Origin of the sequence: Marinobacter sp. F3R08 (assembly GCF_018860425.1) — a bacterium.
Classification (GTDB): Bacteria; Pseudomonadota; Gammaproteobacteria; order Pseudomonadales; family Oleiphilaceae; genus Marinobacter.
This window is the reverse complement of record NZ_JAHKPI010000025.1, coordinates 57,672-115,342: the sequence shown is the minus strand read 5'-3', so window position 1 is coordinate 115,342 and position 57,671 is coordinate 57,672. Positions and strand designations below refer to the sequence as shown.

At 56.8% G+C, this 57,671-nt stretch carries 57 protein-coding genes (2 of these 57 cut by a window edge); 11 read left to right on the top strand and 46 right to left on the bottom strand.

All coding sequences use genetic code 11. From position 1 onward, the window contains the following. Nucleotides 1–421 carry the 3' portion of a riboflavin synthase subunit alpha gene (locus KO499_RS15900; protein WP_215984749.1) on the top strand. It extends 200 nt beyond the left edge of the window, so 421 of the gene's 621 nt are visible here — the last part of the coding sequence; its start codon lies beyond the left edge, outside the window; the stop codon is at nt 419–421. A gap of 13 nt (nt 422–434) precedes the next feature. Here the strand turns inward: KO499_RS15900 and KO499_RS15895 are convergent, their stop codons facing one another. From KO499_RS15895 to KO499_RS15875, 5 genes are all read right to left on the bottom strand, one after another. Further along, nucleotides 435–1,583, bottom strand: coding sequence for a class I SAM-dependent methyltransferase (locus KO499_RS15895; protein WP_215984748.1), 1,149 nt, complete (start codon nt 1,581–1,583; stop codon nt 435–437). Between the two features lie 26 nt (nt 1,584–1,609). Further along, the gene (locus KO499_RS15890) at nt 1,610–2,656 is read right to left on the bottom strand and encodes a class I SAM-dependent methyltransferase (protein ID WP_215984747.1); all 1,047 of its coding nucleotides are present in this window, start codon (nt 2,654–2,656) and stop codon (nt 1,610–1,612) included. Between the two features lie 125 nt (nt 2,657–2,781). Continuing rightward, nucleotides 2,782–2,955 (bottom strand): hypothetical protein, encoded by a 174-nt coding sequence (locus KO499_RS15885; RefSeq protein ID WP_215984746.1) that lies wholly within the window; start codon nt 2,953–2,955, stop codon nt 2,782–2,784. Between the two features lie 121 nt (nt 2,956–3,076). Further along, entirely contained in the window at nt 3,077–3,760 is a 684-nt protein-coding gene (can, locus tag KO499_RS15880; RefSeq protein WP_215984745.1) for a carbonate dehydratase, read from the bottom strand. A 65-nt stretch (nt 3,761–3,825) separates the two neighbouring features. Continuing rightward, nucleotides 3,826–8,712, bottom strand: a complete 4,887-nt coding sequence (locus KO499_RS15875) for an NAD-glutamate dehydrogenase (RefSeq protein WP_215984744.1) — start codon at nt 8,710–8,712, stop codon at nt 3,826–3,828. A 164-nt stretch (nt 8,713–8,876) separates the two neighbouring features. Here KO499_RS15875 and KO499_RS15870 point away from each other — a divergent pair, with 164 nt between their 5' ends. The 6 genes from KO499_RS15870 to KO499_RS15845 are packed head-to-tail and all read left to right on the top strand — an operon-like array spanning nt 8,877 to nt 15,841. Continuing rightward, complete coding sequence (locus KO499_RS15870; RefSeq protein ID WP_215984743.1) at nt 8,877–9,839, top strand: AAA family ATPase; 963 nt, start codon at nt 8,877–8,879, stop codon at nt 9,837–9,839. A 37-nt stretch (nt 9,840–9,876) separates the two neighbouring features. After that, on the top strand, nt 9,877–10,818 hold the full coding sequence (locus KO499_RS15865) for a DUF58 domain-containing protein (RefSeq protein ID WP_215984742.1): 942 nt from the start codon (nt 9,877–9,879) through the stop codon (nt 10,816–10,818). Then, nucleotides 10,815–11,285 carry a DUF4381 domain-containing protein gene (locus KO499_RS15860; protein WP_215984741.1) on the top strand — a complete coding sequence of 157 codons (471 nt, stop codon included), beginning with the start codon at nt 10,815–10,817 and terminating at the stop codon, nt 11,283–11,285. The genes KO499_RS15865 and KO499_RS15860 overlap by 4 nt, the downstream gene beginning before the upstream one ends. After that, complete coding sequence (locus tag KO499_RS15855; RefSeq protein WP_215984740.1) at nt 11,279–12,307, top strand: vWA domain-containing protein; 1,029 nt, start codon at nt 11,279–11,281, stop codon at nt 12,305–12,307. The genes KO499_RS15860 and KO499_RS15855 overlap by 7 nt, the downstream gene beginning before the upstream one ends. Next, nucleotides 12,297–14,117 (top strand): VWA domain-containing protein, encoded by a 1,821-nt coding sequence (locus KO499_RS15850; RefSeq protein WP_215984739.1) that lies wholly within the window; start codon nt 12,297–12,299, stop codon nt 14,115–14,117. Before KO499_RS15855 ends, KO499_RS15850 begins: the two co-directional genes overlap by 11 nt. Nucleotides 14,118–14,122: 5 nt before the next feature. Further along, on the top strand, nt 14,123–15,841 hold the full coding sequence (locus KO499_RS15845) for a BatD family protein (RefSeq protein ID WP_228340015.1): 1,719 nt from the start codon (nt 14,123–14,125) through the stop codon (nt 15,839–15,841). Here KO499_RS15845 and ccmI read toward each other — a convergent pair. The 9 genes from ccmI to ccmA all read right to left on the bottom strand — a co-directional run bounded on the left by ccmI (nt 15,838) and on the right by ccmA (nt 23,076). Next, the gene (gene ccmI / locus KO499_RS15840; RefSeq protein WP_215984737.1) at nt 15,838–17,100 is read right to left on the bottom strand and encodes a c-type cytochrome biogenesis protein CcmI; all 1,263 of its coding nucleotides are present in this window, start codon (nt 17,098–17,100) and stop codon (nt 15,838–15,840) included. The two genes, KO499_RS15845 and ccmI, sit on opposite strands and share 4 nt — an antisense overlap. A 68-nt stretch (nt 17,101–17,168) precedes the next feature. After that, the gene (locus KO499_RS15835; protein WP_215984736.1) at nt 17,169–17,642 is read right to left on the bottom strand and encodes a cytochrome c-type biogenesis protein; all 474 of its coding nucleotides are present in this window, start codon (nt 17,640–17,642) and stop codon (nt 17,169–17,171) included. Then, the gene (locus tag KO499_RS15830) at nt 17,642–18,178 is read right to left on the bottom strand and encodes a DsbE family thiol:disulfide interchange protein (protein WP_215984735.1); all 537 of its coding nucleotides are present in this window, start codon (nt 18,176–18,178) and stop codon (nt 17,642–17,644) included. The genes KO499_RS15835 and KO499_RS15830 overlap by 1 nt, the downstream gene beginning before the upstream one ends. Further along, nucleotides 18,175–20,181, bottom strand: coding sequence for a heme lyase CcmF/NrfE family subunit (locus KO499_RS15825; RefSeq protein WP_215984734.1), 2,007 nt, complete (start codon nt 20,179–20,181; stop codon nt 18,175–18,177). The genes KO499_RS15830 and KO499_RS15825 overlap by 4 nt, the downstream gene beginning before the upstream one ends. Nucleotides 20,182–20,218: 37 nt before the next feature. Continuing rightward, on the bottom strand, nt 20,219–20,689 hold the full coding sequence (ccmE, locus tag KO499_RS15820; RefSeq protein WP_215984733.1) for a cytochrome c maturation protein CcmE: 471 nt from the start codon (nt 20,687–20,689) through the stop codon (nt 20,219–20,221). Between the two features lie 14 nt (nt 20,690–20,703). Then, a complete protein-coding gene (gene ccmD, locus KO499_RS15815) occupies nt 20,704–20,943 on the bottom strand; it encodes a heme exporter protein CcmD (protein WP_215984732.1) in 240 nt (79 codons plus the stop codon). Nucleotides 20,944–20,946: 3 nt separating this feature from the next. After that, nucleotides 20,947–21,690, bottom strand: a complete 744-nt coding sequence (locus KO499_RS15810) for a heme ABC transporter permease (RefSeq protein ID WP_215984731.1) — start codon at nt 21,688–21,690, stop codon at nt 20,947–20,949. A gap of 31 nt (nt 21,691–21,721) precedes the next feature. Further along, complete coding sequence (gene ccmB / locus KO499_RS15805) at nt 21,722–22,447, bottom strand: heme exporter protein CcmB (protein WP_215984730.1); 726 nt, start codon at nt 22,445–22,447, stop codon at nt 21,722–21,724. Continuing rightward, nucleotides 22,447–23,076, bottom strand: a complete 630-nt coding sequence (ccmA, locus tag KO499_RS15800) for a cytochrome c biogenesis heme-transporting ATPase CcmA (RefSeq protein ID WP_215984729.1) — start codon at nt 23,074–23,076, stop codon at nt 22,447–22,449. The genes ccmB and ccmA overlap by 1 nt, the downstream gene beginning before the upstream one ends. A gap of 156 nt (nt 23,077–23,232) precedes the next feature. On the opposite strand from ccmA, the gene KO499_RS15795 reads away from it, so the two are divergent. Then, entirely contained in the window at nt 23,233–24,591 is a 1,359-nt protein-coding gene (locus KO499_RS15795) for a flagellar hook-length control protein FliK (RefSeq protein WP_215985425.1), read from the top strand. After that, a complete protein-coding gene (locus tag KO499_RS15790; RefSeq protein WP_215984728.1) occupies nt 24,588–24,902 on the top strand; it encodes an EscU/YscU/HrcU family type III secretion system export apparatus switch protein in 315 nt (104 codons plus the stop codon). Before KO499_RS15795 ends, KO499_RS15790 begins: the two co-directional genes overlap by 4 nt. Here the strand turns inward: KO499_RS15790 and KO499_RS15785 are convergent. The 16 genes from KO499_RS15785 to flhA form a co-directional block, all read right to left on the bottom strand. Further along, nucleotides 24,888–25,991: an ATP-binding protein gene (locus KO499_RS15785; RefSeq protein WP_215984727.1), complete on the bottom strand. Its 1,104-nt coding sequence runs from the start codon at nt 25,989–25,991 to the stop codon at nt 24,888–24,890. The two genes, KO499_RS15790 and KO499_RS15785, sit on opposite strands and share 15 nt — an antisense overlap. Continuing rightward, on the bottom strand, nt 25,988–28,270 hold the full coding sequence (locus tag KO499_RS15780) for an ATPase, T2SS/T4P/T4SS family (RefSeq protein ID WP_215984726.1): 2,283 nt from the start codon (nt 28,268–28,270) through the stop codon (nt 25,988–25,990). The genes KO499_RS15785 and KO499_RS15780 overlap by 4 nt, the downstream gene beginning before the upstream one ends. A gap of 26 nt (nt 28,271–28,296) precedes the next feature. After that, the gene (locus tag KO499_RS15775; protein ID WP_215984725.1) at nt 28,297–28,689 is read right to left on the bottom strand and encodes a DUF2802 domain-containing protein; all 393 of its coding nucleotides are present in this window, start codon (nt 28,687–28,689) and stop codon (nt 28,297–28,299) included. Between the two features lie 67 nt (nt 28,690–28,756). After that, nucleotides 28,757–29,245 (bottom strand): chemotaxis protein CheW, encoded by a 489-nt coding sequence (locus KO499_RS15770; protein WP_215984724.1) that lies wholly within the window; start codon nt 29,243–29,245, stop codon nt 28,757–28,759. A 134-nt stretch (nt 29,246–29,379) separates the two neighbouring features. Next, nucleotides 29,380–30,189, bottom strand: a complete 810-nt coding sequence (locus tag KO499_RS15765; RefSeq protein WP_215984723.1) for a chemotaxis protein CheW — start codon at nt 30,187–30,189, stop codon at nt 29,380–29,382. Beyond that, nucleotides 30,182–30,979: a ParA family protein gene (locus KO499_RS15760; RefSeq protein WP_215984722.1), complete on the bottom strand. Its 798-nt coding sequence runs from the start codon at nt 30,977–30,979 to the stop codon at nt 30,182–30,184. The genes KO499_RS15765 and KO499_RS15760 overlap by 8 nt, the downstream gene beginning before the upstream one ends. 195 nt (nt 30,980–31,174) lie before the next feature. Then, on the bottom strand, nt 31,175–31,957 hold the full coding sequence (gene motD / locus KO499_RS15755) for a flagellar motor protein MotD (RefSeq protein ID WP_215984721.1): 783 nt from the start codon (nt 31,955–31,957) through the stop codon (nt 31,175–31,177). An 18-nt stretch (nt 31,958–31,975) separates the two neighbouring features. Then, the gene (locus KO499_RS15750) at nt 31,976–32,716 is read right to left on the bottom strand and encodes a flagellar motor protein (protein WP_215984720.1); all 741 of its coding nucleotides are present in this window, start codon (nt 32,714–32,716) and stop codon (nt 31,976–31,978) included. After that, nucleotides 32,716–33,879: a protein-glutamate methylesterase/protein-glutamine glutaminase gene (locus KO499_RS15745; RefSeq protein ID WP_215984719.1), complete on the bottom strand. Its 1,164-nt coding sequence runs from the start codon at nt 33,877–33,879 to the stop codon at nt 32,716–32,718. Before KO499_RS15745 ends, KO499_RS15750 begins: the two co-directional genes overlap by 1 nt. Before the next feature lie 54 nt (nt 33,880–33,933). Next, nucleotides 33,934–36,060, bottom strand: coding sequence for a chemotaxis protein CheA (locus tag KO499_RS15740; RefSeq protein ID WP_215984718.1), 2,127 nt, complete (start codon nt 36,058–36,060; stop codon nt 33,934–33,936). A gap of 16 nt (nt 36,061–36,076) precedes the next feature. Beyond that, nucleotides 36,077–36,862, bottom strand: coding sequence for a protein phosphatase CheZ (locus KO499_RS15735; protein ID WP_215984717.1), 786 nt, complete (start codon nt 36,860–36,862; stop codon nt 36,077–36,079). A gap of 20 nt (nt 36,863–36,882) precedes the next feature. Next, entirely contained in the window at nt 36,883–37,266 is a 384-nt protein-coding gene (gene cheY / locus KO499_RS15730; protein ID WP_008173086.1) for a chemotaxis response regulator CheY, read from the bottom strand. Nucleotides 37,267–37,428: 162 nt separating this feature from the next. Then, nucleotides 37,429–38,172, bottom strand: a complete 744-nt coding sequence (locus KO499_RS15725) for an RNA polymerase sigma factor FliA (RefSeq protein WP_215984716.1) — start codon at nt 38,170–38,172, stop codon at nt 37,429–37,431. 31 nt (nt 38,173–38,203) lie between these two features. Further along, nucleotides 38,204–39,016: a MinD/ParA family protein gene (locus KO499_RS15720; RefSeq protein WP_215984715.1), complete on the bottom strand. Its 813-nt coding sequence runs from the start codon at nt 39,014–39,016 to the stop codon at nt 38,204–38,206. A 71-nt stretch (nt 39,017–39,087) separates the two neighbouring features. Then, complete coding sequence (gene flhF, locus KO499_RS15715; protein WP_215984714.1) at nt 39,088–40,386, bottom strand: flagellar biosynthesis protein FlhF; 1,299 nt, start codon at nt 40,384–40,386, stop codon at nt 39,088–39,090. Between the two features lie 60 nt (nt 40,387–40,446). After that, entirely contained in the window at nt 40,447–42,627 is a 2,181-nt protein-coding gene (flhA, locus tag KO499_RS15710) for a flagellar biosynthesis protein FlhA (RefSeq protein WP_215984713.1), read from the bottom strand. Nucleotides 42,628–42,844: 217 nt separating this feature from the next. On the opposite strand from flhA, the gene upp reads away from it, so the two are divergent. After that, nucleotides 42,845–43,483, top strand: coding sequence for a uracil phosphoribosyltransferase (upp, locus tag KO499_RS15705; protein ID WP_215984712.1), 639 nt, complete (start codon nt 42,845–42,847; stop codon nt 43,481–43,483). Nucleotides 43,484–43,485: 2 nt separating this feature from the next. After that, a complete protein-coding gene (locus tag KO499_RS15700) occupies nt 43,486–44,742 on the top strand; it encodes a uracil-xanthine permease family protein (protein WP_215984711.1) in 1,257 nt (418 codons plus the stop codon). A 174-nt stretch (nt 44,743–44,916) separates the two neighbouring features. On the opposite strand, the gene flhB is transcribed toward KO499_RS15700, so the two are convergent. The 16 genes from flhB to fliG form a co-directional block, all read right to left on the bottom strand. After that, on the bottom strand, nt 44,917–46,053 hold the full coding sequence (gene flhB / locus KO499_RS15695) for a flagellar biosynthesis protein FlhB (RefSeq protein WP_215984710.1): 1,137 nt from the start codon (nt 46,051–46,053) through the stop codon (nt 44,917–44,919). An 8-nt stretch (nt 46,054–46,061) separates the two neighbouring features. Further along, on the bottom strand, nt 46,062–46,844 hold the full coding sequence (gene fliR / locus KO499_RS15690) for a flagellar biosynthetic protein FliR (RefSeq protein WP_215984709.1): 783 nt from the start codon (nt 46,842–46,844) through the stop codon (nt 46,062–46,064). Nucleotides 46,845–46,847: 3 nt separating this feature from the next. Continuing rightward, a complete protein-coding gene (fliQ, locus tag KO499_RS15685; protein WP_215984708.1) occupies nt 46,848–47,117 on the bottom strand; it encodes a flagellar biosynthesis protein FliQ in 270 nt (89 codons plus the stop codon). 8 nt (nt 47,118–47,125) lie between these two features. After that, nucleotides 47,126–47,902: a flagellar type III secretion system pore protein FliP gene (gene fliP, locus KO499_RS15680; protein ID WP_215984707.1), complete on the bottom strand. Its 777-nt coding sequence runs from the start codon at nt 47,900–47,902 to the stop codon at nt 47,126–47,128. A 4-nt stretch (nt 47,903–47,906) separates the two neighbouring features. Next, a complete protein-coding gene (gene fliO / locus KO499_RS15675; protein WP_215984706.1) occupies nt 47,907–48,356 on the bottom strand; it encodes a flagellar biosynthetic protein FliO in 450 nt (149 codons plus the stop codon). 1 nt (nt 48,357) lies between these two features. After that, entirely contained in the window at nt 48,358–48,837 is a 480-nt protein-coding gene (fliN, locus tag KO499_RS15670) for a flagellar motor switch protein FliN (RefSeq protein WP_215984705.1), read from the bottom strand. Continuing rightward, nucleotides 48,830–49,828 carry a flagellar motor switch protein FliM gene (gene fliM / locus KO499_RS15665; RefSeq protein ID WP_215984704.1) on the bottom strand — a complete coding sequence of 333 codons (999 nt, stop codon included), beginning with the start codon at nt 49,826–49,828 and terminating at the stop codon, nt 48,830–48,832. Before fliM ends, fliN begins: the two co-directional genes overlap by 8 nt. 36 nt (nt 49,829–49,864) lie before the next feature. Then, on the bottom strand, nt 49,865–50,374 hold the full coding sequence (locus tag KO499_RS15660) for a flagellar basal body-associated FliL family protein (protein WP_215984703.1): 510 nt from the start codon (nt 50,372–50,374) through the stop codon (nt 49,865–49,867). A 165-nt stretch (nt 50,375–50,539) separates the two neighbouring features. After that, nucleotides 50,540–51,703 carry a flagellar hook-length control protein FliK gene (locus KO499_RS15655; RefSeq protein ID WP_215984702.1) on the bottom strand — a complete coding sequence of 388 codons (1,164 nt, stop codon included), beginning with the start codon at nt 51,701–51,703 and terminating at the stop codon, nt 50,540–50,542. 154 nt (nt 51,704–51,857) lie between these two features. Next, entirely contained in the window at nt 51,858–52,202 is a 345-nt protein-coding gene (locus KO499_RS15650) for an Hpt domain-containing protein (protein ID WP_215984701.1), read from the bottom strand. Beyond that, nucleotides 52,195–53,952, bottom strand: a complete 1,758-nt coding sequence (locus tag KO499_RS15645) for an ATP-binding SpoIIE family protein phosphatase (RefSeq protein ID WP_215984700.1) — start codon at nt 53,950–53,952, stop codon at nt 52,195–52,197. Before KO499_RS15645 ends, KO499_RS15650 begins: the two co-directional genes overlap by 8 nt. Before the next feature lie 25 nt (nt 53,953–53,977). After that, on the bottom strand, nt 53,978–54,283 hold the full coding sequence (locus KO499_RS15640) for an STAS domain-containing protein (protein WP_215984699.1): 306 nt from the start codon (nt 54,281–54,283) through the stop codon (nt 53,978–53,980). A gap of 109 nt (nt 54,284–54,392) precedes the next feature. Next, on the bottom strand, nt 54,393–54,836 hold the full coding sequence (gene fliJ, locus KO499_RS15635; RefSeq protein ID WP_215984698.1) for a flagellar export protein FliJ: 444 nt from the start codon (nt 54,834–54,836) through the stop codon (nt 54,393–54,395). Beyond that, complete coding sequence (fliI, locus tag KO499_RS15630; protein ID WP_215984697.1) at nt 54,836–56,233, bottom strand: flagellar protein export ATPase FliI; 1,398 nt, start codon at nt 56,231–56,233, stop codon at nt 54,836–54,838. The genes fliJ and fliI overlap by 1 nt, the downstream gene beginning before the upstream one ends. Then, nucleotides 56,214–57,107, bottom strand: a complete 894-nt coding sequence (locus KO499_RS15625; RefSeq protein WP_215984696.1) for a flagellar assembly protein FliH — start codon at nt 57,105–57,107, stop codon at nt 56,214–56,216. The genes fliI and KO499_RS15625 overlap by 20 nt, the downstream gene beginning before the upstream one ends. Beyond that, nucleotides 57,107–57,671: the 3' portion of a flagellar motor switch protein FliG gene (fliG, locus tag KO499_RS15620; RefSeq protein ID WP_215984695.1), read on the bottom strand. It continues 479 nt past the right edge of the window; only the last 565 of its 1,044 coding nucleotides appear in the window; the start codon falls outside the window, past its right edge — the gene reads right to left on this strand; it ends in the stop codon at nt 57,107–57,109. Before fliG ends, KO499_RS15625 begins: the two co-directional genes overlap by 1 nt.

The window sequence follows — 57,671 nt, the reverse complement described above, 5'->3', positions numbered from 1 at the left end:
CCTGAGCCTGACCACTCTGGGGGAACTGAAAGCAGGAGACAAGGTCAACTTCGAACGCGCTGCACGGATCGGGGATGAAATTGGCGGTCACCTGCTCTCCGGACATATCCACACGTCGGCCAGGATTGTCGACATCCTGCGGCCAGAAAATAACGTCACCCTCTGGTTTGAAACGCCTGACGAATGGAAGCGCTATATATTCCCCAAAGGGTACATTGCCATCAACGGAGCCAGCCTCACCATTGGTGAAGTTCAGGGCAACCGGTTCAACATCCATCTGATCCCCGAAACCCTCCGGGCCACAACCTTTGGCACATGCAAAGAAGGCCAGCGGGTGAACATTGAAGTAGACAGCCAGACCCAGATTATCGTAGACACCCTGGCCCGCCTTGGATACGACCAAAAGGCTCCGACTCGCTGAATCAAGGGGCTCTTCAGCGATTTCCGGCCAGGAACACCACGAACTTGGGATTGGCATCCAGTTGCTGCACCGACGAAAAGTACCGACGCAGGCTTCGGTGATAGCCGAGGTGGCGGTTGCCCACCATGAGCAGGGACCCACCGGGTTTCAGATGATCCGAGGCCTGCTCAAACAGTCGCATGGCAATGTGATCACCGACCACCCCACCCTCATGGAACGGCGGATTCAGAAGGATCAGATCGAACAGCCCAGCCTCTGACGGCAGTCCATCGCAATGAGTGAACGCCGCATGCGCGTGTGGATAGGCCTTTTCGACATTATGGCGAGCACTGAGTACAGCCTGGCTTGAAACGTCGCTGAAGCACAACTGCAGATCGCCCCGCTGCGCCAGCGCTTCCAAACCCTGAACGCCATTTCCACAGGCCAGATCGAGTACCGAGCTACCAGCATCCGCTATCGATACCATTTTAGCCACGTGAGGCAACATCAGGCGACTACCAATATCCAGCTTTTCCCTGGCAAAAACCGCGGGCAGCGCTTCCACATTGACCCTGCCGTCCCGGCCAGTCATGGCATACCCTTTCCAGGCACCTGACCACCCCTCAAGGCTGGCGGCACCTTTCCGGCAGCGAACCACACGGGCCTTCTTTCGTGAGGGCAGGACCTGTTCGGTCTGAACCGCTCCGCCAAATACCTCAACACTTTTCGCTGGAAGATGCTTGATCATTCCACCCGCCAGCAACACACCGGAATCAGCCATCACGCCATTGATCCAGCGCAGTAACCAGGCCAGATAGTCAGCCTGCCGCGGTATTCTTAACACGACCAGGTCGAACAGATCCCGCGGCGGATTGAGCCAGCTGTATACCGTCCCCGATGCAGGAAGAGAGGGATTCAACGAAGCATTGATGTCCAATGCGGTCCGCAACACGGCGCTGTCACCAATAACCGTCGGCGAGAACATGGAAAGCCCCAACGTCAGGGCCCCAAACTGGTCATCCACTACCAGAATACGGGGCTCTTCAACGTCAGCTGCAACCTCCAACGCCTTCTCCAGAAGAAGTTCATCCGTTGCATCCCACGCCCTCAGTGTGGGATCACCGGTACCCGGACGCGAAAGGTCCAGCGTGCCTTGAGAAAACACAAATTCGGACGTTGTCATATTGGGCATCCTGGGGCCATTGTCGGTCAGGATCGGCGAAACGCACGGTAAACGGTAAAACGCCGATCTTCCCGTAATCGCTCAACCGGGCCTATACAGCGTTTCATCAAGGGCTCGTAAGGCAGAAAACTGTTCGCAACCAGCCGCACCTCCCCCCCCGGCTCAAGATGGCGCACCAGGTCGCGAAGAAACAGTTCCGTCATGGAAAGATCGGTTCTGATACCGGTGTGGAAGGGCGGATTACTGAGAATAACCGGCCAACGGCCCTCAACTCCTTTAAGGCCATCCGAGGCCAGAATACGTCCGGAAACGCCGTTTCGCTCATAGGTGGCCCTGGCACAGACAACCGCCTGGGACTGTACATCGATCCCATCGATCTGTACCGGAGGTTGGCCCTTGTGTTCGTGCCAGCCATGCAACCAGGAACCGATGGTGCCGGCACCACAGGCAAAATCCAGTATAGAACCGGACCGCAATGGGTTGTCATCAAGGGTGTCCAGCAGCAGTCGGGTGCCTTCATCCAGCTCACCAAGACTGAAGATCCCCGGAAGACCTGAGACCTCCACGCTCACCGACCTGCAGTCTATGCGCGTCCAGGTCATCCATTGCTGAAGCGAAAATTCGGGCAGCGATTCGATTTGATCGGCACACCAGACCTGGCAGTGCCGGGCGCTGTCGATCTTGGTCGCAGACGGCGCTACAGCTTTGAGCTGTTTGACAGCCCCGGCAATGCCTTCTTTTTTCTCGCCTACGAGGACAATCCGGGCGCCCGGCACCGCTAACCACCGCGCCAGAGCAAGACGCAGATCAAGCTCCGCCCGCGCCTTCGGCAGAAACACCAGCAAGGTGTCGAAGGTACCCGCTGCCAGCGCCGGATCATCGTAGCCGAAACAGACCTGCCAACCATCGTGCCCGGCAAGCGAGGCACAGATCCCCGCATGCTCGCTCATAACCATGCCACCGGCAGGCAAATGAGCCAGAATGCCGTCGGCGCTAAGTCCCAACAGAGCCGTTCGCCCCTGCAAGAGGTGGCGATTGCGCAACAGGGCTTCATGGGAATTGGGCAATGACATGAGCTAATGGATCCCGCGTGGATGACTGAAAGACGGGATACTCTAACCGGAATGAATCCTCACGTCTTCCCCGGCCGCCCCAGAGAGGAGCCCTCTCCGACGATGATTACCATAGAAAACGTCAATTACTTGTAGCGGGCAACCGTACCAACTCTCAGGGCATCTTCAGGGGACATTCCCCACTCTTCAGACTGCCCTCTCTCCGACGATTTCTCGCCTCTACTGCGTTGCGTACAGGCAGGCGTATCGTTTTTACGCTGATTGAGCGCGCTCAGGGCTTTCTGCATCAATTCTTTCACTGTTTACCTCCTTACCTACTACTGGAGATACTTTAGCAAAATAAGGAGACCCTCAACTGTGATGACACCGAGGGTCAGGAAGTGACGCTTATCACGAATTTTTGACGTATTTTTACAGTAATTACTGGACGGCTTTCTGACGGCCCGATCGAACGGGACGCTGAACCAGCTCATCGATACTATTCTGCTTGACCCGTTCGCGCTCGTCCTCGCAGGATACTGACAACCCCATATCACGGAGAAATCCGTCCGCCACATCGTAGACGAAACCGTGCACCCTGAGTGGCTGGCCACGCTTCCAGGCTTCCTGAACAATATTGTTCTGGCACACATGGCCTACCTGCTCAACAACATTCAGCTCGCACAACCGGTCTACCCGATCCTGAACACTTGATATGCCATCCAAAACCTGATGATGCCGGTCACGGACATCCTGAACATGACGAAGCCAATTGCTGATTAGCCCAAACCCTTCATTCAGCAATGCCGCTCTGACACCACCACAGCCGTAGTGGCCGACGACCAGGACATGCTTCACCTTCAACACTTCGATAGCGAACTGCAACACCGACAGACAGTTAAAATCCGTATGGACAACAACGTTGGCCACGTTCCGGTGAACGAACAGCTCGCCCGGCAAAAGATCGACAATCTGGTTAGCCGGCACGCGGCTGTCCGCGCAGCCAATCCAGAGGTATTCCGGTGCCTGCTGGTTCGACAGGCGAGTAAAAAACTGCGGATCCTGGGCCTTGATGCCATCTGCCCAGGCCCGATTCTTTTCCAAAAGGTGGTCAAGCTGACCCATGGTCCCACTCCGTTTTATGATTCCCGACCAGCGATTGAACGGGAATGCGAATATCAACGCAATACTCAGTTGGTCTGGGGTTCGGTCTCAGCATGGGACTGGTGGATGGTACTCTGAGCCAGATCCAGCAGTTCACGCAGCGCCACCGAAAACATGGCGTATTCCGGCTCCCGTACGCCCTTGAGCTCAGACAGCATGGATTGCCAGCGATCAATCATCTGCTGGTGCCGTGACATCCAGTTCTCGACACAGTCCGCCACCTCTTCCGGTTTTTCTGCCAGCTTAAGGACTCCGGTGGTCAGAGCCCGCTGCTGCCAGTCGAGATCCTCCCGGAAGCTTTCCCGGGCCAGCGCCTGCCAGTGTGAAGCCGGAGTCAGACCTGCAATGGCATTGGCGAACCAGTTCAGGTCCAGTCGATCACCCAACTCATAATAGAGGTTGGCAACGGTTTTCAGTGGCATGCCGGATGCCTCCTGAGACTCAATAATGCCCAGTGACGAATAAAGATGCCCCGTACCCGATACAACGGACGCCAACTCTGATGGCAGACCGCTATCCACCAGAGCCTGATGCTGTTCTTCCCATGTAGTCTTGGCCTGATCACCAAGATACTCAGGCAGCCCAGCGGTAATCGCCCAGACGCTGTCGGCAAAGCGTTCCATATGATGCTGGATACTGAGTTCTGCCCGCCGGTTGCGCAGCAGCCACCGCACCGAACGACGCATCAAACGCATCAAATCCTGCATCAGCTCCATCTGCAGTTGGGCCGGCACGTGGAAATCGAGATCCTCAATCCTGTCCCACCAGTTATCAATCCGGAATACATCCCGGGCAATAATCCAGGCAAGCGCAATGGAGGCCGCATCGGCTCCTGTAGATTGATTCAGACGCTCCACAAAGGTGATCCCCATGTGGTTAACCATATCGTTGGCAATCTGCGTCGCGATAATTTCACGACGCAACTGGTGTTCGCCCAGTTCCTTCGAGAACTTCTGGGTCAGATCCCGGGGAAAGACCTTGTACATTTCCCCGGCAAGCAACGGTTCATCGGGCAGCGCACTGTCTATCAACGTCTGTTTCAGATCGCCTTTCACATAGGAGATCAGAACCGAAAGCTCTGGCCGGGTGAGCCCCTTATTGTCCAGTTTGCGCTCGGACAGGGTCTCATCATCCGGGAGGAACTCCAGAGCACGATTGAGCTTCCCTTCACTTTCGAAGGTGTTCATCAGCCGCCGGTACTCTTCAAGCCGGGTAGCCGCGTCCTCACTGGCAATGCTGATGGCCTGGGTCTGCCGGTAGTTGTTCTTGAGAACAAGATCCGCAACATCGTCGGTCATCTCTTCAAGCATGACATTGCGCTGCTTGTTGGTGAGGTCGCCCATCGCCACTGCCCGGTTGAGCAGAATTTTCATATTGACTTCATGGTCTGAACAATCCACACCACCGGAATTGTCGATGAAGTCCGTATTCAGGCGCCCGCCGCGCAGGGCGAATTCAATTCGGCCAAGCTGCGTAAGCCCAAGATTGCCGCCCTCGCCCACAACCTTGCAACGCAGTTCAGAACCGTTGATCCGCAAACCGTCGTTGGCTTTGTCACCAACGTCTCCGTTGGATTCACTGCCACCTTTGACGTAGGTGCCAATCCCGCCCACCCATAGCAAGTCGACCTGGGCTTTGAGGATGTGAGAGATAAGCATGTTCGGAGGCACCCTGTCCGACTTGATGCCAAGGAGCTTCTTCATCTCCGCGCTGACCGGAATTGATTTCGCATTACGACTGAAAACGCCGCCGCCCTTGGAGATGAGTTTACTGTCATAGTCGGTCCAGGCCGAACGCGGGAGCCCGAACAACCGTTTACGCTCCTTGTAGCTTTTCTCCGGATCCGGCGCGGGATCGATAAATATGTGTATGTGGTTAAACGCTGCCACCAGTCTGGTTTTCTCGGAGCACAGCATGCCGTTGCCGAAGACATCCCCTCCCATGTCACCAATGCCGATGGCGGTAAATTCATCCAGTGCCGGGTTGATACCCATTTCCCGGAAGTGACGCTCGACCGATACCCAGGCTCCGCGGGCCGTAATGCCCATTTTCTTGTGGTCATAACCATTGCTGCCGCCGGATGCGAAAGCATCGCCCATCCAGAAGCCATATTCTGCGGCCAGGCCGTTGGCAATATCCGAGAAGGTGGCTGTCCCTTTGTCCGCCGCCACCACCAGATAATGGTCGTCTTCGTCATACCGGATAACCCGCTCCGGCGACTGTATACCGGCATCTACCAGATTATCCGTAATATCCAGCAACCCCCGGATAAACGTTTTGTAGGCCTCAATGCCTTCAGCCTGGAAGGCTTCCCGGTCCGACGTATCCGGCAATCGCTTGGCGACGAAACCACCTTTGGCGCCCACCGGGACAATAACCGCATTCTTGACCTGCTGGGCCTTGACCAGACCCAGGATTTCCGTGCGATAGTCTTCGAATCGGTCAGACCATCGCAACCCCCCTCGGGCAACCTTACCGCCCCGGAGATGCACACCCTCAACTCTCGGTGAATACACGAAAATCTCGAACATAGGAGTGGGCAGAGGCATGTCCGGAATCCGGGATGGATCGAACTTCACGCTGATGTAAGGCTTGGGGCCGTCAGCGTCGTCAGTCTGATAGTAGTTGGTGCGCAAGGTAGCCTGCATCAGCTCCAGATAGAGCCGAAGTACACGGTCTTCACTCAGGTTCTCAACATCTTCAAGACCGGCATTAAACTCGATCTCCAGTTTCTGCTGGGCCGCATGGCTCTGGCCGGAACTCTGATAACGCTCCGGGTTGAAGCGTATCTCGAAGAACTCCAGTAAAAGACGGGTCAGTTCAACGTGATTGACCAGCGTGTTGGATATAAACGTCTGACTGTTGGAGAACCTGATCTGACGCATGTATCGGGCGTAGGTTCGCAGCAGAGCAATCTCGCGCCAGCTCATATAGGAGGAGAGCATCATTCGGTTGAATGCATCGTTCTCTGCCTCTCCGTGCCATACCCGGCGGAACAGCTCCTCGAAGATGGGACGGATTCGATGAATATCAACGATACTGCCGGAGTGCGCCTGGAGAGTGAAATCGTGAATCCAGACAACCTTGTTGTTTCGGTCGATCACCTCGAACGGATGCTCCCCGATGACCCGAAATCCCAGGTTATCGAAAATCGGCATCACATCTGAGAGAGGGAGCGGCTCATCGGGATAGAAAAGCTTGAAGTGCAGAGTGCTCTCGTCCTCTTCCAGGGCCCTGTAGAAGCTCATGGCGAGATCATGCTTGTTGGCGGAGGTATTGATGTGTTCAAGGTCAATCGCAGCCCGCCGGGGTGAGAACATATCGGTATAGCTGGCCGGGAATCCCCCTGCCCACAATCGATACAGTTCGTTGCCCTGCTCTTCTCCCCAGGCCTCGCTCAGCGCCTCGGAAAGTCCATCCCGCCAGGATTGAGCAAGCTCGATGACCTTCTCCCGGATCTCCGCCGTTGGCAGTTGCCGGTTCTCGACCTGAGGCACCCGGATGGTGAACTGGACCCGAGCCAGAACCGACTCGGAGAAGTGCGTAACAAATTCGACATCCTCGGCGCCCAGTCGATCGACCAGCACCTGCTCGACCTTGAGACGCAGTTCGGTGTTGTAGATGTCCCGGGGGAAGAAGGCCAGGCAGGTAACGAACTGGCCATAAACATCTTCCCGGATGAACAACTCAATACGCCGTCGTTCCTGAATGTACAGGATGCTCTTTGCCACATTGAGCAAATCATTTGTCTCAATCTGGAACAGCTCATCGCGGGGATACACCGTCAGAATCTGTTCAAGTTCCTTGCCGGCATAATCGTCACGGAGAAATCCGGATCTTTTCATCACGCTCTGGATTTTGCGACGAAGCAGGGGAATCTCATCCGGTCTCTCGTTGTAGACACGGGCGGTGTAAAGGCCAAGGAATCGCCGTTCACCGACAACCTCGCCCTTACTGTTAAATTTTTTGACAGCAATGTAGTCCGGGTATGCAGGACGGTGCACCCGCGAACGCTGTGCCGATTTGGCGAATATGAAAATATCGTCCCCACGGGTCATTTCGTGACGGGTACGCTGTGGCAGTTCATTCAGGCGAACCCGATCCGGGCGCTCGTTATTGACCCGGAGGATACCAAGTTCCGAGTTCTCTACCCGCCGCACCACCATGCCGTTTTTGTCTTTGGCAAAGTCGTACTCGTCATAGCCCAGAAACGTGAAATGATCCCGGGCCAGCCACTCCAGAAATGCTCTCGCCTCTTCTTTCTGCTCGTCGTTGATACCTGCGGGAATGTTATCCAGCTCGCCGAGAATTTCACTCACCTTTTCAGTGACAACCGGAAAATCACTGACGGCAATCCGGACTTCATGGAGAACATTCTGCAAGGTGTCTTCGAGGTCTCGCAGATCTTCGGGATTACTGTGGCGGTCAATCTCAAGGACAATGAACGCCTCGTAGGCCGAATCAGTGGCTTTCTTCTTCGCGGTATGCAGTTTCTTTAGCTTGCCATCTTGATCCCGTTCCACTTGCAGAATCGAGTGCTGAATGGAATGGGTTCCGATTTCGCGCTGGTTTATGGCAATGCGCAGGGAATCGATCAGAAATGGAATGTTCGGATGCAGGATAAAAACCACGGTATGAGTCGATTGCCAGCCGTCACTTTCGAGATCGGGGTTAAATACGGCAACGGGTGTTTCATCCGCTGATCGCTTTTGCAGAAACTGCCAGGCCGCAAGCACCGCACCGTAGGTATCGGCAAAACGTCGACTGACCAGCTCTTCGAGGGGAATATGAGCGTAATGTTGCTTGGCAAATTCGCTGATTTTCTTGGCTTCGGCCTTGGAAATCTTCTTCGCGAAAGCATCAGCCAACTGTTCAAAGAATTGATCCTTGCTGGCCACTGTCAGCGCATTCATGGTTTACCCCTGTCAGTGTGAAATAAAAGTAATCGGCGTATCGTGACATTAGCATAGTCAAACCCTTGATTTTTGCTGGCCAGACGCCAAAAATTCGGCAACTACCTACGCGGCGATACGGGTTTCTCCGGAAGCCCCCCAGACACAGAGAGCAGTCAATTCCAATGTCGTTACAGCATACGTTCGGAGAGTTACGGGAACAGTTAGCCAAACGGATTATCGGGCAGGAAAAGCTGGTGGATCGCTTGCTCATCGCGCTCCTTGCAGACGGTCATCTTCTGGTGGAAGGTGCTCCGGGACTGGCGAAAACCACCGCCATAAAAGCTCTGGCAGACCATATTGAAGGCGATTTTCACAGGATCCAGTTTACCCCGGACCTGTTACCCTCCGACGTCACCGGCAGTGAAATCTACCGACCGGAAACGGGGCAGTTCGAATTCCAGCGAGGTCCGATATTTCATAACCTGGTTCTGGCGGACGAAATCAACCGGGCGCCCGCCAAAGTCCAGTCTGCACTTCTGGAAGCCATGGGTGAGAGGCAGATCAGTGTAGGCATGCGAACCTTCCAGCTAGACTCGCTGTTTCTGGTTATGGCAACGCAGAACCCGATTGAACAGGAAGGCACCTACCCACTGCCCGAGGCCCAACTCGACCGGTTTCTGATGCACGTCGTCATCCACTACCCGTCGGCGGAGGCAGAAAAAGCCATTCTGCAACTGGCCCGAAACGACTATCGTCATGGTTTGCCAGAAACAAACCTTCGACTGACGGCAAACCAGGTTTTCGATGCCCGGGCGGAAGTTGCCAATATCTACATGGCTGAACCTGTCGAGCAATACCTGCTGGCGATGGTGCTGGCCACCCGTGACCCGGCCGGACTGGACCCGGAACTGGCCCGCTGGACAGCATTCGGCGCCAGCCCTCGTGGCACCATCGCTCTTGACCGCTGTGCCCGGTCACTCGCCTGGCTTGACGGCCGCGACTACGTCACTCCGGATGATGTGCGTGCCATGGCCTTTGACGTACTGCGACACCGCATCCTGCTGACCTTCGAAGCAGAGGCCGAAGGCATGACCGCCGATACGGTCATCGAGCGGCTGATCGAACGAGTTCCGGTGAGTGCCTGACCCAAACGAAGGAAGTCATCCACGGGAGCTGTCAGGTATGGGCAACACCGAAGCAACGACGCACATAGGTCTGCCGGATCTGATCCGCCTGCAGGCGGACGCTCGGGCGCTGAAACTGCCTTCAGCCCGCCCTGTACGTTCCCGCCAGTCCGGCCTGCGGCGCTCGCCCCTGCGCGGCCGCGGGATGGCGTTTGCAGAAGTCCGGCTTTACCAGCCAGGGGACGACATCCGAAGCATTGACTGGCGGGTCACTGCCAGGCGCCAGGAACCACACACCAAGCTTTACGAGGAAGAGCGGGAGCGCCCCGTCCTGTTGTTGTGCGATCTCGGCCCCAGCCTGTTTTTTGCCAGTACCGGAGCCTTCAAACAAGTACGCTGTGCGCAGGTCGCCGCCATCCTGGCATGGCTGGCGTTGTGGTCAGGAGACCAGGTAGGCGGTATCGTTTTCAATGGCGAGGCCCTCAGCGTACTTCGACCTGCCCGCCGCAAGAAGTCGGTGTTACGTTTTCTGGACACGCTGGACCAGCAACAACGACGGGATAGCCGCGGGCCGACACAGCAAGATCCGTCTGGCAAAAGCAGATTGGATACAGCGCTCACTGAAGCCCGCCGGGTCGCCCATACCGGCAGCCGGGTTTTCGTGATCAGTGATTTTCTGGATATTTCCCCAGACACGAGTTCTCTGCTCAGTGCCCTCGCTCGCCACAACGCGGTCAGTGCACTGAGAATCGTGGATCCGCTGGAACAAACCCTACCGAAAAGCGGTCGCTTTGCGGTGGCTGGTCCAGAGGGAGCCGTATGGTTCGACGCAGGAAACCCCCGATTTCAGAAGGCCTGGAACGACAAGGTTAGCCACCATGAACACCGACTGAAGGAGTGTTTCCGTACCTCCGGCGTCACCATGGCTGAGGTGTCCACTGCTGAAGATCCGGCCATTGCCCTGAAGTTACTGCTGGGCCCCGGAGGGCGGATCGGATGAACCCGCAGGACCCACTCAGCCAGCTAAGAGATATTCATCTGCCCGAAACGGGAGGATTCTGGCCGCCAGCACCCGGCTGGTGGATTCTGGCCATTGCTCTCGTTGCCATGCTTTCTGCGCTGATATGGCTGTTTCTCCAGCGCCGAAAAAAGAACCGATGGTACCGCTCAGCGCACGCCGAACTCACCAGACTGGAGCGATCAGCCACCGCAGCTCCCTCCTGGTTCACGCAACTGAATACCCTGCTTAAGCAAGCAGCGCGTATGCGCTATCCGGACCAGCACCCGGAAGCGTTGTCGGGCGATGCCTGGGTGGAATTCCTGCTGGCCACCGCGCCCAGGGATCGGGTTGCCTCCAGACCTGTGGTCGAGGCACTGGTACACAGTTCCTGGCAGCCCACGGTTTCAGCCGAGCCCTCCGAGGCACTGGCATTCGCCCGCTTGTGGCTGGGAGGGCAAAAATGCTGAACCTTGCCTGGCCCTGGATCCTGACGCTGGTGCTTCTGCCGCTGGTACTGAAATGGCGTAAACCGGGAGCCCAATCCGTCGACGCACCGGTACTGCCGGTTGGCCACTGGTTATCCGACCTGCCCGGTGTAAGCCGCCGAGGCCATGCCGCACCGCTCTGGAAGCAACTGTTGCTGGGCCTCACATGGACGCTTCTGGTCATTGCTCTGGCAAGGCCCCAATATGTCGGCGAACAGGTGCAAATGCCCGTTTCAGGCCGCGATCTGATGCTGGTGGTGGACATTTCACCCAGCATGGATGAACAGGATATGGTCCTGCAGGGCCGGAGCATTAACCGACTGCAGGCCGTCAAACGCGTACTGAACGACTTCATCTCCCGTCGTCAGGGTGATCGCCTCGGACTGATCCTGTTCGGTACCGAGCCCTATGTCCAGGCGCCCCTCACCTTCGACCTGGAAACCGTCCGAACCCTGATGCAGGAGGCGGGGTTAGGCATGGCCGGTCGCGCTACCGCCATAGGCGACGCGGTTGGGCTGGCCACGAAACGACTCAGGGACAGGCCCCAGGATCAACGAGTCGTGGTGTTGCTCACCGATGGCGCCAATACCGCAGGCGAAATCACTCCGGACAAAGCCACCGAAATTGCCACGGCTGCCAGCATTCGCCTCTATACCATTGGCATTGGCGCGGAAACCATGGTGCAGCGTGGCTTGCTGGGGGCGCGGCGGGTCAACCCCTCCCGGGATCTGGATGAAAACCTTCTGACCCGAATGGCCCAGCAAACGGGCGGAGAATACTTTCGGGCCCGAAGCCTCCCGGAACTGGAGCTGATCTACGAGAGTATTGATCAACTGGAACCGATCGAGCTGGAGGGTAAGTTCTATAGACCAGTGACCGAGCTCTATGTCTGGCCTGCCGGTATGGCGATTATCCTGTTGCTGGTCTTTATGCTGATCAGCCGTGGAAGGGAATGGGTGGTCGGCAAACGTCAGCGCCGGGAGGAGAAAAAAGATGTGGACTGACTTCCATTTCCTGCGCCCCGCCTGGCTCTTGCTGATCCTTCTGTTGCCTCTTCTGTATCTGGCATTCCGGCAGATACGTCTTGGTGACAGCGGCTGGTCCCGGCTAATTCCGGAGCGCCTGTTATCACCGCTTATTCGCCCTGATGGCAGCTCCGAAAAATCGGCAAAATCACCTCTGGTTCCGGCTGGCGCTGCGCTGGTCATCCTGTCCCTGGCACTGGCCGGACCAGCCTGGCGGGAGGCCCCCACACCCTTGAAACAACCAGGCGACAGCCTTGTGATCGCACTGGACCTCTCGTTATCCATGCTGGCTACAGACGTAACACCGGATCGCCTGACACTGGCCAAACGCAAAATCCGGGATATTCTCGAACTCCGGGAAGGCAGCCTGACGGGCCTGCTTGTCTTTTCCGGCGACACCCACTTGGTAACGCCGCTGACCGATGATCGCGGTACCATCGAAGGAATGCTGAACGTTCTGGACCCTGTGATCATGCCCGCTACCGGCAATCGGGCGGATCTCGCCATTGCCCAGGCCAAAGAGTTGCTTCAGCAAGGTGCCCCGGGAGAGGGCAGCATTCTGGTGATCAGTGATGACATCAACGATAGGTACAGCGAAACCATAAAAGACACACTTTCTGGGACCGGATACGCACTGAACACCCTTGTCGTTGGCACCGAGGAAGGTGGTCCCATCCCTCTGGCCCGACGCGGATTTATACGGGAAAACGGTGACATCGTTATTAGTCGAGCCAACCCGAGTGCGCTGGCTGAGGTCGCTCGCAGTAACGGCGGCCAAAGCCATGAGCTGACCCTCGACGATACCGACATTCAATCCCTGAACCTGAGCCCTGACGACAGTGGTGACTGGCAGGAATCCGGAGACGGTTTAACGGTGAGTCGCTGGCAGGATGACGGCTATTGGCTGCTCTGGCTCGCGCTTCCTCTGGTACTAATCGGCTGGCGTCGGGGGGGCTTCAGTATCCTCCTCCTGATCCTGTTACCGGTCTGGCCACAGCCCGCCGCAGCCATAAGCTGGAATGAGCTCTGGCAACGGCAGGATCAGAGGGCTCCTGAACTGATCCAGAAAAACCCGGAAACCGCTGCCCGTCAGCTGGACGATCCGGAATGGCGAGGCTCCGCTCTCTATCGTTCCGGTCAGTACGAAAGTGCCGCTCAGGCCTTTGCTCAAGCGCAGGGCCCTCGTGCCAGTTATAACCGCGGCAACGCTCTGGCTCGTGCCGGCAAACTGAAGGAGGCTTTAGCGGCCTACGATGACGCTCTGGCGAAGGCGCCTGACATGGAGGATGCCCGATACAACCAGAGAATTACCAGAGAACTTCTGAAGCAGCAAAACCAGAGCCAGGATGGTAGCGGTGACAACAACCAGCAAAGTTCGGGGGACACACAGGACAGCAGCGAAAACAGTCAACAACAGAACGGTCAGGATCAGAGCGGGAACAACGAAAGTGAGAGCTCCGGCAGTTCAGACAACAGTCAGCAACAAAGCCCGGACGCCAGCCGCTCCTCGCCGGGTAACGAGAACCCATCGGACACTCATACCTCCGAACCGAATCAACCGCAGGAGCCGCCCGAAGGCGGACATGCAGAGCAACAGGCAGGCGAACAGGATTCACCGTCGGATCAGGCACAGGCGCCGGCCACTATTTCCGAAACGCCGCTGACCCAGAGCCAGGAGCAATGGCTCAGGCGGGTCCCGGACAATCCGGGCGGCTTGTTGCAACGCAAATTCCTGCAGCAGTATCAACAACGCCAGACTCCATCCGATGAGGGCGATACACCATGGTAAAACGGATGTTCTTACCCACCTTCTGTCTGTTTCTGCTGACGGCGCTCTGGCTACCAGCCCAGGCCCAGTCGCAGGAGCTGACCGTCGAGCCTGACCGGACCCGCCTCTATGCGGGCGAGGTCCTGACCCTCACCGTCAAGGGCAGCATGGAGATCGATATCAATCTTGGCAATCTGTTCGATTTCGATATGTCCAGCCTGCCCAAACCAGATATCGAAAAGGTCGAACCGGATTTTGAAATCCTGACCCGCAACCAGCAGTACAGCATTCGAACCGTGAACAACCAGATGGTGGGAGAGATCACCTGGACTTATCAGCTTGCCCCGACAACCACCGGAGAACTCACAATCCCGGCGCTCAGGTTCAAAGAGTCTGTCTCGACGCCGGTTACCGTAGAAGTGGTCGATGGATCACCACCGAGCCAGGCCTCTCCTGGCCGGGACAGCTTTATCGAGCTGTCTGCCGACAAGAACGAGGTGTACGTTCAGGAACAGTTGATTCTGACCGTTCGTCTCTTTTTCCGCGGCAACCTGATTCGCGGTGAACTATCTGAGCCGACCCATCCTCATGCCATTATCGAATCCCTGGGTAGACAACAGGAGTCCTCACGCTACCGCGACGGTGTTCGATACCGGGTTGTAGAGCGCCGGTATGCCCTGTTCCCTCAACGCCCTGGAACTCTCAAACTGCCGCCTGTCCGGTTCGAGGGCCAGGCCAGAGACGCTTCCGGTAACCTTCGTTTTCTCCGGGACAGTGAGGAGCTATTCGAAGTGCCGGTCAAGGATATACCGGCACAGTTCAGCGGTGACACCTGGCTACCGGCGACTTCCGTATCGATTCAGGAATCAGGCCTGCCTCAAACGCTGGAAGTGACCACTGGCGAAAACATGACCCGTGAGATTCAACTGACAGCGGCAGGCCTTCCATCGGAGGCCCTGCCGCCATTGTCCAATGCCGTACCAGACGGGTTGAGAAGCTATCCAGAAGAGCCGGAGCGCCAGACAGAAACAACGCCCGCGGGCCTCACTGCTGCCCTGCGCCAGTCGGTGGCTCTGGTGCCTGTCGAAGCAGGCCAGATGATCTTACCGGCCATCCGTGTCCACTGGTGGGACACCGAAGCAGACCAGGAGCGCGTTGCTGTGCTTCCGGAACAAACCCTCACAGTAAAAGGCTCGAATGCGTTGGCCGCGGATACGGTGCTGCAAAATGACAAGGACAATTCAGACAGCGCCCCCAGCCCCACCAGCACGGAATCTTCGATTGCCTCACCGTCTGCCGATACCGGTTCATGGCAATGGCTCAGTCTGGCTCTGGGGATTCTCTGGATAGGAACACTACTGGCATGGTGGTGGTCAGGCAAAAACCGAAACGTCACCCCGACGCCAGTTGATAACAGGAATGAGAATGCCGCCTTCGACCGACTGATCCGGTCGGCAAGGGAGGGGGCAGCAATGACACCGGAACTTATGGTGGAGTGGGCAAATCTGCACGCCCCCGATCAGGGCTTTCATTCTGCGGGCGACGTCGTCAGATACTTCGGCGACCCCACACTGGCAGAGGAGCTCAGATACCTTCAGGCCAGACTTTTCGCGCCCGGACACGAGGACGACGCCTGGAATGGCGGCACTTTAACACGCGCCCTTGAGCAGTGCCGGAAGCAGACTCAAGACCAAACCCGGTCTGATCTGCCTCCCCTCTATCCGAAAGGCCTGTCTGAGAGTTAATCGATCAGCTGCTGATCGATCACAACAGTGACCGGCGAGGCACCGGTTTCATTCACCGCCACCGGTGCTTCCGTGCTGCCCTGCCAATCACCCGCCTGGGCGCTCACACTTCCGGAGCGACTGAGGCGGGCTGTGACCACAACCTCCTCAACACTCGAGATGGTGGCCTGGGGTGACATGGCGTATCTGTCGTCCAGTCGGATTTCCACCGGAAGCTGATCCGCTGTCAATCGGGCGACGGCCAGCGGCGGTCCCTGGCGAACATTGGCCTGGCGGGCAAACAGGAACAATGTGGTGTCATCTGGCACCTGATCACGGAAGTCCTCAGCCAGAGACACCTGCACGGTTACACCGGCACCGGAGATCTCAGGTTCGGCCACCTGCGGAGGTTCTTCTCCCAGGCGAGTGTAGGCTTCACGAATACCCTCACGAATGGAAGCAAGCTGCGGGTGATCCGGTGCAACGGTTTCTATTCGCTCCCAGTACTGGATCGCTTCACGGTAATTCTGTTGGCTGAACGCATGAATGCCCAGTAAGCCCAGGGCGTTCACCTCATCCGGGTTCAAGCGCTGGGCCTGTTCAATGGCCGAGGTGACCTCGTCTGTCATGGCGCCCTGGCTTCCGAAGAACAACGCCTGAGCCGCAAGGCCATAGGCTACGGATTCTGCTCGATCATCATCAACGCTGTCCGCCAGTTGCCGAAACGCCTGGGCCGCATCATCGTACCGCTCCAGCCCCATATAAGTCCGTCCCAGCATGGCCCAGCCGTCCGGATTATCAGGACTGGCCTCCAGGCGCTCCCGTAGCTGCTCGGAAAGCTCCATCATCTGGGCCTGTCTCGACTGGTCAGTTGTCCCCATTTCCTGCATGGTAATGAACTGCTCTACGCGGTCCATCGCTCCCCAGCGCTCATACAGGTAATAGGTTGCCGCCGGAATCACAAGGATCGATACCAGAGCCACTGCCATGGCACTCTTTCGGCCACTGGCAACGGGCCTCATCCGCTCCTGATCCGGAACATCATCCAGCATGCTCCCGGCCAGTTCTTCCTTCAGCTGCCGGTAATTTTCGTCGTCCAGAATACCCGCCTCGTACTCACGATCGAGTTCCTTCATCCTTGAACGATAGGCCATCAGATTCTGGTTTTTCAGGTCCACCTGTTTCCGTGCGCCCGTCCGGTGGAAAAAAACCGGATACAGGACAAACGAAAGAGCAAAAATAATCAGTACCGTTGCGGCAATCCAGAAAGTTTCAGTCATGGAGATTCAGTCACAGGTTCAGAATTTAAAATGAGATAGCAGAATGAACATCCCGGGGCAGAACAGGTTCAGGACGACCTGTCCTCGTTTGCCAGCATTTCATCAACACGAGAGCGTTCCTCGGCACTCAGTGCCTGACTTTCCATTCCCGCCCGCCGGGAGCGGATAACCACGCCGGCAACCACCAGTAGTCCGCCAAGTACTGCGATGGCCGGTGTCGCCCAAAGAAGAAACGTCCGGCTGTCGAGCTCAGGCTTGTAGCGAATAAACTCGCCGAACCTGCCAACCAGAGATTCGACGATCTCCTCGTTACTGGCACCGTCTTTCATCATCTGGTAGACCACATTACGCATGTCTTTGGCGATAGGCGCGTTGGAATCAGCGATATTCTGGTTCTGGCATTTCGGACAGCGCAGTTCCGCAGTCAGGTTCTGGTAGCGCTGCTCCTGGGCCCGATCCGAGAAATCGTAAACGTCTGCCACATCAGCTGCGGCGCCACCGGAAAGCAAAAGAACCAACACCAAACACACCATCCGGACCATCAGCCATTCCCCTGAACGTCGTTGATCACAGGAAGCAACGTCTGCTCCCAAACCGTTTCATTGACCACACCCACGTGGCGATAGCGGACGACTCCATCGGCATCAATTACGAAGGTTTCCGGGGCTCCGTACACGCCCAGATCAAATCCGAGTGTGCCCTGGGGATCATAAATGACTGTCCGGTAGGGATCCCCTAACCGGTCAAGCCAGACCAACGCATCCTCTCGGTTATCCTTGTAATTAAGACCGATGATGTTGACCCCTTTCTCCTCAGCCAGCCACATGAGATCGCCGTGCTCATCCTTGCAGGCGGGGCACCAGGTGCCCCAGACATTCAGCAGGCTAACCTGACCGCGCAAAAGGCTCTGGTCCAGCGTAGCTTCGGGATTATGCAGATCCCTGAGGCTGAACTCCGGCACCGGCTTACCAACCAGTGCGGATTCCAGCTTGGTGGGATCCTTGCCGATACCCGCAAACAAAACGATACCCAGAACAATAGCGACAAGCAGTGGCAGAAAGAGCAGGAAACGCTTCATGACGTTGCTCCCGCGGATTTTGCAGAACCCGCTTCTGGCACCACTGTTCCTGCAGCCACTTTCTTGTCGGCCCGGTCCCGAATTCGGTACCGCCGGTCAGAGATAGCCAGGAAGCCACCGGCTGCCATAAACAGAGAACCCAGCCAGAGCCAGCGAATCAGCGGTTTGTACTGCAGTCTGATGGCCCAGGCCTCGTCGGTAATACGTTCACCAATGGCCACGAAGATGTCCCTGAACAAACCGGCATCAATGTCGGCTTCGGTCATAACGCTCATTCCAACCGAGTACTGGCGTTTCTCAGGATGGAGCACGGAAATCCGCTCGCCATCCAGCATTACGTCAAAGGTGCCATATTGGGCGGTAAAGTTAGCGCCCTGGCGCCCACCGATATCCCGGAACACAAACTGATAGTCACCAACCGTCGCGACATCACCGGGCACCATACGGACATCCCGCTCAATGCCATAGTTGGAGACCACGGTCGCCCCTGCCATGGTAATGGCGAGGCCAAGGTGCCCGAGCACCATGCCGTAGTAACTGCGGGACTGGCGTTTGAGGCCGTGGAGACGGCCTTTTCGGGAGGCCGATTTATCCCTGAGGTCCCACAGAGTGGCAACGGTGATCCACATTGCCGAGAACACACCAAGGAAAGCCCAGGGCGTGAAACCGCCGTAGCCGATCAGAACCGCCGTGGTGGCCACTATGCTGATGGCCAGAGGCCACAGCAGTTTGCGCGCCAACCAGCCGCCGTCTGTTTTCTTCCACCGGGAGAAGATACCCGCGCCCAGCAACAGGCCGGTCGCCACCGCCAGAGGACTGAACGTCAGGTTAAAGAATGGTTCACCAATCGACAGTTTGCCCAACTCGAGGTAGTCGAGAACCAGAGGGTACAGGGTGCCGACGGCTACCAGCAGGGTGGCCGATACCAGAAGCACGTTATTGAGCAACAGGAAGATTTCCCGTGACAAAGAACCATAGCGGGACCGGACATGCACCACCGGTGCCCGAAAGGCATACAACGCCAGGCTCGCTATGACAGTCACCGCCAGCAGCGCCAGCAGGAAGGTGCCCCGCTCGGGATCGGAAGCAAACGCATGAACCGACGTGAGTACGCCGGAACGGACAAGGAAGGTGCCTAGCAGGCTGAGCGCAAACGTCACGATCGCCAGCAGTACGGTCCAGCTCTTGAACACGCCGCGTTTCTCGGTCACCGCCAGCGAATGCATCAGCGCCGTACCCGAAAGCCAGGGCAACAACGAGGCATTCTCCACCGGGTCCCAGAACCACCAGCCGCCCCAGCCAAGTTCGTAGTAGGCCCACCAGCTGCCAAGGGCAATACCAAGGGACAGGAACGCCCAGGCAACCGTGGTCCAGGGCCGTGACCACCGGGCCCATGCAGCGTCAAGACGGCCATTGATCAGCGCAGCGATGGCAAAAGCAAAGGCCACCGCAAAGCCGACGTAACCCATATAGAGCATCGGTGGGTGAACAATCAGCCCGAAATCCTGAAGCAAGGGATTCAGATCCGCGCCATCGGCCGGCACATTCGGCAGCAGGCGGTCAAACGGGTTGGAGGTAATAACGATAAACAGCAGGAAGCCCACACAGACCATGCCGAGCACCGATAACACCTGGGAAATCATTACCGCAGGCAGACGACGGCTAAAGATCGCGACGGCCAGCGTCCAGCCCGCCAGCATCAATATCCAGAGCAGCAGTGAGCCCTCGTGGCCGCCCCAGACAGCGCTGAACTTGTAATACCATGGCAGCAGGCTGTTGCTGTTGTTGGCCACATAGGCCACGGAAAAGTCATCGGTTACGAAAGCGTGGGTCAGAACTGCAAAGGCCAGGCCTACAAATACGAACATGCCGGAGGCCAGCGGCCTGGCAAACGCCTGGAGATTGTCTCGTCCGGTCAGGGAACCCGCCAGGGGAACTACCGAGAGAAGCACTGCCAGCAACAGCGCGAGAATCAGTGCTAGCTGTCCGAGTTCGGGATACATCAAAGCCCTCCAGAAACCAGGCTGTTAAAAAGAACGATTAGTAGGATACGGATTCCGCGCTGTCACTGGCTTTATGCTGGCCTTTGGAGGCCTTCTCCAGTGCATCCGCAACCTCCGGTGGCATGTAGTTTTCATCGTGCTTGGCCAGGACCTGATCTGCCACAAAGCGACCGTTGTTATCCAGCCGGCCCATGGCAACCACGCCCTGCCCTTCAGCAAACAGGTCCGGGAGGATGCCGGTATACTGAACCGGAACCGAGGCGTTGAAGTCGGTCACCCGGAACTCAACCATGAGGCTGTCCGGGTCACGCACGACTGACCCTTCCTCGACCATCCCGCCGGCCCGGATCCTGACGTCTACCGGTGCTTCCCCTTCGGAAATCTGACTGGGGTCATAGAACAGATTGATGTTCTGGCGCAGTGCGTAGGTGGTCAGACCCACTGCGATAGCCAGCCCCACCAGCAGGAACAGGACTATGGTCAGTCGCTTTTTTCGGATTGGATGCATCAGATATCAGCCTTTCAGTCTTGGGAAACCTTGACCCGGGTGAAGGACGCGGCGGACGCCGTCGCGGCTTGTTGCGTCTGCTGACCCGACTTGAGCTCAATGCCTCGCCGGCAAGCCTCAATCACAGCGTTACGACGGCGCCATGACCAGACCATCAGACCGATCATCAGTAAAAAGAAGGCAGCGTAACAGGACCAGACATAAGGCCCGTGCCCTTCCATCACCCAAAAAGCCGACAAGGAATCAAACGCCATACCTCAGCCCCTCCCGGCCAATACGTAATCTTTCACCCAGCGCGTTCTCTGCTCACGCAACAGAATCTCTGTCTGCATACGCAAACAGGCAAGCCAGCCAAAAAGCAGATACATCCCGAGCACGGACAGCAGCAACGGAACCCACATTTCTGCAGGCATGGACGGCTTTTCTGTCAACTTGAACGTGGACGGCTGATGCAGCGTATTCCACCACTCTACGGAGTATTGAATAATCGGTATATTCACCACCCCGACCAACACAAGCACTGATACTGCACGGGCCGCCGACTTTTCATCGTTAATTGCCCGGTCAAGGGCAATAACGCCGCCGTATAAAAAGAGCAGGATCAGCATGGAGGTCAACCGCGCGTCCCAGACCCACCAGGTACCCCAGGTCGGCTTACCCCAGACCGCGCCGGTAAACAGGGAAAGAAATGTCAGTACCAGACCCACCGGGGCAACCGACTTTACGAACACGTCGGCCAGCTTCATACGCCAGACCAGGGTAACAACGGCTGCCACAGCCATCATCACGTAGACCGACTGGGCAAGGAAAGCCGTAGGTACGTGGATAAAAATGATCCGGTAGCTGTTGCCCTGCAGGTAATCCTTGGGCGCAAACGCCAGACCCCACACGATACCTGCCACCAACAGAAGGATGCCGCCAGCCAGTAGCCAGGGCATCAGCCGGGCAGCAATCCCGAAGAACCATTTGGGAGAACCCAGCTTGTGAAAAAATTGCCACATCAGATGGTCACCGTCCTACCGTTACCTTGTTTTACCCGTTAGACAGGCTGATACGCAGCGCCGCTGCCGATGCAAAGGGTGCCAGAGTGAGTGCCAGCACCAGAAATGCCCCCATCAGAGCCAGATAAGCGCCCACCGGCGCTCCCTCTGCTGCTGACGCCACCGTACCCGTTCCGAATATCAGGACGGGAATGTACAGCGGAATGATCAACAGGGACAAGAGCACCCCCGCCGAACGCAGCCCAAGCGTCAGCGCCGCCCCGATGGAACCGATCAGGCTAAGCACCGGTGTACCGATCAGCAGCGTTAGACATAAAACACCGATGGAGTTCCCGTCCAGATGAACCATTACGCCCAAAACCGGCGTTAGTATCACCAATGGCAACCCCGTTAACACCCAGTGCGCCATGGTCTTCGCCAATACCAGCAGAAACAGCGGCTGGGGCTGAAGCACAAGTTGCTCCAGTGTGCCGTCATCAAAGTCATGCCGGAACAGATGATCGAGAGACAGCAAGACCGAAAGCAATGCAGCTACCCAGAGGATACCGGCTCCCGCCTCCCGCAGAAATGACACTTCCGGGCTAACTCCGAGGGGAAAAAGGGTTACGACCATGACAAAAAACAGCAGTGGATTCAGCAGATCCTGACGCTGTCGGAACGCCACCCTGAGATCCCGGGCAAAAACGCCCCGCATGGCAGACAGAACACCGACAGCATCATGCCGTAACACCAGAGCTGGCCGAAAATCAGCATTCATCAGTCCGACCCTCCACCAAGAATAATACGCTGCATACCAGGTAACCGGAGATCATGGTGGGTGGTCACTACCACCGAACCACCCTCAGCCGCCCGCTGTTGGAGCAGATTCTCGATGGCACTGACACCGCCTGCATCGATTGCGGTAAACACCTCGTCCAGCAGCCAGAGTGGCTCATCGGCAATCAACAGGCGGGCCAGAGCCACTCGTCTTTGTTGTCCGGCCGAGAGATTCCTGCAGGGAACATCCTCAAATCCCGCCAGCCCGGTCCCTCCCAGTGCCTGGCGCAGAACCGGATCAGGCAGCGGCCGCCGACCGGCTGTCAGTGCCTGCAAATTTTCCAGTGGTGTCAGCAAAGGCTTGATGCCCGCCCGGTGGCCGAGATACAGGGTATTTCGGAGAAATTCTTCCCGATGAGCGGATCTTGGCTTGCCAAACCACAGGAGATCTCCGGACCAGGCGTCATTCAAGCCAGCCAGCATCCGCAGCAGGGTTGTCTTACCGGAGCCATTTGGCCCCTCGACACGGGTGACCGTACCGGGCAGTATGGAGAACGAAAGATCACGGAACAGTATCCGTTCATCCCGTTCACACTGCAGATCAATAGCCTGTAATAACGGCTCAGACATCAGGGCCCCGTAACCAGGACGATGCACGTGTGTACGGCATCGGGTGCATTCGTGACAGCGGCAGGCGTGGATATTGTTCACCCAAGACTCACCGGCGCGGCGTATTATAACGAAAGCGTCAGCCGATTACTCTTGTCCAACATCAAATCAGTGGCGATGAAACTACCCAGCGGACAACAGCCTCCTACACTCCCGACCCAGCCCGCGCCGCAAACATCCGGGCCGGCCAGCACAACCGAGGCCGGACGCGAATCGGTCACAACATCTGCAAGGCAGTTGCTGGATCAACTTCAGTTAAGCAACCGGGAATCCGCTTTAGCCCGGGTGGCGGAAATCATCAACCGTCAGGGCGGGGGCAGCACCGATGTGTTGCTGGATCTGCGCGGCAAGCCCCTGCTTGTTCAGGCCGCTGTCGGCAAAACCGAACTTGCCCCGGGTGACTGGGTAAAGGTGATGCGAGCCGGCAACGAGCTTCAGCTTATGGGAAAACTGGCACCGGCTCCGGAAGCCGGTATTGCCCGGGCTCTGGCCCAGCGCCTGCCCTGGCAACAAACGCTTGATGCCGGACTGGCAAAACTGATGGGCACACTGACCCAGGGGCTCAAACAGGATCCTTTACCGGGCCAACTCCCCTCATCGAGTGAAGCCCGCCCTTTGCCGGAGGCCGCCAGACAAACCATTGAACAACTGGTGGCACGGCTGCCCTCGGGTACCAGCCTGACACCGGGTTCCGGCAGCCAGGACACTACACCACAACAGGTTCGCCAGTGGCTTTCAGAAAGCGGCCTGTTTGCCGAATCCCGGCTGGCACGAACGCCCGATTCCCAACTCCCCGATCTCAAACTGGCGCTGGGCAGAGTCATTACTGCATTGCTTGCCCAACAAGGCAGCTCCCCGGAACACTTCAATCGTCTGACCCCAATTGCAACGCCGGAACTGATGCAGGCACCACTGCAATTCCCGCAACCACTGGCCACACCACAGGCTCGCGCTGAAGGCGAAGCTCCCAGTGCCGGGCAAATGCTTCGTCTTTTGGCGGGAATGCTGAACCGCATAACCGTCAATCAACTACACAGTCAGGTGCTTACGACCAGAGGCGGTGGTGATGCGGCAGGGCCCGCACCGGCTTCTGCACTGATGATCGACCTGCCATGGCTGACACCCCAGAATGAACCGAGGCTCGCGCAGGTGCGGATCGAACAATATGTCGAAGACAAAGAATCGGAACGGGAGTCACCGACAACGGCGACAGCGGAATGGCGGCTTTCGCTGAGCATGGATCTGGATGAGGCGGGCCCATTACACTTCGATGTCGCCCTCCGCCAGCAGTCAGTGAGCGCCCGGGTATGGGCGGAAAAACAGACAACCTTGCGACAGGTAAACCAGGAACTTCCTGCGTTGCGTCAGAGCCTGACCGAACTGGGACTGGACGTCACAGATCTCGACTGTCGTCGAGGGACGCCCCAGAGCAGCGTGACCCGACTCGAACACAGACTGGTGGATACCCGGGCATGACCTCCAAGATACACCCCACTGAAAGAGCTGCAGTTGCCCTCAGATACGATGGCGAAAAAGCACCCACCATCAGTGCCACCGGCACTCAGGAGCTGGCCGAAGAAATTATCCGCATAGCCCGTGAGCACGATGTTCCTCTTTACGAGAATGCGGAGCTGGCCAGCATTCTCGCTCGCCTGTCACTGAACGAGGAAATTCCTGAATCACTGTACAGGGTAATTGCCGAGATTCTGGCTTTCGCCTTTCATATTCGCGGGTTTACTCCGGATGACCGCAAACCCGAGGCACCGGATGATTCAACGGATCAGTGAGCGGAGTGCCCAAGCCTCCTTCCAGTTGTCGCCTTGTCTCGCCGCCACAGTGGTTTCAAAGTAATGGCGCAAACGGCGTCGGTCCTCGGGTTGGTCCTTCAGGGCTGAGCCGACAATGTGGTGCATCAGCTGTTCGACCGTGATACTGCCACCGCTGTAATACCAGGCGTTAAGGCAGGTTGCATGAGCCACCGAAACAGCTTCCGCCGTGGACAATGCCGAGCCCGCCAGCCGATCCGTGCTACGGCCATCGAGGGTCTGACCATTGCGTAGTTCGTGGAACATGGTGACCAGGATTTCGACAACCGATTCATCAAGTTCGACCTCGATGCCCGCCTGAGTGTTCGCCTTGCGAACCTCCCGGAGCACGACATCCATCTCATCAGCCAGATTACGGATCGGGCGGATTTCCTCGAAATCCATGCGACGCTTCAGGGCTGCGCTCATTCGGTGAACCCCCTCATCGATACTGTTGGAGGTGGCGATCACATTAAACCCCTCCCGGGCGAGCACCACCCCGTCCTCACCTGCAAGCTCCGGAATCACCACAACCCGGTCAGAAAGGACAGACAGCAGCGCGTCCTGCAGCGCCTGCGGACAGCGGGCAATCTCCTCAAACCGGACCATTTGCCCTTGCATCATTCCTCGCAGCAGGGGGCTGGGCACCAAGGCCTTCAGACAGGGCCCCTCGGAATGTAAGACCGCTTCGTTCCAGCTGTACAACAGCTGTCCTATATTATTCACGGCTCCGCCCTGGAGAGTCAGAGTCGAACAACCTGATATGGCTGCAGCCATTAATTCCGACAACCAGGACTTAGCGGTGCCCGGCTCACCAACCAAAAGGCACCCCCGGCTGGTACACAGCGAAATGATGATCCTGACCACTATGGCTCGATCAGCAACAAATTTACGCTCAATGCCGAGTGTCTCGTCGCCCATAACAAACTTTTCCACCGCTCGGGGCGACATCTGCCAGCCCGGTGGCACTGGGCCATGATCCATACTCCGGAGCTTGTCCAGTTCCGCGCTATAAGCCACTTCAACGGGTTGCCGCTGGGCGGCTTTCACGATCGGTTGTTTGTTGCTCATTGCTGACTCCTGCGGCCGCCACGAACTTCCGGCGCCATTCGCTCTCTCGGGAGAATCCGTGGCAACTCAGATAGCGGAATAATGCCTTCAATAACATGGTCCAGAGCACTGTCCCGCATGGTCACGAGGCCGGCATCGAGAGCGCGCCAACGCAGTTCGCCGATTGGAGGCTGACTGGAGATAGCATTGCGTATGTCCGTATCGACTTCCATATACTCAACAATTGCCACACGACCACGAGTACCACGGCCGTTGCATTTATCACAACCCACACCTTCAAAGCAGCGAAAGTCCGCAGGAGGACCATCCGGGAATACCTCAGCAAGAATCATCGGATCCGGTTGCACCGGCTGCCGGCAATCCATACAGATACGCTTGGCCAGACGCTGGGCGATGACAGCCAGAAGCTCACCAGCAATCGAATTCGGGTGAACACCCAGATCGTAAAGGCGTTGAAGTGAGTCCACTGCATCGTTGCAGTGAAGAGTAGACAAAACCACGTGCCCAGTCTGTGAGGCCCGGATTGCCTCAAGAGCGGTTTCCTGATCGCGAATCTCTCCCACGAGAATGACGTCGGGATCTTCCCGGACAAACGCCCTCATCGCATCGGCAAAACCAAAACCAATTTCCGACCGCACCCGGGTCTGCTGGATATTATCGATGGAGTACTCGATAGGGTCTTCCACCGTAATAACTTTCCGGCGACCATCATCTGCGAGGGTTTGCAGGCCGGCATACAGGGTGGTGGACTTCCCGGAACCAGTGGGTCCGACAACCAGCACCAGCCCGGCCGGGTTATCCAGCAAGCGCTGATAACGGGCATCGATCATCGGTGACATGCCAAGCTCGGCAATGGTCATGGCCCGGCCGGTCTGTGGCAACAACCGGATAATGGCATGTTCGCCATGCAGGGAAGGCTGAGTCTGGATACGCAGGTCGTAAGCCATATCACCAAGCTGAAGCCGGGACCGCCCGCCCTGGGGCAATCGGTGTTCGGCAATATTCAGTTCCGCTCGCAGCTTGATGACGTTGATCACCCCTTTGATCTCGCGGGGCGACAACTGGTATTGGGGCAAATCATGGAGATCACCATCCACCCGCAGGCGAATGCGAATCCGGTCTTCGTATTGTTCAATATGAATATCGCTGGCCTTTTCACTGACAGCATCCAGCAGGATCGCTTCGTAGACAGACACCAGGTAAGGGCTGATATGTTTGTTTTTGGGGTCCTTACCCAAAACCTGATCCTTACTGGCAACCGAATCCGGCTGTTGAATCTGATCAGGTTCGTGATCTGCTGCGAAGCGGCGTCCTTTGGCGGTCAGATCCAGCGCAGACCAGATGCGGCGAAAATCCGTCGGGGTGGTCAGCAGGCATTCCACGACCTGGTTGGAACTCAGGCGTTCCAGCTGATCCGTACGCACATCCGGATCATCCGTCACAACAGTAACCCGGTCGTCGTCTTCAGCGACGGGAATCAGCCGCGAAAGATCAAGAAACGTTCGGGAAAATCGCCGGAACAGTGCCGGGTGAAGGTCCGGCAAGAGTTCGTCCGCATCGATAAATGTCATACCACGCTGCAGAGCGAGCGAACGGTACAGATCAATCTCTTCAATATTCAGTGTCCGTCGAAGAACCTCAAGCAGCCGGCAATTCTGCTTCGCCGCTTCGGCCTTTGCCTCAGCCAGAACCTTGTCATTCACAAGGCCCTGATCAATGAGAATCTGCTCAACATTACGGTTAAAGTCGACCCATCCCAGAGTCCGGACCCGTTCCAGTTCGCCGTCGTGCCGCTCGAACATGGCCAGGCTCGGGACAGGCCCCGCCCGCCCCTCAAGGCAAATAACGTGGCCACCTTCCCGCAGTAACCGGGCCAGAACCTTTGGTTCCGTGATAAATGTGGTGCACAAAACAAGGTCGCACGGGGATTCAGGTTCCGGCGCGTCTTCCACATCAGCAACCACAACATCCACATTGTGCATCCCAAGCCGGAAAAACCGTTCCCTCGCGGCCTCGGCGACGACGGCGTTCTTCTCCAGATAGATAACCCGATGGGCGAGGCCAGAAAGCACGGCCGCGAGATACCCGGAGCCGCCGCCCACGTGCATGACCACCTGATCCGGCTCAACCTCCGGAATGAGAGCAAGGATGTGACTGACGGTTTCTTCGCGGGGGATGGAGTGACCGGTTATGGATGCAACCAGATCTGAGCCGGAAACAAAATCATGGCGGGATACAGATCGAAGGGCCTCAAGGGCCCTAGGATAAACTCTTTTCATTGAGCTACGTCCGTTACGACATGGGATCAGGCCGCCTGACGTTTTCTGAGTGCTGACACCAGCTCGGCCTCGGGACGGGAAATCCCGCACGTATTCATAAGATCGTCGATATCGGCGCCGAGATCAACCAGCCTGGAGGCCTCATCATAGGAAATTCTCAGCGGATCGTTCTGACGCATTTCGTCAAGAGTGGTCCGGAGCTCGTGGAGCTGCCGTTCACAGGTTACCAGCCGCTGCCCTACCCCCATGCTGCCACTGGTGGTGGCATGCAGTTCCCGACCAAGAGTATCGCAGCGTTCTTTCAGAGAGGCTCTGAGGCTGGTGACCTGACGTCCGAGAATCAGACCCTGGACAAACACCAGGCACAAAGCGCCAACAGTCAGCGCCCAGGGAAGATAGGAAGGAATTTCTGAAAACATGACGGATGTCTCCCGTTATTTGCCGCGGAAGGCATCCATCTTCGGGACTGTATCGAGTTTCCCCGGATTACAGTGCCGCGATTTCAGCCCACTCGTGGTCTGACAGCATCTTGTCGAACTCAACCAGAATGATCAGTTCGCCATCTTTGTTGCACACGCCCTGGATAAACTTGGCACTTTCCTCATTACCCACGTTCGGTGCGGTCTCGATTTCACTGGCTTTCAGGTACACCACCTCGGCTACGGAGTCGACCAGAATACCCATGACCTGATCGGCGGATTCCATCACCACAACCCGAGTGGCATCGGTTATCTCCGCATCCGCAAGCCCGAAGCGCCGGCGGGTGTCGATGACCGTAACCACGTTACCCCGAAGGTTGATGATGCCGAGTACGTAATCCGGCGCACCCGGAACCGGAGCAATCTCCGTGTATCTCAGCACTTCCTGGATCTGCATGACATTCAGACCGTAGGTCTCATCATCCAGTCGGAAGGTAACGTACTGCAGTACCTGATCGTCCTGGGACTGATTGGTTTGTCCGCTCGGGGATGCCATAGCGATGTTTCTCCTATTGGGCTGCCCGGCGGGCAACCTGATCGTCAAAAAAATATCATCAGTGCCCAATACTATATTCAAGGGCACAAACCGTGCCAGCACGGCTCGGTTTCATTCGGTAACCGGTAAACGCCTTAGTTCAGATCCAGATGGTGCTCCCTTTCAGCCCGCACCAGCAAGTCTGCCATCGTACCTACATCAATCAGCGCACACATGTGATTAATGACCGTCCCTGCCAGCCACGGACGCTTGCTGCGAGCAGTCCTCCAGCGTACTTCCTCGGGCCGCAAAGTAAAGGACTGGGCAACATCGTCACACGCAAGCCCCCAGTCACTGTCATTCAATCGAATCACGAATCGGTAGTTCTCGCGGGCATTGAGCGGTACCCGACCGGCCATAATCCATTCCGCGGTATCCACGACCCGGAGATTCTGATCCTGATCCGCGCGAATTCCCATGTACCAGCGCGGACTGCCCGGGATGGCCCGGATCTCATCTTCAATGCGATGAATAGCGCCAAGCAGAATCAATGGAACGGCCAGTTGCAGCCCCGCAACCGTAAAAATGAGGCACTCAAAGGGCTGCTCTGACCATTCCGGACGGGACGGTGGCGCCGCCGGCTCGGGCTCTGGTGGGACCGCGACCTTTGCCTTCGGTACAGGCACTACCGGAGCCTGAGGTACCACCGGCCGCGCTGGTTCGACCGGCTTTTCCGGGATTGGCCTAGGCGCCGCTGATTCTGGTGACAGTTTTTCGACGGTTTTCACCGGAGCCGGTCTGCTACGAACGGATGTGCGCGGCACCTGAGCTTCTGGTTTCAACGACTCGGATACGATTGTTTCTTCACGGAGCGCTGTACTGGTCGCCGTATGCAGCAATTCATCAAGATAGCTGGCAATAGCGGTTTCCGGATCCGCCAGCTTTGTCAATTTCTCGTCAGCCATGCTGACGCTCCTTTACCATCTCCACCCGCGACATCAGATCATCCAACAGGTGGCTGTACGCCCGGACCCCATGAGTGTCTGCGTCGAGCACAGAGGGAACGATACCGCCCTGGCTGGCATCCCGGAATTTGGTGTCTACCGGGATGGCAAACCTCCACAGGGATTCGCGGTAGGTTTTTCGCAACAGATTCAGACTCTTTACAGACGCCTGAGTCCGCCGGTCATACAACGTTGGCACGATGGTATAGGACAGTTCATTTTTCTGGGATCGCATGATCATCTTCAGAGTGTGGAGCATGCGTTCCAGTCCCTTGATGGCCAGGAATTCGGTTTGCACGGGGATGATCAGATGCTGAGCCGCCGCCAGGGCGTTGACCATCAGGACGCCCAGAGACGGGGTGTTGTCCAGCAGCACATAATCAAAGTCGTCCCAAAGTTGGGCCAGGGCCCGGGACATGATCAACCCCATTCCCTCGACGCCGATCATCCTTCGCTCAAGGGTAGCCAATGCTGCGCTCGCCGGAAGCAGGGACAACCCCTTACAACTGGTTTCGGTGATCAGTTGGGCTGGAAGCCCCTCAGGGACCTTCCCCTGATGCTGAAACAGGTCAAAAACGCTGTGTGCAATGGTATCCGGATCATAGCCAAACCAGCTGGTAAGCGAACCGTGGGGATCCAGATCTACAACGAGAACGCGCTTGCCGCGTTCGGCAAGCAAGCCGCCCAGGGCCACAACACTCGTTGTCTTTCCGACACCGCCTTTTTGATTGGCTACCGCCCAGATTCGCACGCTTTGATTCTCCAGAGAACACATCAGTGTGACCCGCAATTACCTGCAGCCACCATTTCGGTTATCGGCCAGTCCCCAGGCAACTTGAACGAATTACGCGGGGACGTCCGGCAAGTTCTTGCCGGCACCTTTTCTCAACGGAGAGTAATACAGGAACCGTGCCAATGGATCTATCCGTATCTGTCGACGACCGGTTCAGCGCATGGCGCCGCGAATACTGGCGTCTCGGGAAATCAGCAATACCACTCGCCGATTTCGCCTTCGCCCCTCTTCGGTATCATTCCGGGCAACCGGCTGATACTGGCCATAGCCGACGGCAGCAAGACGTTCCGGTTCGATGCCCTCCATCACGAGCATCCGCGCCATCGCCGCCGCCCGAGCGGTAGACAGTTCCCAGTTGGAAGGGAAATGGGAGGTATTGATTGGTTGGTTGTCAGTAAAGCCCTCAACCTTGATCGCGTTATCCCGGTTATTCAGGACTGTCGCGATTTTATCAACAACGTCAAACGCGTCGTAATGGGGCTCGGCATCACCGCTGCCAAACAGCAAACTGTTCGGCAGATTCAGCTCCAGCCACTGATCACTGGTCTCAAGGGTCACAACCCCTTGATTAATCAGTTCATCAAACTCCATAGCCAGCTGGTCTGCCATGGCCCGAAGAGCTTCAGTTCGGCCCTGGGCGTCCAGTGCCGGATTTTTGGGAGCCTCAGTAACCGCCGGAGTGATGACATTCTCCGCAGGCGCGGCTGGCGACCGCTGGGGCTGATCACCAATTTCAACAGGTTTGAACGATCGCTGGGGAGCATTGAATACGCCAGTCAGGGTCTCCGAGAGTACCTTGTATTTGCCCTCGTTCACCGACGAAACCGAATACATAACGACGAAAAATGCGAACAGCAGAGTGATGAAATCCGCATAGGAAATCAGCCACCGCTCCTTATTGTGCAGATCGTCCTGGTGCTGCCTACGACGCCGCATAAGTTGGCCTGCCCATGCTTACTGCAGAAAGCCCCGCAGCCGCAATTCTATGGATTTCGGGTTTTCACCCTCGGCGATGGCAATGATGCCGTCTATCATCATATCTTCGTAACGGGTACGTTCCTTGACGATACCGCGCATCTTGTTTGCCACCGGGAAAAACAGGAGATTGGCCAGCGCCACACCGTATATGGTTGCAACAAATGCCGTGGCGATCCCGCTACCCAGAGACTGCGGGTCTTCAAGGTTGGTCATCACCTGTATCAGCCCCATGACAGCACCGATAATACCGATCGTCGGCGAATAGCCACCCATGGCCTCAAACACTTTTGCTGACTCCAGATCCCGCTGCTCACGGGACTCCAGGTCCACTTCCATAATGCCCCTGATAGTTTCGGTTTCAGCGCCGTCCACCAACAACTGCAACCCTTTACGGGCGAAAGGTTCCGGCTCCCGTTCAGCAAGCCCTTCAAGCCCCAGCAACCCTTGTTTCCGGGCTTTTACGCTCCAGTCGATGACCTTTCCGATCCCATCTTCCAGGCTAATGAACGGTGGTACGAACACCCAACGCACCTGGGTAAAGGCCCGTTTAAGGGTGGGCCAGGAAGTCTGCAGGATGGTCGCGGCCAGGGTGCCGCCGATAACAATAATGGCCGCCGGTCCATTGAAAAGGGAACCCAGTGCGCCCCCTTCGAGCAGGTTCCCCCCGAGTATGGCGGCAAAGGCCAGTACGACCCCGAGCAGGCTCAGGATATCCATCAGCAAACACCTTCGACCAGGCGGGGTCCGATGTCGTCAAGCGACAGCACTTCGTCTGTCAGCCCTGCCTTGGCGACCGCCATTGGCATTCCATAGATCACCGATGACTTTTCATCCTGGGACCAGATATCCGACCCACTCTGCTTCATCATTCGGCAACCTTCTTTACCGTCAGAGCCCATACCGGTCAGAATGACGCCCAGAGTCTTGCCCGGAAAGCTCCTGGCCAGAGAACCGAAGGTAACATCGACACAGGGTTTGTAATTAAGTCGTTCGTCGCCGGGTAAAATACGGATTCTGGCCTGCCCGCCCCGGCTCTCAACCATCATCTGTTTGCCGCCGGGCGCCAACAACGCAAGCCCGGGTCGAAGGACATCGCCATCCTCGGCTTGCCGAACCTCGATCCGACAAAGCTTGTTCAGACGCTCGGCAAAGGCGGGCGTAAAGCTGGCCGGCATATGCTGCACCAACACGATGGGGGCGGGAAACGTTGCTGGCAATACCGTCAGTACCCGTTGCAGGGCGACCGGTCCGCCGGTTGAAGTACCGATACCAACGACGGCGTAGTGCTTGGCAGGACCTCGACGGGCATGACGCCTGGGCGCTTCGGTGTCGCCGGCAGGCCCTGCGGGTGGTGTGGAAGCATGTATATCACGGCGCTGACGCGGCGCCGGTTCAGGGCGAGGTCGCGCTGCCGGGCCCGACACCCTTGTAGGTGCTGCCGCCGGTTGTGGGTGAGACAGCGCCGGAGGCCGGGTGCCTGGACGGCTGCGCGCCACATCCAGGATCCGCTCAATCAGAATCTTCTGGAGTTGACTGTTGTCCCGGGCAATTTCTTCGAAATTCTTGGGCAGGAAATCGACGGCACCAGCTTCCAGCGCATCCAGGGTCACTCGAGCACCTTCGTAGGTGAGCGAGGAGAACATGAGCACAGGTATCGGATGTTTACGCACGATTTCGCGTACGGCGGAGATACCATCCATGACCGGCATCTCGTAATCCATGGTAATCACGTCGGGGCGCAGCTTTTCGGCCAGCTCGACGCCTTCCCGACCGTTCGTGGCAGCACCAACCACCTTGATCTGGCCAGAGCTGGTCAGGATTTCCGTCAGCCGTTTGCGAAAAAAGCCTGAATCATCAACGACCAGGACAGAAACTGTCATCCACTTCTCCTACCAATCCATAGTTCTCCGGCCATGGTTACCCTATGGCACGGCTCAGCCGTAATGCTGCAACAGGCTGGGAACATCAATAATCAGCGCAATCCGGCCATCACCGGTAATGGTGGCACCAGCCATTCCCGGCGTCCCTTGCAACGCGCGCCCGAGAGGCTTGATCACCACCTCTTCCTGTCCAACCAGCTGATCTACAACAAAGCCTACCTGTTTGGTACCCATAGCCACGATAACAACATGCGCATTTTCAGGCACTTCCTGGGCGGCGGCCCCGCGAATCAGCCAGCGCTTGATGTGAAACAGCGGGAATACTTTCTCCCGCACCACAATACATTCACGCCCGTCGACGATGTTGGTCTTGGTAAGATCCAGATGGAAAATTTCGACCACATTGACCAGGGGCAATGCGAAGGACTGATCCCCCAGCATGATCATCAGGGTAGGCATGATCGCCAGTGTCAGCGGAACCTTGATGACAATTCGTGAGCCTTTGCCCAACGCCGATTCGATGCTCAACTGGCCGTTAAGCTGGCCAATCTTGGTTTTGACCACATCCATCCCGACACCGCGGCCCGAGACATCTGAAATCTGATCCTTGGTGGAGAAACCTGCAGCGAAAATGAGGTTGTAGCACTCCGAATCCGTCAAACGATCTGCGGCATCCTGTTCGTAAATACCCTTTTCGACCGCTTTCCGGCGCAGCACTTCCGGATCCATGCCGGCACCATCATCCTCGATAAACAACAGGATATGATCGCCCTCCTGCTCGGCAGACAGGGTAACCATGCCCTGACGAGGCTTGCCTGCTTTCTCTCGCACCTCCGGAGCTTCGATGCCGTGGTCGACCGAATTTCGCACCAGGTGAACAAGCGGATCAGACAGCGCCTCAACCAGGTTCTTGTCCAGGTCGGTTTCCTCGCCGTGCATCACGAGATTCACCTCTTTCTTGAGGTTCCTGGCAAGATCACGAACAACCCGGGGGAAACGTCCAAACACTTTCTTTATCGGCTGCATCCGGGTCTGCATCACCGCAGACTGAAGATCGGTGGTGACAACATCGAGGTTCGACACCGCCTTGTGCATGTGCTCGTCCTGGCTGTCGGCACCCAGACGTTGCAACCGGTTCCGAACCAGCACCAGCTCACCCACCATGTTCATGATGTCATCAAGGCGCTTGGTGTCGACCCGTACCGTGGTTTCCGCCGCCGGGGCATTTTCGCGGGCCGGTTTGGCAGGTGCCGCAGCGCCCTTGACGTCCGGTTTCGGTCCTGACTTTGGTTTTTCAGGTTTTGGAGACTGTACTTTCGAACCCGCCGGTTGTTCAGGCGCTGAGGGTTCTTTCGGGACCGGGGTCTCTGTCGCAGCGGAGGATTCAGCCCCTGTTGGAGCGCCACCCTTGCCGTGAAGTTCGTCGAGCAACTTCTCGAACTCATCATCGGTGATCAGATTGTCGCTGCCGACGCTGTCTTCCCTGGCGGCCGGTTTGGCTTCACTGGCACTGCCTTCTTCGTCCGCTTGTGCACCGGCAAACTGCCCTTTTCCGTGCAACTGATCCAGTAACGCCTCGAATTCATCGTCGGTAATCTCGTCGTCACCGGAACCTGCCGGCTCGCCCGCCACTGACGCGGAGTCTGAAGCCGTTGGGTTGCCCCCGGATTTGTCATCCTGCAAGGCATCCAGCAACTGTTCGAATTCGTCGTCAGTGATGTCGCCTCCGTCCTCGGATGGATGATTCCCCTCACCTTCTGATGGGGAACCGGCGACAGGCGTCTGTTCTCCTTCCGGCTCAGCCAGGGCATCCAGGCGTGCTATCAGTCCATCCGGAGCCGGTGTCAGCTCCTCATGATTGCGGACCTGCTCAAACATGGCATTGACGTTGTCCAGGGCCTCCAGAACCACGTCCATTAACTCAGAGTCCACCTTGCGCTTGTGATTGCGCAAAATATCGAAAACGTTCTCGGCGGAGTGGCAGCAACTCACCAGGGCATCAAGCTGAAGGAAGCCCGCGCCGCCTTTAACAGTATGAAAGCCACGGAAGATGGCGTTAAGCAGATCACTGTCATCAGGATTTTGCTCAAGATCTACCAACTGCTCTGACAGCTTTTCGAGGATTTCGCCGGCTTCTACCAGAAAGTCCTGCAAAATCTCTTCATCAGCATCAAACGCCATGCGTTACCCTCTTTATTCAGAAACCGAGACTGGACAACAGGTCGTCCACGTCATCCTGTCCGGAAACTACATCTTCACGCTCATCGGCCTTGATCTGGGGCCCGACGCCCTTTTCTGCAGATTCTTCCTGTACTTCAATCTGGTGTACCGTGCCGGTGAGTTGGTCCACATGACTGGCCATCACCACCAGGCTGAGCATCTGCTCCTCAACCTCTTTCACCAGGGTCGTGACTTTCTGAATGACCTGTCCCGTCAAATCCTGGTAATCCTGAGCCAGCAGAATTTCTGAAAGGTGGCTGTACATGGTGTCGGCGTCGGTTGCCATACTGACGAAAAACCGATCAATCCGCCCATAAAGCTCACGAAACTCGGCCGGCTGCATTTCCCGGCGACGCAGTCGTTGCCATTCATCACGCAGAGCGACAGCCTCGGCTCTCAGTGCGTTGGCCACCGGCATGGCTTCCTCAACCAGATCCATGGTCCGGTTCGCCGCTTCACCGGTCATCTGCACCACGTATTCGAGGCGATCGGAGGCGTCTGTCATCTTTGACAGAGCTTCCTGCTGTTCGGCATTACGGGGGTCAATCTGAAAGTTCCGGATCGCTTCATGCAAGCTTCGGGTCAACCGCCCGACCTCGCGATACAGACTCTGATCCCGAACCTCGCTGAGTTCATTGATCAGAGTCATGGCTTTGGCATAATCACCGGCATCAACTGTCTTTGCCAGTTCTGTAGCCTGCCGCTGGAGCTTTTCCGTCACCTCCGGATCAAGGCCCCGATGGTCCTTCTTGTTATCGCTCATGAGAGCCGTCCGATCTCTGGTTACTGGATTCTTTCGAAGATTTTCTCAATCTTCTCTTTGAGCACCGCAGCCGTAAACGGTTTAACAACATAACCATTTACGCCAGCCTGGGCAGCAGCAACAATCTGATCTCGTTTAGCCTCAGCCGTTACCATCAATACAGGCAGGGTTTTGAGATTCTCATCGGCCCGAACAGCCTTGAGCAGATCGAAACCGGACATGCCCGGCATATTCCAGTCGGTGACCAGAAAATCGTATTTTCCGCTTTTGAGCATTGGCAGCGCTGTGTTGCCATCGTCGGCTTCATCGGTATTGGTGAAGCCCAGATCACGCAGCAGATTCTTGATGATCCGTCGCATTGTGGAAAAGTCATCCACAATGAGGATTTTCATGTTCTTGTCCAATGGGACCTCCAGTTAGTCACACCCGGAATTCGTTTGACCTTCGCGTTCAAAGTCTAGCAGGCCACTGTTTTAACCGCTTATTGTCAGTCCTTTGCTCCGGTTGTAAAGCACCTGTTACCAAAAACTACAGACTGCACCTTCGCGGACACAGGCAGAGCCCGGTCAACTATCTGATTCCTCTCGCCAATCCGACAACCGTCCACGAAGGCGCAAGGCAGCCTGGCTGTGAATCTGACTTACCCTACTCTCACTGACGCCAAGCACTGCGCCAATCTCCTTGAGGTTCAGCTCTTCCTGATAGTACAGACTCAGCACCAGTTTCTCCCGCTCTGGCAGATCTTCAATGGCTTCAGCGAGATTACGCCGAAAGGCATCGGAGGACACCCCCTCCAGGGGATTATCCTGCGTCTCTGTCTGTTCTATCGGCAGCTCTCCGGATTCATTGAGCTCGTCAAGACTAAAAAGTCTGCCACTGTTGGAATCAGACAGGTAGGAATGATATTCAGCCAACTCCATTCCCAGCTCCTTGGCCACTTCCTGATCCTGGGCTTCGCGGCCAAGACGGTCTTCCACCGCCTTGATGGCCTGGGAAATACGGCGGGTATTGCGATGCACGGAACGGGGAACCCAGTCGCCCTTGCGGATTTCGTCGACCATGGCACCGCGAATCCGAATACCGGCGTAAGTCTCAAAGGTTGCACCCTTGGTGGAACTGTACCGCTGAGCGGCCTCAAGCAAGCCCATCATGCCGGATTGCATCAGGTCTTCAAGCTGGACGGAAGCCGGCAGGCGGGCCATCAGGTGAAGAGCAATTTTCTTGACGAGAGGCGCATGCTGCTCAACGAGCTGTGACGGTTTCTGCGCACCCGACTGCTTGTAGATTCCGAGGTTTTTCGCCAATGTCATGTATCCGGTTTCTTGTTTGGCTGGATCCGTTTCAGACTTCGACGAGCCGCTCCACAAAGAATTCCAGATGTCCGCGGGGAGAGGACGGCAACGGCCAGCTTTCTACCTTTTCTGCCAGCGCCTTGATCGCGAGGGAAGCTTTTGCCCTTGGATAGGCATCCAGCACCGCACGCTGTCGCTGAACCGCTTTTTTCACAGCTTCATCGTAGGGGACTATTCCTACATATTGTAGTGCCACATCCAGGAAGCGCTCGGTGACCCGGGTCAGTTTCTCGAACAAATGCCGGCCTTCTTGCTCGTTTCGCACCTGATTGGCAAGAATGCGGAAGCGACTGGTTCCATAATCCCGGTTCATCAGCTTGATCAATGCGTAGGCATCGGTGATTGACGTTGGTTCATCACAGACCACCAACAGCAACTCCTGTGATGCCCTGAGGAAACTCACCACCGATTCGGAGATGCCGGCGGCGGTATCCACGATCAGGACATCAATCTGATCGCCCAGTTCGCTGAAGGCGTTAATCAACCCGGCATGTTCCACCGGGCTGAGCTGGGTCATTCTCTGGGTGCCAGAGGAAGCAGGAACAATCTTGATACCGCCGGGGCCATTTACCAGAACGTCTTTAAGATCACACTCGCCGGACAGAACGTCCTGGAGGTTGCGGTTAGCGGTAATGCCGAGTAACACGTCAATATTGGCCAGCCCCAGATCGGCGTCGAGCAGCACCACTCTCCGGCCTTTCTGCGCCAGGGCAATTCCGAGGTTTACCGACACGTTGCTTTTGCCGACCCCACCTTTGCCGCCGGACACTGCAATCACCTGAACCGGATGTGCTTTGCTCATACTGTTTTTTGTCTCTCGCCACGTTTAGCCGGGTGTGTTAATTCAGACGTTCATTGTCAATCTACCCGGTCTCATGCTCCCTCTGCGACCGCCTGCTCTTGCTGGAACGCTTTCAGCCGATCCACGGCCAGCCGCACCAGCGGAACGGGTTCTGCGTGATGCAAATCTTCGGGAATCTTCTGCCCGTCAGTGTAGTAGGCAACCGGCAGGCCGGTTTCCATGACAAAACCCAGGGACTCACCCAGAGTCAGGGCCTCATCGATCTTGGTCATCACACAACCCGCAAGATTTGCCATCTTATAGCAATGCCAGACGGATTTCATGATGCGCGGCTGACTGGTTGCCGAGACCACAAGATGTGTTTTGATATTGTGATGGCTGCGTGCCAGTTCGGCCAGCTGCTCCTGATATCCTTTATCAGAACTGGTCAAGCCGGCCGTATCGATCAGCACCAGATGACGGTCTGACAACTCATCCAGGATATCGTCAAGACTGTGACTCTCATCCACCACTCGCACGGGCACATTCAGAATCCGTCCGAAAACGAACAACTGTTCATGCGCGGCCACCCGATAACGGTCGGTTGTAACCAGAGCAACCGAGTCAGAGCCGTGCTTGAGCACATAACGGGCTGCCAGCTTGCCGATCGTGGTCGTCTTGCCCGAACCCGTAGGCCCAACCAGCGCATAGGCACCGCCTTCATCCAGCCATTCCATACGAGAAGTCCGGACGCCGGTACACAGCATTTTAAGAGACTGCTTCCAGCCATCCTCCAGGCGGCCAGCCTTGTGGCGCCGGGAAATTGACTCCGCCAGTTCACTACCAAGACCGAATTCCTGTAAGCGTTCAGCCAGCCGCTGCTGAACAGCCGTGGTTGCAGAAACCTCAGGCTCCTGCTTAGACCGGCTACCTTGCATCAGATCCCGTAAAGAACTGATTTCTGCGCGCATCTGCGCAAGCTCGTCGGAATAGGCCTCCTTCGGTGGCTGCGGCAATGGTTCAACATCTTCAAAACCACCGCTAACCTCTTCATGAACGGCAGCAAATGACGAGCCGGCATAATTGGCTCCCTGGGAGGCCCGCCTTTCACGAACTTCCCGGATACGATCCCGGGAACGGCTCAACTCATCTTCAAGACGTCGATGCTGATCTGCCTGCATCTCCGCAAGACGCGACCCGTTGGTGGCTTCTTCTGCCTGGTTACCCAGACGCTGGCGCGCCATGTTTTCGTCATAATCAAGGGCCGTCACAATTTCGACGCCACCATCGACCCGGCGGTTGGAGAGAATGACGGCGTCCGGCCCCATCTGTTCGCTGACCAGCTTAAGCGCCTCTGACATGGTCTGAGCAAAAAACCGTTTTACTTTCATGATGCATCTTCCTCCACCGGCAATGCCGTGCCGGCACTGTCCGCTCTGTCATCCGCGCCGTTACTGGCCAACGGACGCCACGATCGTAATCTGTTTGTTGTCCGGAACTTCCTGATACGAGAGCACATGCAGGCGCTCTACCCCGTAACTGGCAAATTTCGCCAGCACCGGCCTCAGAGGTCCGGATACCAGCAAGATGGCCGGCTTACCGAGCATCTCCTGACGCTGTACGCTCTCCTGAAGTGAGCGCTGGAGCTTCTCAACCATATTCGGCTCCAGAACCAGGCCAATGTCTTCCTGACCGCCGGATTGTTGACTCTGTTGAACTGACTTAAGCAACAACTGTTCCAGATCCGGATCCAGGGTAATGACCGGTATCTCCGATTCGTTGCCGCAAATGCTCTGGACAATCATCCGGCGCAGGGCCTGGCGCGCGACGGTGGTCAGCAGCTTGGGATCCTGACTCTTCGGATGTACGTTCACGATGGCCTCGGCAATGGACCGCATATCCCGAATGGGGACCTCTTCTTTCAGAAGATTCTGCAACACCTTCAACAACAGGCTGATGGAAACGGTCGTGGGCACCAGCTCCTCTGCCAGCTTCGGAGAAACCTTCTCCAGCTGGTCCAGCCATTTCTGGACCTCCTCGTGGCCCAACAATTCGTGAGCATGCTTCTGCAATACCTGGTTCAGGTGGGTGGCGACAACCGTACTGGCATCAACCACGGTGTACCCCAGAGTCTGGGCCTGATCTTTTTTATCAACCTCTATCCAGCAGGCATCCAGCCCAAACGCCGGATCTTTGCCTTCAATCCCTTCCACTTTCCCGAACACCTGCCCCGGGTCGATGGCCAGCTCCCGGTCAGGGTGAATCTCCGCTTCAGCGATGGTCACCCCCATTAACGTAATCCGGTACACGTTGGGCATGAGATCGAGGTTGTCCCGAATATGCACCGAGGGCATCAGGAAACCCAGATCCTGGGACAGTTTCTTGCGAACCCCCTTGATACGGCTCAGCAGCTGACCGCCCTGGGACTTGTCTACCAGCGGAATAAGCCGGTATCCCACTTCCAGACCGACAATATCGACGGTAGACACGTCGTCCCAGCCCAACTCTTTGGTCTCACCAGGTGCCGGAAGCTGACCACCCCGATCGCCCCCGGCCTCACCGCCAGGCGGCAGATCCCGACCCGCCGGTCGAGGTGCCGCACCGGCACCTCCCCGTGCCGGAAATGCGCCCTCATCCTCAACGGTCTGGCGCTGATGCTTCCAGATATACCAGGCCGCAGCCGCGGCCAGTGCACCCAAGCCCAGGAAGGCTACATGAGGCATACCGGGAATGAGGCCGAGCATGATCAGAATACCGGCGGCAATGGACAGAGCCTTGGGCGCACTGAACATCTGCTGGAGGATCTGTCCACCCATGTCCTGGCTGGACGTTACGCGGGTAACCATGATTGCCGCAGACGTGGAGAGCAGCAACGAAGGAATCTGTGCAACCAGACCGTCACCGATGGTCAGCAGTGCGTAGCGCTCCATGGCCAGGCCAAAATCCAGACCGTGCTGGAGCATACCAATGGCAACGCCGCCAATGATGTTAATCGCGAGGATCAACAGGCCGGCAACGGCATCACCTTTCACAAACTTGGAGGCACCGTCCATGGAGCCATAGAAATCAGCCTCCTGGGCGATTTCGGCGCGGCGATGCTTCGCTTCCTCCTGATTGATCAGGCCGGCGTTCAGGTCCGCATCAATTGCCATCTGTTTGCCGGGCATCGCATCCAGAGTGAAGCGAGCACTCACCTCGGATACCCGGCCAGCCCCCTTGGTCACTACCAGGAAGTTGATGATCATCAGGATCGCAAACACCACCAGGCCCACTGCGTAGTTGCCACCGATCAGAACCGCGCCGAAGGATTCGATAACCTTACCGGCAGCGTCTCCGCCCTCGTGACCGTTCAGCAGGACGATTCGGGTAGATGCCACGTTCAGAGCAAGACGCAGCAGGGTCGCAACCAGCAGCACTGTGGGAAAGGAAGCAAATTCCATCGGCCGGAGGGCATAGACACACACCAGCAGAATGACGATCGACAGAGTGATATTGAAGGTAAAGAACACATCCAGCAGAAACGCCGGCATGGGCAGGATCATCATACCCAGCAAACCCATCAGCATGACGGGAATGCCCAGATTTCCGCGCGTCAGGGTTTTGACGTTATTGAGGACTAAAGCTCTGTCCATGCCGGGAACTTCTCCGATTGGCCGTGCCTGCTGGCGTGTTAAAAGTCGAAAATCTGACACCGGAGCGTCGTTTTAAAGAGTTATCGCAAGATCCATACCATCCCTTGGTGATTATACTGAACCGACGCTTTGACGCCTGACTCGCCCTGCCAGATGCGGTATCCTTGCGCCATTTGATCAAAACCCCGAACCCACACTCAGACACACAGGTGACCCCATGCCAATCCACGAGGTAAAACACCCACTGATCCGCCACAAGCTCGGCCTGATGCGTCGTGCGGACATCAGCACCAAGAATTTTCGTGAACTGGCACAGGAGGTCGGTGCTCTGCTGACTTACGAGGCCACCAAGGACTTCTCTCTGCAGGAAAAAACCATCGAGGGCTGGGCCGGACCGGTGAAGGTGGAACAGATTCACGGCAAGAAAATAACCATTGTTCCAATCCTGCGCGCAGGCCTTGGCATGCTGGATGGCGTACTCAGCCTGATCCCCGTAGCCCGGGTAAGCGTTGTCGGCCAGATTCGCAACGAGGAAACCCTGGAAGCCAGCACTTATCTGGAAAAACTGGTCGGTGAACTTGATCAGCGTATGGCATTGATTGTCGACCCCATGCTCGCCACGGGCGGCTCCATGATTTCTACCATCGATCTGCTCAAAAAGGCTGGCAGTACCGAGATCCGGGCCCTGGTTCTGGTTGCCGCTCCCGAAGGCATTGAGAAGGTTCTGGAAAAGCATCCGGACGTGTCCATCTACACGGCCTCTGTTGACGAGCGCCTGAACGAAAAAGGTTACATCCTGCCAGGCCTCGGCGATGCCGGTGACAAGATCTTTGGCACCAAGCAGAAGGACGTTTGAGCATGCAGGACCATACCAATGACCCGGTCTGGAAACAGGCGATAGCCGGCTCACAGATGCTCCTGGTAGCTTTCGGAGCCCTGGTCCTGATGCCTCTGATTACCGGGCTCGATCCCAACGTAGCGCTGTTCACAGCCGGTCTCGGCACCCTGATCTTCCATGTCGTTACCGGTGGCCAGATTCCTATTTTTCTGGCGTCATCCTTTGCTTTCATCGCACCGGTTATCGCCTCCAAGGGCCGGTTCGGCATGGAAGAAACCCTCGGCGGCCTGATGGCTGCCGGTATTCTCTACATCATTCTCAGTGGTCTGGTGCGTCTGCGCGGAACCGGCTTTGTCCGTCGCCTCCTGCCGCCCGTTGTGATCGGTCCGGTCATTATGACAATCGGTCTCGGTCTGGCTCCGGTTGCGGTTCATATGGCGTCTGGCCGCACGGGTGATGGTGCCGCCCAGCTGATCCCCTACGACACCGCCATCTGGATTGCCATGATTTCTCTGGCGGTCACCATCATTATGTCGGTCTGGAGCAAGGGCATTTTCCGTCTGATTCCGATCATGTTCGGGGTCATCACCGGCTACATCCTGTCAGCTTTTGCCGGCATTGTGGATACCACACCGATTCAGGAAGCCGCCTGGTTTGCCGTCCCCAATTTTGTTGCACCATCGTTCAGTTGGGGCGCAGTCCTGTTCATGATCCCCGTGGCCATTGCTCCGGCCATCGAACACATTGGCGATGTTCTGGCCATCGGCAACGTGACCCGCAAGAACTATCTGGAAAAGCCAGGCCTTCACCGCACCCTCCTGGGCGACGGCCTCGCCACCAGCGCAGCGTCGATGCTTGGCGGACCTCCCAACACCACTTACTCGGAAGTCACCGGCGCGGTCATGCTGACCAAGAACTTCAACCCCAAAGTCATGTGGTGGGCCGCCTGCATTGCCATTGTCCTGGCCTTCGTGGGCAAATTCGGCGCGGCACTGCAGACCATTCCGATACCCGTCATGGGCGGCATCCTGTGCCTGCTGTTCGGCTCGATTGCCGTTGTCGGCCTAAACACCCTGATCCGCCACCAGGTGGATCTGTCACAGTCCCGTAACCTGGTTATCGTGGGTGTCACTCTGGTGTTTGGTATCGGCGGCATGGTGCTCGGGCACCTTGAAGGCATCGCATTGTGCGCGGTGGCTGCCATTATCCTGAACCTGCTGCTCCCCGGAAGCCAGGAGGCGTGGGGTAAAGCCATCCATGAGCCGAAAGCTGACTGACAGCTCCGGCATCACTGCCCTACCGGTGCCGCCCGGCACCGGTAGGGTCTTTGCCAAGACACTCTAGAAGCACTCGGCGGCTTACCTGAAGCCGCTGCCCGCAGCCACGAATCCTCCAGAACCGCCCACAACCATACGCCCCCCCGAACCAGCGGGTTACGAACAGAAGCGTGCCTATACATCACGCCGCAAATCAGAGGGAATCGGAAAATCGGGCATGCCGGGCTTGGGACCACGTCCCTTACGGAACTGGCGAAGCTGGAACACATAGGCGAGCACCTGCGCAATAGCCATGTACAGGCCGTCCGGTATCTCCCCTCCTATGTCGGTGTTGTGGTAAACCGCACGGGTCAGCGGCGGGGTGCGCATGACTTCCACTTTGTTCTCCCGGGCGATTTCCATAATCTTGAAGGCAATTTCATCGGCGCCCTTGGCCACCACAATGGGGGCCGCCATGGCCTTCTGGTCGTATTTCAGGGCCACTGCGTAGTGAGTCGGGTTGGTAATCACCACGTCTGCCGAGGGCACATCCTGCATCATGCGGCGTTGAGCCATTTCACGCTGGAGCTGGCGGATCTTGCCTTTTACCTCGGGCTTGCCTTCAGTGTCCTTGTATTCGTCTTTTACTTCCTGCTTCGTCATGCGCAGTTTTTTCTGATGATCGTAGATCTGAAACGGCACGTCGATCATGGCGATGATGATGGTGGCACAGGACAACAGGAAGAAGCTCCAGGCAATGGTCCAGAGTACGTGCTCCATGGCCGGCACCACTGGCTCCTCGGCAATGGCCAGAAGATCTTCAGTCCGCAGATTGAGAATAAGGATCGCGATGGTCAGAACCAGACCGACTTTGGCAATGGCCTTGACCAGTTCGATCAGGGAGCGCATGGAGAACATCCGCCCGAGCCCCTTCATGGGATCCATACGATTGAGCTTTGGCGCAATCGCCTTGCCACTGATCATAAGGCCACCGATTCCTATTGAACCGAAGACAGCGGCGATCAATAGCAACACCAGTATTGGCGAGAGAGCCCAGGCAGCTTCCTTTGAGGATTCGATGAGCTGAACGCTCATGTGACGCATGTCAAAGATAGCCGAGCGTTCAATCACGAAGCTGTCGTACATGATGGCTTCCAGCGAGGCTCCCAGACTGGCCCCGAACATCAGCATCCCACCGGCACCGGCAAGTAATACAGCCATGGTGGCCAGCTCTTTGGAACGCGCGGTCTGACCATCCTCCCTGGCTTTTTCAAGCCTTCGGGGGGTGGCCTCTTCCGTCTTTTCCTGACTGTTATCGTTCTCTTCGGCCATAAGTCTTGCTACTGCCCCTGCAAGCCCCGCATGAAATCAAAGGTTTCTCGGGCGTACTGATCAAAGTGCGGCAGAAAATTGGCGTGCAGCACCCATATCGCAAACAATCCAAAAATCAGGCCAATCGGGAAACCGAGGGCAAAGATGTTCATCTGGGGTGCTGCACGGGTCATTACGCCGAAAGAGATGTTCACGATCAGCACGGCAGTCACCGCCGGCAACGCCAGTAGCATGGCAGACGCAAACATCCAGCTGATGCGATGAGCCAGTTCCCAGACGCCGGTTTGGCCCAGCCCCTCCAGACCAACAGGCAGAGTCCGGAAACTCTCGATAAAGACTTCAAAGGCGACCAGATGTCCATTCATGGCCAGGAACAGCAGGGTGATGGTAATGGTGTAGATCTGGGACAATACGGGCACGTTCACACCATTCGCCGGATCGACCATGGAGGCGAAACCCAGACCCATCTGCATGGCAATCATCTGGCCGGTAATGACGAACAGTTGCCAGAGCGCAGTGAGCGCAAAGCCCATGCCGACGCCGATGAGAATTTGTTGAAGGGTAATTACAACCGCATCGGCACTCAGGGCCTCCACCTGAGGTACCGGCGGGATCATGGGCGCTATGAGGATAGTCATCAACAAGGCCAGTCCAAGGCGAACCCTGGCGGGCACCAGTTGCGTGCCGAAGATGGGAATCACCATCAAAAAGCTGGCCAGACGAAACAGAGGCCAAAGGTGCTGACCAACCCATTGGCCGATGACGTCCGCGCTGATCTCCGCCGGTATCATCCGTCAGCCGATCAGGTAGGGGATGTTGCCGAACAACCGGTTAGCGTGGTCCAGCAATTGTGTCAGCATCCAGGGGCCCCAGACAATAATCACGATCAGGGTGATCAACAGTCTTGGGAGAAAGCTCAGGGTCTGCTCGTTGATCTGTGTCGCCGCCTGGAAGGTACTGACGACCAGACCAATTACAAGCCCGGGGCCAATGATCACTGAGGCCAGGAGGACAATCAGCCACAGAGCCTCACGCAGGATATCGATAACGGTTTCGGGAGTCATGATGTCTCCTATATTCCGTAGCTGGCAGCAAGGGTACCCATGATCAGCGCCCAGCCGTCTACCAACACAAACAGCATGATCTTGAACGGTAGGGAGATGATGATCGGTGACAGCATCATCATACCCATAGCCATGAGAACACTCGCCACCACCATGTCGATAATCAGAAACGGGATGAAGAGAATAAACCCGATCTGGAACGCGGTTTTCAGCTCGCTGGTCACAAACGCCGGCATAAGGATCCAGAACGATACGTCTTGCGGGGTGTCATACTGTTCATCAGCAATTCGCATAAACAGTGCAAGATCACTCTCCCGCGTCTGTTCCAGCATGAATTTCCGGAAGGGCTGACTGGCCAGTTCAACCGCCTCCAGCGAACTCACTTCCTCCTGCATGTAGGGTTGTAATGCGACCCGATTCGCCTCTTCCAGTACCGGTTTCATGATGAAGATGCTGAGAAACAGGGCCAGTCCCAAAAGAATCTGGTTCGACGGCGTGGACTGCAGACCAATCGCCTGGCGGAGAATGGCAAACACCACAATGATGCGGGTAAACGAAGTCATCATCATGAGCATGGCCGGCAGGAAAGTCAGCGCGGTCATCAGCGCCAGAACCTGCAGGGTCACCGAGTATTCCTGCGCGCCCTCGCCTTCTCCGGGTGTGACAGTAAACGCCGGTATGCCCGGGATCCCGGATGGCTCCTGCGCCAGAGCCAGAGGCGCCCAGACCAGGCTGGCCAGCACAATCAGGGATGGAAGTAGTCGCTTGAACATTGCGGCGTGCATGGGCCTAGTCGTTCCTTGTCGGAGAGGTCCAGGGTTTTCCGATCATGCCTTGTAACCGGCGGGCAAAATCACTGGAACCGACACTGCCTGCCTCGACAACCGGCTCATCAAACACATGCAGGGTACGGATCGCCGATGGCGTGATACCCAGCAGTATCTGCTGGTCACCCACCTGGATCAGGGCAATACGCTCTCGGGCTCCGATGGCCATGACCGACACCACCTTGATGGCGTTGTTGTTCATACCGGTCATGCCGTTCATCCGGCGAATGATCCAGGCGCAGCCATAGATCACGGCAACCACGGCCACAAGCCCCAGTCCGAGGCTAACAAGAGTGCCAAGGGTATCAGGAGCTCTCACCGGGGAATCCTGCGCGGCAGTCGTTGCAGTTTCCTGAGCGAAGACCGGATTAATCACAAGCAGAACTGTGGCTGCAGTCAGTCTGGACCACATGTTACTTCTGCAACCGTTTGATGCGTTCACCAGGGCTGATCACATCGGTGAGGCGAATACCGAACTTCTCATTCACCATGACCACTTCACCGTGGGCGATCAGGGTGCCGTTGACCAGCACATCCAGCGGTTCACCCGCCAATCGGTCCAGCTCAATCACCGAGCCCTGGTTAAGCTGCAGCAGGTTCCGTATGGGAATCTGGGTATTGCCCACTTCCATTGAAATAGTGACCGGTATGTCGAGGATAACGTCGATGTCCGGAGCCGGGCCATCACCCTGTGCTGCGCTTCCGGCATCAAATTCCTCCATGGGCGCAGCCTGTACATCGTCCGAAGACTCGCCCGCCTCGGCCATCGCCGCAGCCCACTCGTCCTCTTGCTCACCCTCTTCACCCGTCTCTTCCATGGCAGCTTCCCACTCGGCGGCCAGCTTTTCGTCTTCGCTGAGTTCCTTGTCGTCTTTTTTGTCGTCGTCAGCCATTGCGTCCCACCTTCAATTGTTTCTTTACTTTGGGCAGCGATGCCCGTTCATGAATTCTCATTGCCAGTTTCCCGTCGCGGGTGCCGAGCGTGGCCTTGTATATCGGAATACCGTTGGCAGTGACCGTCAGGTGCTCCGGAATCTCAACGGGAATGATGTCACCGGCCTTCAATTTGGCGATGTCCCGCAAGGAAATCCGCCTGCGACAAACCGTGGTATTGATTGGCACATTGACTTCCTTGACGTCCTCCTGAAGTGCACTCACCCAGCGCTCGTCAACATCATCGATATCACTCTGCACCCCGGCATCAAGCACATCGCGGATAGGTTCGATCATGGAATAAGGTAAGGCGAAATGCAGTTCCCCGCCGCCACCATCAAGTTCAATGTGGAAGGTACTGACCACCACAACTTCACTCGGGCTGACAATGTTGGCCATGGCCGGGTTTACTTCTGAGCTCAGATACTCAAAATCCACCTTCAATACCGAATTCCAGGCTTCCTTCATGTCGTGGAAGACCTGATCCAGAACCATCTGGACAATACGAGTCTCCGTCGGGGTGAATTCCCGGCCCTCGATCTTGGCGTGACGGCCTTCCCCTCCAAAGAAATTGTCCACCAGTTTAAAAACCAGTTTGGCATCCAGTACGAAAAGGGAGGTGCCTCTGAGCGGGCGGACTTTACAGAGATTCAGACTGGTGGGTACATACAGGGTATGGATGTACTCGCCAAACTTCATGATCTGAACGCCACCGGTGGAGACATCGGCGTTGCGGCGCATGAGATTGAACAGACTGATTCGGGTATAGCGGGCAAACCGCTCATTGATCATTTCCAGGGTCGGCATCCGACCCCGGACGATGCGGTCCTGACTGGCAAGATCGTAGGACTTTATGCCGGTATCGTCAGTCTCTTCGTAGGTATCAATGTCACCGTCGTCCACGCCATGAAGGAGCGCATCGATTTCATCCTGTGACAACAAGTCCTGCATACGTAGTCCTGCCCGTGAAGTCCTTTGGCCCGTGCGCTATTGCACGACAAAATTTCTGAATAACACCCGTTTGATGAGCGGCTCGCCTTCCTGCTCCAGCACTTGATTCACCGTAGAGAGCATCCGGATAGCGAGGTCACTCCGTCCCTCGGGCGTCTGCAATTCATTAAAATCGCTGCTACCGAGAACCGTTACCAGCTGGCTTCGAATCAGAGGCATGTGCAGCTTGGCGGAATCCAGTGCCTGCTGATCTGTCGATTCAAGTGCCAGATAAACCTGGGCATAGCGCTGACGACCATCCGCCTGGACCGTGGTCACAATTGCTTTATCAATCTGGTGGTAGCTGCTGGGAACAAAAGCTTCTTCGGTAACCTCGCCCGCTTCGCTCTCTTCGTCACCCATTCCCGGCAAGCCATCGCCGAGAAACCACAGGGTACCTGCCACAGACAGCACAATCGCCAGAATAACCACCACAACCAGCATGATGATCAATTTCAGCTTTCCCTTCTTGGCGGGAGCCGCTCCAGATTCGTTGTTTTCAGCCATAATGTTCGCTTTGCCAGAAATCCGTCACGGAGAACCGTTTTCCGTGACTTCTCAGGATTGGATGCAAAGGGCGGGCCAGAACACCCAACCTTCCCGTTCAGAACAGCAGTTTAGCGTTGCCGGGAAGGATGGGCAAAAGAGAATGGAAGAGAATATCGAATAGGATCAGGCGAAGATGTCGACTTCGCCTTTCCAGCTGAGATCAAGACTGCCAGAGCTGAGGCTTTCCTCGTCAGGATCGGCGGCAACCACAGACGCAGACTCTGCGCCGGAACCCCCATTCTCTCCGGCCCCCTGGCCGCCAGTCTGTTGCCGGGACGAATCAGAAACATCGAAACCGGCAAGGGATAACCCCTGCTCCCCTAACATGTCCCGGAGCCGATGAGAGTGCAGTTCCAGCTGATCCCGGACCACCGGGTTGGCAGAATGAACGGTAATGTTCGCCTGTTCATTCTGCACACGCACCTTGACCTCCATGGGCCCCATGTCCGGTGGTGTCAGGTGAATCTCTGCAACTGACATGTTACGGGCGGTCAGCCAACTCAGCTTGCCTACCAGTTTGTCTCCCCACTCAGCGTGCCCAACAGGCACATCGATAGAGGTTGCGTAACTTCGCAAGGATGCAGCGTTCTCGGCCGCCAGCTTGGCGGCACCATTTGCACTATTGGTTGCCTGCTGTGATACGAGATCCATGGCCGACTGGAAGCGCCCGGAGCCCGTTAGAGAACTGGCGTCCGGACTTCGACCCGTATCGGTTAATGCGGAGGCCTTCATCGCCTCGGTCAGAGTTGCATCGGCAGTGGTGCTGCCTGCGACGCCCTGAGTTGTCTGTCCGGGCGCCTGAGAGAGAACGCCATTGAACAAACCGGCAGATGCCGTCGCCTGACCAGAGCCACTGGCCAGAGAACTCGTGCCAGTGCCGGCAACTTCACCGGAACGGCCGGATTTCGGATTCAACCAGGACTGTAGCTCGGCAAAGGTGAGTGGCAACGCGGCTGGCTCTGCATTGACGTCCACACTGACACCGGCGAGTTCACCGGATTCCGGAGACTCGGCATCCTGGGTCGCTGCGTCTTTCTGGCCTGGCTTGGTGCCGGCTTCGGCCTGAGTCTCGGAAGACCCGTCCCGGGCAGCCCTGGATTCATCCGCAGACTTTGCGTCAGCGTTGTGGTCCGCTTTCTCGCGATCCAAGCGTTTCTTCTCCGCCTGGGAGACAGATTCAAAATCGTTTTTTCTTTCAGCCGGATCCTTGCTGTTTGCCGATTTGGACGGACCGGGATCTTGTTGTGTCCCGGGCGCGGGGGTTTGGGGAAGAACCATCTGGGTCATGGCAACCTCTTGCCGCTATATTCGCATTGTCGCCCTCACTTTGCCGGATCAGGCCAGTGCGGGCGGTTAATCCACTCAATACGAAAGACGAAGCAATTGTAATGCCAGAACATACAGGCTTTACGGGGCGGCGGCGCTGAACTGGCAACACGTATTACCCCGGCAATTCCTCCAGGCGTTCAATTACCTCCTGGAATTCCCGATCAATGTCATCCAGCAAGCCCGGAGCCTCTTCCAGCCGAGATCCTTTTCCCGCCATCTCGGCCTTCAGACAAAGTTCACCAAGCCTGGGAGCGCCTATATTGATGCAACTGCCCTTGAAGCTGTGCGCTGTTTTGGCAAAAGCGTCACTGTCCGAAGTCTTCAGGGCGTCCCGAAGACTTCGTATCCGGTCCCTGGAATCGGCAAGATAGGTCTGTATCAGAACGTCAAATTCGTCCTCCATGACATCTCGAAGCTCAGCCAATGCTTCCTCGTCCAAATGGGGTTTATCAGTCATCACGTTTCTCCGCTGTACGGGCGAGCTGCCATTTATAGACAATTTCAACATGATTGCCCTGCCCATGAAACCTGATTGTCTCAGCCAGCCGGCTCAAGAGTCCGAGTCCTCGCCCGGCGTATCGCCTGTTCGATGCCGCAGCACTATCGGGCGCGGTACTGAGATAGCTCTGGAAGTCAAAGCCCGGGCCACTGTCCTCGCAAACCACACAAAGCCGGCCGCCCTCTGGCTTAAGGGAATGCTGCAGTGTAAACCGAATGTAATGCCCTTCTACATCGAGCAGCCGCCGGTTGCGTTCCTGATAGTACCGGCCAAAGCCTTCCGGCGAATGCTTCCACTCCGATGGCAACGCCAGAATGCCGTGTTCCAGTGCGTTATTATACAATTCGGCCAGCAAGGTATAGATTTCACCGCTCTTGCGGCGAAGGCCCGGCACTTCCATGCAAATGTGAAGAAGCAAAGGCAGAGGACTGAACTCTCCGAGCGTCTGGCCCCGGATTTCATAGGTGCAGCGCCACTCAGCAGGGCCTGCCAGAGCAGAAGGCTCAACTCGGTCCGGCAACGTCGCCAAGCCGCCCTCCGCGGCCATTTCCAGGCAGAAGAGAGTCAGGTCGTCGCCATCTTCAGGATTGCCGGTCAGTTGATGAATGGCGGACATCATGGCATCAAACGGATGGTCATCGGCACCCAGCTGGTCGAGCGTTTCCATCACACCCTTTTCGCCAAAGACACGTCCATCACGGTCGGCCGATTCCAGAAAACCATCGGTCATCATAAGCACCCGGTCACCCGGACCGGCAACAACCCTCTCCAGCTCCGCGTTGAACTGATCAGGCGAGAGAATACCGAGCGGCAAGTGCCGTGACGGCAACGCCAGATGCGCCCCCGACGGCCGTATCAGCCAGCCATCGGGCAGTCCCCCGTTCCATATCTGTATCTGATTAAGCTTGAAATCCGCCTCGATCATGGCGCCGCAACAGAACATACCTGTGGGAAGAATCCGCTTGAGTTTCTGGTTGATCTCCCGCAACACGTCCTGGCCATTAAAGCCCTTGTTGACCATGCCGTAGAAGATCTCCGCAATCGGCATGGCTCCAATGGCGGCCGGCAGACCGTGACCGGTGAAATCCCCCACAAAGACGAGCATTCCGCCTGCTGGCCGCGGAGAGGCAAATAACACATCACCATTGAAGATGGATTGGGGCGAGGCGTGATAACGGATGTTGCTGGCATCGAGGCAGCCGGAGTGAGCCACGTTATCGAATACCCGTTTGGCGATCTCCTGCTCTTCAGTCAGCTGCCGATTCCGCTCACGAATCAGATCCCGTTGATCCGAGAGCGCCTGATGCATCAATCGCATCCGGTTAAACGCCTTGATCTTCGCTTCGATGATGATCCGGTTATAGGGCTTGCCCAGAAAGTCATCACCGCCAGCGTCCAGGCAATGAGCCAGAGCCCCGGCTTCAGACAGAGATGTCAGGAAAATCAGAGGAACCAGTCGCTCGCCAGCCAGAAGTCTGATCTGCCGCGCGGCCTCCATGCCATCCATTATCGGCATGAGGGCATCCAACAGCACGAGATCCGGCGCCTCGCGCTGGAATGTCGAGACCGCATCCAGTCCGTTGGCTACATCAAGGACCTCATGTCCCAGACGCGTCAGGAGTGTTTTAAGAATCAGGCGATCGCTGTCCGAGTCGTCAGCAATGAGTATTCTGAGGGGGCCGTTGTAGCTTGCTGTGGAATCATCCATGAGAACTCCGGTCATCCACCAGGCATCAGCGGATGTTGAAGAGTTGCTCGAAATTAGAGATGGAAAGAATACGCCGGACATCATTATTGCAGTTTTCAATCACAATACGAGCGCTGTCCCCACCGGCGTAATCCCTCAGCAACAACAACATGCCCAGAGCTGAGCTGTCGAGATAGGTTGTGTCGGACAGATCTACAGTGTAGTTGCGTATGTCGGGATCATTGTGCTCATAGGCGTCCCGAAACGCCTGGTGAGTACTGAAATCGAAACGCCCCTCGATCCTGATCACCAGGGTCTGGCCGTCATCATCGCAGCGAGTCTGGATCGGCATCCGGAAACCTCCCAAGGTATCAATAGCAGTATTCAACCAGTTCCTGTTCGGGTAAGAATAGCCGAATGGCCTGATTTTGCACTGGTATTCGGTTGATACGTGACAAGTTTCAGCGCCGACGACGACCGAAGGAGCGCCCGGCTGCTTCGTCCGAAAGCTTTTGTTCCCGAAGATCCTGCTCTTTTCGCTCCTGTTGCCGGCAGGTTTCTATGTACTTCTCCATGCCTCGCCGTCGTTCCCAGGCCCGTTGCCATTCCTGCTTGCGAGCCTCAAAGACCTCTTCAGCCTTCTGCAACTGGTTCTGCTGTTGCCGGATGACCTGATCCAGTTGACTGATAAAGGCCTGCCATGCCTGGAGACGAGACACCTGTACCACGCCTTGCTGGCTGTTGCGGATCTGGTCCCGATACTCCTGCTGATAGCGACTCAGGTTCTGCACTTGCTCGCGTTGCTGTTCGGCCAGCTTTCGTGCCTCTCCCATTCGCTCCAGGGCTTCCTGCTCCTTACGCTCCTCAAGAGAGAGTACCGTTTCCAGACGGCGGGATCGCAACATCACCCGTTACTCCCTCCTGCGCCAGCAGCCGGATTGGGCACTGCGGATTTACGCCTCTCAGGTGACCGGCGCTCCGGCACAATGCTGAGAAGTTGTTCGATGCACTCGTTCAGCGGTGCACTCTCGTTGAGACCCTGTTGCAGGAATTGACGCATATTCCCGATGTGAGCGATGGCAAAGTCGGTTTCGGGATCGGAACCCTTGACGTAGGCGCCCACGGAAATCAGGTCCCGGGCCTGCTGATAGCGGGAATACACCTGCTTGAATCGCTGGGCCCTGGAGAAATGTTCGGTTTCGGTAACCTGCGGCATCACCCGGCTGATGGAGGCCTCCACATCGATGGCAGGATAATGCCCCTCTTCGGCCAGGCGACGTGATAAAACGATATGGCCGTCCAGAATCGCGCGGGCGGCATCGGCAATCGGATCCTGCTGGTCGTCACCTTCTGTGAGCACGGTGTAGAATGCGGTGATCGAACCACCTCCGGGCCGACCGTTGCCGGTTCGCTCCACCAACTGGGGCAGCTTGGCAAAGACAGATGGCGGATAGCCTTTGGTGGCCGGTGGTTCTCCGACCGCCAGAGCGATTTCCCGCTGGGCCTGAGCATAACGGGTCAGGGAATCCATCAACAGAAGCACACGCTTGCCCTGATCCCGATAATACTCGGCAATACGGGTGGTCAGCATGGCCGCGCGCAACCGCATCAGTGGCGAATCATCGGCAGGCGCTGCAACCACCACTGAGCGGGAAAGACCTTCCTCACCCAGAATATCTTCAATGAATTCTTTGACCTCGCGCCCTCGTTCGCCAATCAGACCTACAACGGTGATATCGGCATCGGTAAAGCGGGTCATCATGCCCAACAACATACTCTTACCCACGCCGCTGCCGGCAAACAACCCGAGACGCTGGCCCTGACCCACGGTCAACAGAGAGTTGATCGCCCGAATGCCAACGTCCATGGACTGGCGCACGGGCGCACGATTCAACGGGTTGATGATATCCCCGGTGAGAGAAACCCGGGCTTCAGCCTGCAGAGGGCCTTTTCCATCCAGCGGCTCACCGCTGCCATCCACCACCCGCCCAAGCAACTGGGAACCCACCGGAACACGGCTGGCCGCAGACAGGGGAACGACCCTGGCCCCGGGCTTGAGGCCTTCTATCGCCGTCAGGGGCATCAGGTAAACCCTGTCGTCCTCAAAACCCACCACTTCCGCTTCAACGTTGCCGGTGTTCTGGCCAAAAATGACGCAGCGGTCGCCAACGACCATAGGGCAGCCAACACATTCCAGGGTCAGGCCCACCATGCGGGTCAGTCGCCCGGAAAGCTCAGGTTCAAGTTCGTTTTCCGAAAATTTCTGAAATCGATTGAGGCGATCAGCGAGGCGTGAGGTCATCGCCATCACCCTCGTTTTGAGCCGGCGTCTGATCGCCGGCGTCGTCTTCAGTGTCCTGCGAATCCAGTACATCACGATGGAAGCCGGTCAGGTCATCCATCATGGAGTCCAGTTCCTCGCTTTCGCCACCCTGACTGTCATTCATCTGCTGGTCCAGCATGCTCTGGACCGCTCTCTGGAAGCGTTTCTCGACGGTAAAATCAACCAGGCTGTGACGCGTTTCCACCGTGCACCCACCGGGTAAAATACCGGCATCCTCAATCACGGAGGCAGATACTTCCAGACGAGCGGCAACCTCTCGGACCATCTCGCAATCCTCCGGATGAATGTGAATCCGGACATTCTCGGCAGTGGACGGCAGAGCCTCTATAGCTCGGCGAACCACATCGCGTATCTGTGAAGAGTCGATGGTCAGTTCCCGGTAAACGACCGCCCGTGCAAGTACCGTTGTCAGGTTGACCAACGAGGTTTCAAGTTCGTCCTCATGGCTCCGGATAGGCAGTAACAGTTCGCCCAACAGGTGTTCGAGACGGTCGAGTTTGGTGTCAATTTCCTTGCGGGTGTCGTCGTAGCCCTGATTTTTTCCCTCTTCCCTGCCCTCGGCCAGACCTTTTTCCAAGCCTTCCCGATGCCCTTCTTCTTTGCCAAGTTTCAGGCCGTCCTCGTAACCCTGATCACGCCCCTCTTTCAAACCGTCTTCTCGGGCAGCCTGGCGAATCTCGTCAATGTCGGCAGCGGTCAGAGGCCGGACCTCCCGCTCTTCCTCCCGGGCGACTTCGTTGCCACGAGCGTCCAGCAACGGGAGCTCCCAGCGCTCGTAGGCGGTCAGCTGCTCCTTGGGTATGCGGTTGACCTCTCGGGTGGAATCTTTCATCACATCATTTCTTCGCCGGCGCCGCCAAGGGAGATTTCACCGGCCTCGGCCATACGGCGTGCGATGGTAATAATGTCTTTCTGGGCAGATTCCACTTCACTGACCTTGACCGGCCCCTTGGCCTCAAGGTCATCCTGCAGCAGTTCCGCAGCACGCTTGGACATGTTCTTGAAGATCTTTTCCTTAACTTCGTCATCCGAGCCTTTGAGAGCAACCACAAGAACTTCGGAGGAGACTTCCCGTAACAAAGCCTGGATACCCCGATCGTCGACCTCCTTGAGATTGTCGAATACGAACATGAGGTCCTCGATGGTACTTGCCAGATCCGGATCCATATCCTTGATGGAGTCCATCAGATTGCCTTCCACGCTGCGGTCCATGAAGTTCATGATATCCGCTGCACGCTTGACGCCGCCGATCCGGCTGGTCTGCGAAGCAGCGCCACCGGAGAATTGTTTTTCCAGAATATCGTTCAGCTCCTGCAACGCCTGGGGCTGAATACTCTCCAGCGATGCCACCCGCATCATCACATCAAGGCGGACCTTCTCATCAAGGGTGGCAAGA

Bases quoted from the DNA above. Each gene is read 5' to 3' on its own strand.
- KO499_RS15650 (WP_215984701.1), bottom strand. From the start codon at position 52,202: ATGACTGATAAACCCCATTTGGACGAGGAAGCATTGGCTGAGCTTCGA.
- motD (WP_215984721.1), bottom strand. From the start codon at position 31,957: ATGCGGCGTCGTAGGCAGCACCAGGACGATCTGCACAATAAGGAGCGG.
- fliI (WP_215984697.1), bottom strand. From the start codon at position 56,233: ATGACCTCACGCCTCGCTGATCGCCTCAATCGATTTCAGAAATTTTCG.
- KO499_RS15770 (WP_215984724.1), bottom strand. From the start codon at position 29,245: ATGGCATCCCCGAGCGGACAAACCAATCAGTCCCAGGACGATCAGGTA.
- KO499_RS15845 (WP_228340015.1), top strand. From the start codon at position 14,123: ATGTTCTTACCCACCTTCTGTCTGTTTCTGCTGACGGCGCTCTGGCTA.
- fliQ (WP_215984708.1), bottom strand. From the start codon at position 47,117: ATGACTCCCGAAACCGTTATCGATATCCTGCGTGAGGCTCTGTGGCTG.
- fliP (WP_215984707.1), bottom strand. From the start codon at position 47,902: ATGCACGCCGCAATGTTCAAGCGACTACTTCCATCCCTGATTGTGCTG.
- KO499_RS15720 (WP_215984715.1), bottom strand. From the start codon at position 39,016: ATGAGCAAAGCACATCCGGTTCAGGTGATTGCAGTGTCCGGCGGCAAA.
- KO499_RS15850 (WP_215984739.1), top strand. From the start codon at position 12,297: ATGTGGACTGACTTCCATTTCCTGCGCCCCGCCTGGCTCTTGCTGATC.
- KO499_RS15825 (WP_215984734.1), bottom strand. From the start codon at position 20,181: ATGTATCCCGAACTCGGACAGCTAGCACTGATTCTCGCGCTGTTGCTG.
- KO499_RS15625 (WP_215984696.1), bottom strand. From the start codon at position 57,107: ATGAAAGATTCCACCCGAGAGGTCAACCGCATACCCAAGGAGCAGCTG.
- KO499_RS15780 (WP_215984726.1), bottom strand. From the start codon at position 28,270: ATGAAAAGAGTTTATCCTAGGGCCCTTGAGGCCCTTCGATCTGTATCC.
- fliO (WP_215984706.1), bottom strand. From the start codon at position 48,356: ATGTGGTCCAGACTGACTGCAGCCACAGTTCTGCTTGTGATTAATCCG.
- KO499_RS15835 (WP_215984736.1), bottom strand. From the start codon at position 17,642: ATGGTCCGGATGGTGTGTTTGGTGTTGGTTCTTTTGCTTTCCGGTGGC.
- ccmI (WP_215984737.1), bottom strand. From the start codon at position 17,100: ATGACTGAAACTTTCTGGATTGCCGCAACGGTACTGATTATTTTTGCT.
- KO499_RS15765 (WP_215984723.1), bottom strand. From the start codon at position 30,189: ATGGCTGACGAGAAATTGACAAAGCTGGCGGATCCGGAAACCGCTATT.
- ccmB (WP_215984730.1), bottom strand. From the start codon at position 22,447: ATGAATGCTGATTTTCGGCCAGCTCTGGTGTTACGGCATGATGCTGTC.
- KO499_RS15660 (WP_215984703.1), bottom strand. From the start codon at position 50,374: ATGGCTGAAAACAACGAATCTGGAGCGGCTCCCGCCAAGAAGGGAAAG.
- fliJ (WP_215984698.1), bottom strand. From the start codon at position 54,836: ATGTTGCGATCCCGCCGTCTGGAAACGGTACTCTCTCTTGAGGAGCGT.
- KO499_RS15785 (WP_215984727.1), bottom strand. From the start codon at position 25,991: ATGAGCAACAAACAACCGATCGTGAAAGCCGCCCAGCGGCAACCCGTT.
- fliR (WP_215984709.1), bottom strand. From the start codon at position 46,844: ATGATACCGGCGGAGATCAGCGCGGACGTCATCGGCCAATGGGTTGGT.
- KO499_RS15725 (WP_215984716.1), bottom strand. From the start codon at position 38,172: ATGACATTGGCGAAAAACCTCGGAATCTACAAGCAGTCGGGTGCGCAG.
- KO499_RS15745 (WP_215984719.1), bottom strand. From the start codon at position 33,879: ATGACAGTTTCTGTCCTGGTCGTTGATGATTCAGGCTTTTTTCGCAAA.
- KO499_RS15640 (WP_215984699.1), bottom strand. From the start codon at position 54,283: ATGCCGATCCAGACTCGCTGCGATGATGACGGCCAGACCCTGGTGATC.
- KO499_RS15700 (WP_215984711.1), top strand. From the start codon at position 43,486: ATGCAGGACCATACCAATGACCCGGTCTGGAAACAGGCGATAGCCGGC.
- flhF (WP_215984714.1), bottom strand. From the start codon at position 40,386: ATGAAAGTAAAACGGTTTTTTGCTCAGACCATGTCAGAGGCGCTTAAG.
- KO499_RS15830 (WP_215984735.1), bottom strand. From the start codon at position 18,178: ATGAAGCGTTTCCTGCTCTTTCTGCCACTGCTTGTCGCTATTGTTCTG.
- KO499_RS15750 (WP_215984720.1), bottom strand. From the start codon at position 32,716: ATGGATATCCTGAGCCTGCTCGGGGTCGTACTGGCCTTTGCCGCCATA.
- KO499_RS15870 (WP_215984743.1), top strand. From the start codon at position 8,877: ATGTCGTTACAGCATACGTTCGGAGAGTTACGGGAACAGTTAGCCAAA.
- KO499_RS15655 (WP_215984702.1), bottom strand. From the start codon at position 51,703: ATGACCCAGATGGTTCTTCCCCAAACCCCCGCGCCCGGGACACAACAA.
- ccmD (WP_215984732.1), bottom strand. From the start codon at position 20,943: ATGGCGTTTGATTCCTTGTCGGCTTTTTGGGTGATGGAAGGGCACGGG.
- KO499_RS15810 (WP_215984731.1), bottom strand. From the start codon at position 21,690: ATGTGGCAATTTTTTCACAAGCTGGGTTCTCCCAAATGGTTCTTCGGG.
- KO499_RS15855 (WP_215984740.1), top strand. From the start codon at position 11,279: ATGCTGAACCTTGCCTGGCCCTGGATCCTGACGCTGGTGCTTCTGCCG.
- flhA (WP_215984713.1), bottom strand. From the start codon at position 42,627: ATGGACAGAGCTTTAGTCCTCAATAACGTCAAAACCCTGACGCGCGGA.
- KO499_RS15775 (WP_215984725.1), bottom strand. From the start codon at position 28,689: ATGTTTTCAGAAATTCCTTCCTATCTTCCCTGGGCGCTGACTGTTGGC.
- KO499_RS15735 (WP_215984717.1), bottom strand. From the start codon at position 36,862: ATGAGCGATAACAAGAAGGACCATCGGGGCCTTGATCCGGAGGTGACG.
- KO499_RS15865 (WP_215984742.1), top strand. From the start codon at position 9,877: ATGGGCAACACCGAAGCAACGACGCACATAGGTCTGCCGGATCTGATC.
- KO499_RS15740 (WP_215984718.1), bottom strand. From the start codon at position 36,060: ATGGCGTTTGATGCTGATGAAGAGATTTTGCAGGACTTTCTGGTAGAA.
- can (WP_215984745.1), bottom strand. From the start codon at position 3,760: ATGGGTCAGCTTGACCACCTTTTGGAAAAGAATCGGGCCTGGGCAGAT.
- upp (WP_215984712.1), top strand. From the start codon at position 42,845: ATGCCAATCCACGAGGTAAAACACCCACTGATCCGCCACAAGCTCGGC.
- ccmE (WP_215984733.1), bottom strand. From the start codon at position 20,689: ATGCATCCAATCCGAAAAAAGCGACTGACCATAGTCCTGTTCCTGCTG.
- KO499_RS15645 (WP_215984700.1), bottom strand. From the start codon at position 53,952: ATGGATGATTCCACAGCAAGCTACAACGGCCCCCTCAGAATACTCATT.
- KO499_RS15890 (WP_215984747.1), bottom strand. From the start codon at position 2,656: ATGTCATTGCCCAATTCCCATGAAGCCCTGTTGCGCAATCGCCACCTC.
- fliM (WP_215984704.1), bottom strand. From the start codon at position 49,828: ATGCAGGACTTGTTGTCACAGGATGAAATCGATGCGCTCCTTCATGGC.
- KO499_RS15795 (WP_215985425.1), top strand. From the start codon at position 23,233: ATGAAACTACCCAGCGGACAACAGCCTCCTACACTCCCGACCCAGCCC.
- fliN (WP_215984705.1), bottom strand. From the start codon at position 48,837: ATGGCTGACGACGACAAAAAAGACGACAAGGAACTCAGCGAAGACGAA.
- KO499_RS15860 (WP_215984741.1), top strand. From the start codon at position 10,815: ATGAACCCGCAGGACCCACTCAGCCAGCTAAGAGATATTCATCTGCCC.
- KO499_RS15875 (WP_215984744.1), bottom strand. From the start codon at position 8,712: ATGAATGCGCTGACAGTGGCCAGCAAGGATCAATTCTTTGAACAGTTG.
- KO499_RS15790 (WP_215984728.1), top strand. From the start codon at position 24,588: ATGACCTCCAAGATACACCCCACTGAAAGAGCTGCAGTTGCCCTCAGA.
- ccmA (WP_215984729.1), bottom strand. From the start codon at position 23,076: ATGTCTGAGCCGTTATTACAGGCTATTGATCTGCAGTGTGAACGGGAT.
- flhB (WP_215984710.1), bottom strand. From the start codon at position 46,053: ATGGCCGAAGAGAACGATAACAGTCAGGAAAAGACGGAAGAGGCCACC.
- KO499_RS15895 (WP_215984748.1), bottom strand. From the start codon at position 1,583: ATGACAACGTCCGAATTTGTGTTTTCTCAAGGCACGCTGGACCTTTCG.